The following is a 42734-nucleotide window of genomic DNA, read 5'->3' on the forward strand; positions in this document are numbered from 1 at the left end:
GTAGACGAGGCAGCACAAGAATTAAGGCAATATAGCGAACAATTAGAAATCGATCCAATGCGCATGCAGCAAGTTGAACAGCGATACAGCCAAGCAATGGATCTCGCTCGCAAACACTATGTCTCTCCTGAAAACCTGTACGCTAAGCATATGGAGCTGGCGAATGAATACGCCAGTTTGCTAAAGGATGAAGACAGCTTGTCGGAATTGGTCATAGAATGTGAAGCGCTATTCAATGAATACAATCAACAAGCAGAGCTTCTTTGTGAGTCACGTACCAAGCACGCAAGTGTATTAGCAGGTAAAATTCAAGCTTATATTAGCGAAATGAATATGCCTCACGCTAAGGTAAGCATTGACGTTAACCATAGTATTGAGCAGGCACCGAGTGCGAATGGTCGTGACCATGTGCAAATAAAGGTCTCCACTAACCCTGGTCAGGCAGCTGATGCATTAGATAAAGTCGTCTCAGGGGGTGAGTTATCTCGAATCGGTCTAGCAATACAAGTCATTACTGCTAGCGGTAACAATATCCCTACGATGATATTCGATGAAGTAGATACTGGTATCAGCGGTCCAACAGCGTCTATTGTCGGTCGCTTGCTACGCAAGCTTGGTGAAGTATCACAAGTCATGTGCGTCACTCACTTACCGCAAGTTGCCGCACATGGACATAACCAAGTTTTTGTGACAAAGCTCAGCGATGGAGACTCCACAGAAACGAGAATGTTGAAGCTGTCTGAGCCAGAAAGAGTTAACGAAATCGCCCGCTTGCTAGCCGGTGATAAATTGACCGATACAGCAATCGCCAATGCAAAAGACTTGCTTAAATTGTAGTTCCAGCTTTGGTTTAGGACACAAAATACCCCAAACCTCCAGGACGAAAGCAAAATAGAACTAATTAAGAGTTGAATGGTCTCAGTTTAGTGGGTAGCATCTGCCCTCAGTAGAAACGAGGTAATTCCTATCTCACTTAATAGTACAGATTAAATTTTACGCAATGGCGTGGTTTAGCAACACAAACTCGGACAAATAAATGAAGTTAACGCACATCCTCATCATCTTAACGATAGTTTTTTCAACAACAGCGTGTAAAAACTGGATATATCGTATAGATATCCCTCAGGGCAATTATCTGGACGACCGCGACGTACAAAAACTGCGTATCAGTATGACCAAAGAGCAAGTTATTTATGTACTTGGGCACCCTGTAGTAGAAGATTCGTTTGATCTTGATACTTGGTATTATGTTTACGAAATGAAACGTGGCATGAGCAAACGTGGTGAAGACTTCAAGAAAGAGCTGATTATCCGCTTTGAGGGTGACAAGTTAGTTGAAGTGGTAGGCGACTTTGAATTGTCAGAAGAGTTTAATACACCGCTAGATGCTTAATTATCGAAGCGAAGGCGCAGTCACGAAGGTATTGCGCCCTCTTCGCTTGGCTTGATACATCGCAGCGTCTGCATCTTTAAACAACCTATCCTTTATTTCTACTGAGTTTTCTCCCTCTTCTATCATACTAACAGATGTGCCAATAGATACTTCCAAGTCTATAAGCTGGATGTCCGTCAGAATATCTCTACAGGCTTGTGTCAGCTCCTCAGGCTTTGCGTCGTACATAACAATAGCGAACTCATCCCCAGATAGGCGCACGGCATAATTGTGCACCCCATCGCAGCGCTATACCAATACTTCAGCAAGGTTGATGAGACAATCGTCCCCATAAGCATGACCGAAACGATCGTTAATATCTTTGAAGTTATCAACATCTACCACAATCAGTGATACTTCTTTGAACTCTGTTCGCGCTTTATCAATTAGCAAAAGAAGTTGCTTACCGAAATAACGGCTATTTTTTAAACCGGTCAGGCGGTCCGTAATCGAATCTCCATATAGTTCATGGATCATCTGATAGTTTTCCGCAAGTTGACCGACGATGCTTTTATTTATCAGTAAACACATCGCCATGATACAAGCGTAAATAAAACATTGAAAAATGACCGCGGGATAAGTCCAGCCGACAATAGGATAAACCAACATAATGAGCGCAAGCAGAATTGCGCTAATGATTGCGGTGGGTTTTATTGGCATGGTGGTCATCAGGCAGCCAATTAGGATGAGCAAGACAAAGCCTAATTCAGAAAAGTTGACGTCGTATGTTCTAGCGAGAGCAAATACAAAGATATGGACAACACCAGCGCCCAAATATACATAAAGTGACAAGCCTAGATTAGTGCTTCTTGATTTGAATTCTTTACTCCAGAAAAAATAGACAAGCACAGCTAGTGGAATGATGACAAAGATTGATCTGACTAGTATCGTAATTTGATGAACACTAGGTTCAAAACGGTAATAGTCCATCACGGTGAAAGCGAGATAAATAATAAGAGCAAATGAAAAGGACCAACGTTTGAAGCTGAGTGTTGATTGAGCTGTAAATTCATCGAGTCCGCTTTGATAGTCTTTCTTATCGCGCACACTCTGAAAAGTACGTAAGCTATCCAAGATGACTTACCCTTTTAGCTGCGCTAGCAATAACCTAGCTTCTTCTTGTTGTTCATCATCACCCTTCTCAGCAACTTCCTCGAGTAGCTCTGACGCAGCTTCATTGTCTTCCATATCGATGTAGACACGCGCCAAGTCAAGGTTACTGGCCTGATCCGCATTCATATCAACATCAATACTGGTGTCATCATTTAAAAAGCTATCTAATGACATATCTATATTTAGCTCAATTTCATCATCACTGGCAGGCGGCAGCTTTTCACTCTCTTCAATTAAGTTATCAACATCAATGAAGGCTGAATCAGGATCATTATTATCATCTGATTCATCGAAGAGCGCAGTCAAATCTAAATCTGGATTATCTAGCTCCAAATCCTGTTTCGGCTCTTTCTCCGCTTTTGTATTACTCGCCTCTTGTGTTTCCGCTTGTTCTAGGTCTGCTAGTTTAGAACCAGTGTCATCTTCTAGCGCCCCCATATCAGCTAACAAGGAGTCAAAATCTGCGTCTTCTATTTCTTGCAGCACTTCATCTTCGGTGCTTCGGTCAGCCTCTTTGTCTGTGCTAGTACCTAAATTATCTGAATCAAGGAAATCGCCTTCATCTAATTCGGATTTATCGTCATCTAACCAGTCGTCAAGGTCGGGTAGATCCAAGATACTGTCGTCGATAGTTTCATCCAAGTCGCTTGTACTTGGTGCAGTTTCCACATCAGCTTCTGGTTCTGGCTCTATTTCAGGTTTTGGCTCTAGTTCTGCTTCTGGCTCTAGTTCAGGTTCTGGCTCTAGTTCAGGTTCTAGCTCTGGCTCTTGGTCTGAGGGAAGCTCAATATCTAACTCACTCAAATCAATGTCATCTAACTCGTCTGTATCAACTTCTAAAGAATCATCAAGTTCATTATCTAATTCAGTTAATAACTCATCCGTTAGGTCAGACAGATCATTTGTCTCTTGAGAACTTTCAGCATCAACGTTAATAAAATCATCAACGTCATCGAAATCTGAGCCTGTTACCTCTGACGCTAGTTCGCTTTCAGAAGGGCCATTTTCTTCAGTCTGACCTGCTGTTGTTTGGACTTCGTCTTGACTCTGAGAGTCTACAGTTGAGTTCGCTCTGTCTGGCTCGAGTATCTCGTCCAACAATGCATCTCTGTTAGAATCCAAATCTTCATCTTCAACATGATTATTCAATAAATCATCAAGGCTGTCGTCCAAAACAGAGTCAATATCAATTTCCTCCGCCTCTTCGTCAGCGTCGAGATCAATCGTAAAATCTTCTTCATCAAGACCGCTGTCGCTCAGATCAAATACGTCGTCATCATCGTCGTCAGGCATTTCAACACCTAATTCAGATAAAAGTTCGTCGCTCAAGGGGTCACTGAGTTCTTTAACATCGACATCATCGGAAATTTCATCAAGTTCCGCTTCTGACTCAGCAAGCACTTCAGCAATATCCGCTTCAACATCTTTCGTCAGTTCGTCAATGGATTGTATTGTTCTTTGAGATTCAGCAGAGCTTGATGCTTGAGCATCTTGTTCATCAAGTGAATCTAAGTCTAGGTCATCGTCTTCTTCATAATTGTTATTGTCGATATCATCAATCAAACTATCTGTAAGCGTGTTGATTTCGATATTCTTTTCGGTAATTTCAGCTTCAATTTGTTCAATTACATTTTCTGTTATTTCACCAGAAGGGTCGAGTGAAATACCGTCTGGCACATCACCATCAAGCGCGTTCTGCTCTAAGAGGTCGTCAATACTAATTTCGTCTTGCTCATCTTCACTCTCGGTCAGATTGGTCGACGCACCGACGTCAACATCAGCCTCTGATAGCTCCGCAAATTCATCTTCCAGTCCAAGATCATCATTGTCTATACTACTCGCATCAATTGCGTTGGTAATATTGACATCACCACCTTCCAACATTTGGTCAATATCGACCTCCGGTGGCTCATCGTCTGCGTCTGCTTTCTTCGCTTCAACGTCACCGTCGAGGGCGCTTTCTAGTTCATCATCTAAACTGATTTCGTCTTCATCTAAACTGAAGTCATCTTCATCAACAGGCGATTCGAGGTCGCCAAGATCAGAATCAAGGCTATCTAAATCTAGATCATCAATATCTAGGTCGTCATCGTCGGGAAGCTCACTACCTTTGTTATCATCCTTCTGATCCGGCACCAACATTTCATCTTCTAAATCACCGAAATCATCGATATCAGGAGAAATTTCGTCAATCGTTTCTTCTAACTCGTCAGAAAGGATATCGTCAAGGAGGTCGTCATCGGATACAGTTTCGCTTTCAAGCATTGCCAACAAATCGTCTGCATCTTTACTAGCAGCATCATCTAATACAAGCTCATCCTCGTCTAACACGCTCGATTTAGGTTCATCGTTTGCATTTTGTGGCTTCGGTTTTCTTAGCAACAGTAAAGCAATCAGGACAAAAATAAGGAAACCGGCGACGGTAGTAGAAATAATGATGAAAAATGGATCTCGAATCAAAGAGCCCATCGAATCTTGCTTTGATTGCTCTTCTCGCAACTGCATAAGACGAACGAACTCTTTTAGCTCTTCGATCTCTGCGGCTTGTTGATTCAATTCTGTTTCAAACTGGTCACTCAGTTCTGTTTTTAGAGTGTTGAACTCTTCATCTTTCGCCGCCAATGTCTCAAGTACAAGACGATTTTCATCAACGATGCTCTGCGTAGCTTGAATAGATACGTCTAGCTGCTCTCTGAGTTGCTTAACAACTTGGCTTTGCTGGTTGCGTAAACGGTTTATTTGTTGTTGAAAACGCTGTTGTGCTTCATCAAGCTCTTCTTTGTTTACCAGAGGCACATCTGGTTTAAGATTGGTTTGAGTTTCTGGCGTTGTGTTTTCTGATGCTACGCTTCTACCTTGCCTGCCGGTCGCTGCCGCAAAATCACGGTCATCTTGCTGTGCTTTCGCTAAAGCGCGTTGAGGGTCGATCCGAGCAATATAACGGTCGGTAGGCAACTGCAACATTGAACCATTCACCATCGTATTGAAATTTCGATTGTTGAAGGCGCCAGGGTTCAATTCGTAAATCGCCAACATAACTTGATAAACGGTGAATTGTTGATTCTTTCTATATTGGCTTGATATAGCCCATAAAGTATCAGATTGGTCTATTGGCCCATATACAACCCCTGAATAAACATCAGCGGCATTCCTTGGACCTTGAATTTGTGTTCCTTGTGCGGCCGCATTTGCTGAAGCGATAAGCAACAGAATGAAACCAAGCGAACGAATAAGCATTAACGACCACTTCATAATAACTTTTTCGACTCTCCAAATAGGATAATATTTTAGTAATGCGTCAGGATAAGCTTACGACTCAATAACTTGGTCAGACACTATTTGCCGACAAAGCAGGTTATAGTAACTCACCTATGCGAGTTACACTTTCATCACTTTATCGGCAGTTTTGGCTCAATGTTTACTAGCATTATCTATTGCTAGATGAACATTCACTCTACTTACAAATAATCTTTAATAAGTGTTTCGGCAATTTGCACGCTGTTAGTGGCAGCGCCTTTACGGATATTGTCCGACACAACCCACATATTAATACCATGGCTATGAGAAATATCATTCCTCACTCGTCCAACATGAACCGAGTCATTGCCACTAGCTGATGACACTTGTGTTGGGAAGTCTTCTGGCTGACTGTAAAATGTAATGCCTGGCGCGTTGCTGAGTAACTGCTTCACATCTTCCGCATCAATTTGCTGACGTGTTTCAATATGAATAGCTTCACCATGACCGTAAAAAACAGGCACTCTCACTGCAGTTGCATTCACTAAGATACTATCATCGCCCATTATTTTTTGCGTTTCCCACACCATTTTCATTTCTTCTTTGGTGTAATCATTGTCTAGGAAGACGTCGATTTGTGGAATCACATTAAACGCCATTTGGCGAGAGAACTCATCACCAGTCACTGCTTTTGCATTCAATAGCTCAGCCGTTTGTCTTGCCAAGGCTTCCATTGAAGATTTACCAGCGCCTGATACCGACTGATATGTACATACATTAATTCGCTCAATACCGACAGCATCATGAATCGGTTTCAAGGCCACCATCATCTGGATAGTAGAACAATTCGGGTTAGCGATAATATTTCGATTTCTAAAATCAGCAAGTGCGTGCGCATTCACCTCTGGCACAACTAAAGGAATATCTGGGTCGTAACGGTAATGTGAGGTGTTATCAATAACAACGCACCCTGCTTCTGCAGCCATTGGTGCGAATTTCTCTGAAACACTACCACCGGCAGAGAAGAATCCGAATTGCACTAAGGACCAATCAAATTCATCGGCATTTAATACCGTCACTTTTTCACCCTTGAACTTAATTTTCCCGCCAGCTGAACGCTCACTAGCAAGAGGGTAAATCTTATTGATAGGGAAGTTTCTTTCTTCAAGTAACTCTATCATTGTCTGGCCAACTAAGCCTGTGGCGCCTAAAACGGCAACGTCGAACAATTGCGACATGAATCTGTATCTCCAAAATAATTAATTAACTAGGGCTGAACTACTGTCGTTAGTTGGCGATTAAAAACCCTAAAGCCGCTGCGGTAGAAACCATTGTTTTGTTATTGTTGGTTTCAGATTGGGCACCATTAAAATGCACCTTAGCAGCGCTACATTCTCTCCGCTGAGGATAGTTTTGCCTTATCTCTGCGAAGGCCTCTGATTTTGCCATGCGCGAGCGAAAATTACCATCATCCTTTTCAATGTCGTACATATGTTTAAGCATATGAAATACCTGATGAAAACTATCTTCTTTTGAATCAAGCGCAATTACTCTATCGTCGATTGGCAGATAATCTGATAGTTGCTTAGTAATCGGCGTTCCTGAAAACGCACAAAAGGCATCATAAACCATTGATGTGCCCCGCGCTTTCCCTTCAATTGAGTGCCCTGCAATATGCGCTGTAGCTAGACGCAAATAGGGAATCAAGCGTTTTTCAATCAACGGTTCATGCTCCCAAACATCTAGCACAATATTGAGTGCTCGCCCCTGTTCAAACAAGCTAAGTAAGTCTTGATTGTTGACCACTTCTCCACGGCATGCATTAATTAAATACTGGCTTTTTCTTAGTTGACTTAAACGACTGAGCTCAAACATATCGCGCGTTGGAAACTCTCCTTCATCAACCAAAGGAGTGTGTAAACAAATCACGTCAGCTTGCATAACAGAATCAAAACTGACGAACGCCCGCGGATCGCCTGACTTTTCTAAAGGTGGGTCATACAGAGCACAAGAAATTCCTAAAATACGAAGACGCTCAGCCACTGCGCTACCCACATTACCAGCACCGACAATCGCGACTGTTTTATCCTGTGGTATAAACCCATCTTGCTTCGCTAGATGGTAGATCGCATTAAGGACATACTCTGCTACCGCAACAGCGTTGCAGCCACCTGCAGCGTACCACTTGATCCCACGTTCTTTGAGCAAACTAGTATCAAGATGATTGAAGCCCGCCGTCGCAGTCGCAACAAAACGGAGTCTTGTGGCTTCACTTAGGAGTTGTCCATCCACTTTCGTTGTTGAACGCACGAACAGTGCATCCACGTCACGCAGTTGGTCTGTCCTTAACTCTCCGGCCGTAAAACTCTCAGCAACACCAAGGTCAGAGAAAAATTCATCAGCGTAGGGCATTGCATTATCGTAAATTATCTTCAGACCCTTCTCCTTTTAGTCTTTGTTGTGCTACTAAGGTTTTTATCGTTGTAGGAATGTAAAAAAGCCATTCGTATAGAATGGCTTTATCTCACAATTCAGCAGTAGAAACTTAATCTGTATACTTCTTAAATGCCAAACTCGCATTCGTGCCACCGAAGCCAAAACTGTTAGACATAATAAGATCTAACTTTGCATCTCTGGTGGTGGTCACAATATCTAAACCTTTAGCCGCTTCATCCAGCTCTTCAACGTTAATAGATGGTGCAATAAAATCATTTTCCATCATTAACAAACTGTAGATTGCTTCATTCACACCAGCAGCCCCTAAGGCGTGACCCGTTAGTGATTTAGTCGCACTCATTGGTGGGCTATCCTCACCAAACAGCGCTTGGATTGCTTCTAACTCTTTCACGTCGCCAACAGGTGTCGAGGTACCGTGAGTATTCAAATAATCGACTTTTTGATCAATGCCTTGCAAGGCTTGCTTCATGCATCTTACCGCACCTTCACCAGAAGGAGCGACCATGTCATAACCATCAGACGTTGCACCATAGCCAACTATTTCAGCATAAATTTTCGCGCCTCGTGCTAGCGCATGCTCTAGTTCCTCAACAACGACCATACCACCGCCACCAGAGCTCACAAAACCATCTCTTGCTGCATCATAGGTACGCGACGCTTTTGTTGGATCATCGTTGTATTTGGTCGACAAAGCACCCATCGCATCAAACTGGCTAGACAGTGCCCAATGCAATTCCTCGCCACCACCGGCAAACACCATATCTTGTTTACCCAACTGAATCATCTCAAGTGCATTCCCTATACAGTGCGCACTCGTGGCACATGCCGAAGAAATACTATAATTCACACCCTTTATCTTAAACGGTGTTGCCAAACATGCAGATACCGTTGAGCCCATGCAGCGTGTGACCATATATGGACCGATACGTTTTACACTTTTCTCACGTAAAACGTCTGCTGATATCACTTGGTTTTCTGAAGACGCTCCACCAGAGCCCGCAATGATACCAACGCGCTCGTTCGAGTATTGCTCTTCACTCAAGCCAGCATCTTCAATTGCTTGTTGCATTGCAATATATGCGTAACTTGCCGCATCACCCATAAAGCGCAGGGCTTTACGGTCAATGTGTTCTGATAATTCTAGCTTTAAGTCACCCCAAACTTGGCTACGCAGGCCCATATCAGCAAATTGCTGAGAAAAAGTAATACCCGAGCGCCCTTGTTTTAGAGAATCCGTCACTTCTTGTTTGTTGTTACCTATGCTCGATACAATGCCGAGACCAGTAATTACTGCTCTTCTCATTTTTCACCCAATTTGTTGTTGCTTAATTATTATTGTTTTGACGAGAAAATCACGCCGTTATTCAGCGCGCCATATTAACTTGTTTTGTCTTGCAAGTGGTCTGATATTTAGCATCATCATTTCAAAAGCCATGATATACTTTTTCAGTATAATTTTAATAGTTAATTATCTGTTAAGAAAAATTGAGACCCAAAAGTCGCGGTCTTTGCTATGAGTTTCCGTGTTTTCAGCTAAATTTATTTGAGTGTTATCGCTTTGACCATCCAAACTGCATCTATCAAATTCAATGAACAAGGCACCCCTATCGCAACTGAGTTCGACGATGTGTATTTTTCGAACGACAATGGTTTAGCTGAAACTCAATATGTGTTTATTGATGGTAACCAACTCGCAAGTCAATGGCAAAATACGAATGCCACTTATTTTTGTATCGGTGAGACAGGATTTGGTACGGGACTTAACTTTCTTCTAAGCGCGAAGCGTTTTCTTGAATTTCAGGCACAGAATCCATCTTCAACACTTGAACGTCTTTTCTTTCTCAGTACAGAGAAATACCCGCTTAACCCGGATGATTTGGAACTTGCTTTGCGACTGTGGCCCGAGTTAAATACCGAAGCCACGGAATTGCTGAATGCCTATCCATCCCTACTTCCTGGTTTTCATCGTTTGAGCTTATTCAATGGCAGTGTGATCCTCGACCTATTTCTGGGCGACGCCACCGAAGGTTTTTCAGCAGCGCATTCATATGAGCAAGGAAGAGTCGACGCTTGGTTCTTAGATGGATTTGCCCCCAGTAAAAACAATTCTATGTGGCAACCCGCTCTGTTTAATGCCATTGCTAGATTAAGTAGGCCAAATGCCAGTTTCGCCACATTCACAGCAGCTGGTGCAGTCAAACGTGGACTACAGGAATATGGCTTTGATGTAAGGAAGCAAAAAGGATTTGGCAGAAAACGTGAAATGTTAGTAGGACACTTTATTGCCAATAGCACTGACACAAAGCAAGCCCCCATCTTCTACCGACATACTTTGCTTGATACAAATAAGGCCGGGCAACACATTGGCGTCGTTGGTGCAGGTATTGCTGGTGCAATCACCGCATTAAAACTGATTCAACGCGGACACAAAGTTACCCTTTATTGTGCAGACGATGCTATTGCCAAAGGGGCTTCAGGCAATGACCAAGGCGGTTTTTATCCTCAGCTAAATGCTGAAGCTGGCAACGCAAGTCTAGTCCACGCCCATAGCTTTTTGTATGCACGTCGCTTTTATGACGACTTGTTAAACTCGGGTCACCATTTCGCTCACCAGTGGTGTGGCGTTCTGCAATTAGCGTTTAATGACAATGTGACAAGCCGCTATCAGAATATGATCCGCAACAATACTTGGCCTACAAGCCTAGTGCACAAACTAAACGCCAAAGAAGCAAGTGAAGTCGCAGGGGTAGAAATACCCTATCAGAGTTTATTCCTACCATTAGGGGGATGGATATCTCCTCCCGAGTTAGTACACAGCTGTGTTAACGCGTGCATTACTGCAGCAGCAAAAGATACTTTTTCAGTTAAAACAGACTTTCGTTTAGATTCTTATGACACAGATCCACAAACTCTGCAGTTACACTTTTCAAATGGACGCAGCGAGTGTGTCGATGCCCTTGTTCTGGCTTGCGGCGCTCAGTCTCCACAGTTCGAACATTTGTCACTTCCCTTTCGTCTAACACGAGGGCAAGTAGAAAGTATTCCAAGTAAAAATGAATTTTCGAATTTAGCAACCGTATTGTGTCACAAGGGATATATGACACCCGCCATGAAAGGTTTTCATGCAATGGGGTCAACTTACGTCAAAAACGAATTAAATACACAATATCGAGTTAGCGAAGCCGAGATTAATTTGGCCATGCATCAAAAAGCAATGCATGCAGCCAAGTGGTCTGATGCACTGACATTAAATCAACAAACATCACCTGGCAGAGCAGCGCTGAGGTGCTCTTTACCCGATCATCTTCCTGCGGTAGGTGCACTGCCGAATTTTGATCTTCAGCAAGATGAGTTGAATGAACTGTATAAAGCGAAACCAGACAGTTATTACCCCATACCGTCAGTAAAGAAAAATGTCTTTATGCTAACAGCCTTAGGTTCTCGGGGATTAACAACAGCGCCCTTAGCAGCCGAGGTTTTAGTTAATCAAATGATGGGCGAACCACTGCCGATGGACAATACCTTGCTAAATGTTCTCAATCCCAACCGCTTCCTTATTCGAGATTTGATCAGGCGACGATAGCTTGACGTTAATTTGTACTGTGCTCAACTCGACTAACAAACTCAGGGCGAAGACTATCAGCAATAAAGTGTGGAATTAAGACTGATGCACTGGCAACCACACGTTTACTATCGATAGAAATAATACGGGCATTGATTTGCACCCCTTTGGCTTTATCGATAAGAGTCCCAGACAACATATGGTCCATTTGCAGATCTTTCGCTAGTTCAAAGGAGTTTCTTGAAAAAACAAAGTCGCCTCTTTCAGTCACACTGATTGCGTCCATTGTTTTGAAGTCAACGACGGCCAAACCAAATTGCTGAATTTCTGAAATAAAGTATTCCGACAACTGATTACCCAACACATTAGTCTGTTGCAAGCTACGATCTAACCTAACAAACGAGGCGACACCGATTAAGTCATCTTGTTTCATCCCTGAGCTGTTTTTCAGTAGCTCCATGGATAATTGTGCAGCGTAATCTGCCAATGACTTATGCACAAAACTAGGACGGAACAGGCTAGATGGCGTATGCCAAGGCTGAACACTATGAGCTGCCGCATTTGGCAATAATGGAGCCGGCGCTTCTCCTTTATAATTATCCAAGGAAATACCGTTACGCACATTAACACCTGGCTTAGGCTGTTCTAATTCTTCCGAATAATCTGACGGTGACAACCCTTCAACCAATGGTGGTGGTGTGTAGCCCGCTGTCAGCATTCTGCCAACAGCACAAGCATTGAGCACCAACACGGCTGAAGTCAAGGCCACTAATTTGACGAAGCGACTCATATTACTCTCCTCTGATTAAGCGGACGCCATCAACGATTTCAGCCGTTTTACTCGACTCGCTAGGGATCAGCGCATCTACCACGTAAAAAGGAATAAACATTTGTGAGCTAGCAACAATCACATTTGACTCCATACCTAACATACGCGCATTAACGATATACCCACCTTGATGTTTGGTCATCGTGCCGGTGAGCACATACTGAATAGGTGTGGTACTGGTTAAATCAAGAAAATCTCTCGATAAGACGAAATCACCAGTGTCTGTCACTCGAATAAATTGGGTTGCTTTAAATTCAACAACCGGCATTCTGAATTTGTGGAATTCGTGAGTAAAAGACTCCGCAATTTGGTAACCCAAGAGGTTAGTTTCTTTCAAGTCGCTATCTATCAACGAAAAATGTGTCACTGCAACCGGTGTTCTCTCAGTGACATATTCCATATTTGAAACTAAATCTTGAGCCATGTTTCTTACATAATCACCGATGTGCTTAGCCAAAGGACGACTCTTATATGCACCATTTACGCTTGAATAAACTGCCGGACGAACAATAGCGCCAAACTCATCAATCGCATCCTGCTGCTGTTCTGTCTCTTGCATAGCAGTTTGCGTATCCAGAGCATCAACGTTTACAATTTCGTCGCTTTCAGATACAACAACTTCCTCATCAGCCGAATACAAACTGAATTGATTCATATCAGGGAGCATTGTGCAGCCCTGTATAAGCATTAAAAGTGCAATGGTAGTGAGTAGCTTCATAATGTTGCTCCGTCAGATGGATTTTCAATTCGATACAATTTGCCGCCACGCGTCGTGACTTGTTCTGTTTGCCAAAAAATATCACCAGGGAAGAACTTCGTTGCAGCAGCAACCACGTCTTTGGTTCTTGCATTGATGACGCGGGCATTGACAACTGCGCCCTGTTGTTGATGTGTAATTGTGCCAGTAATAAAAAAGTCGACACGTTGAACTGGATTCAACTGAGCAATGTCTCGAGTCAATATGCGGTCAGAATTTTCCGTAATGGTGATACTATTTGCCGCTTTATAGTCAGTGGCGATAAATCCCCTTTTTACAGCTTCAGTAATGAGACCTTGCTCTAACTGTTGGCCCAACAACATCAGTGGACCTTGGTGCTCGGCGTTCGGTTTGAAGGTATCTACTGGGACAAAGCCTGCAACAGCAAATCGATAGTTCCGATCTGGTCGCATCGCCGCAAACAGTTCATTGGCGAGTTCGTGCGTGTGCAGCTCCGCATTGCCAAGGGCAACTTTAGGTTTTATAGATTGCGCGTTTGCCGAGGGAGTGATCACTGAACACCCCGACAATGCAAACAGCAATATCAGGCTGGCAACACTCAAAACAAACAGGGCAAAGCTATTAAATGTATTTTTCACAATAGATGCTCACATAGTGGACATTGGTTTTCATGCTCATGAACTGCAAGAAAAGTTCCAATATGCAAAAACGCATCTTTTTAATTTAAATCGAGTGCTAAGCAGCCACTGAAGGGAAGAGTTAAAACAGATTATTTAGAAGTTCGCGCACTTGAACAGCATCTTTATCACTTAGCTCTTGATTTGCGAATGCATTGTCTAAAGCTAAATGAAGGATATCATGAAGACTCTGCAACGCAGCATCTGGAACGAGTTCTTGAGATTCTAGTTTCTTTTCTGTCTCGGCTACCGCAACATCGAAATGGCCGTGAAGATAACTCGCTATGAATAGTTCTTGGTCTGAGCCATCAACGATAAACGAATCTAGGTGGCTTTGCATCTTATCTACATTTTCAAAAAAGCGTGTGTCGCTAGTCATTCACTTCACCTTCTAAACATCAATTACAGGATATAGCACCATGTCATGGAACCCAGTAATGACAGGGATGGGGCCAGCCATCATTTTATCAACCTCCGGACTACCGCTATCAGAAATTAAAGGTCGTCCGTCGAGCCTTTCAAGCTTTCCTTTGCTCGCTACAACCAACACATTGCTCTTACCCACTTGAGCGATGAGTTCCGGCGATAACTGTTGGTTTCCTCTGCCAAGAATATGACCTTGGCCACCAATTAAGGTGATCAGAATTTTGACGCTCTTACCCGCACAAGCAGAAAGAATTTGAGTTGCTGTTAAGTCATTGGCAAGTAGCGCTTGGTCTTTCACTAAATCAACGCCCAACAAAGTATTTGGTAGTCCCAGCTCCCCCATAATTGCATCAACAGTAGAACCTGAGCCCATAACAAATAGCGTCTCGGGTTCATCGTCCATCAACTCAATCACATGGGCAGCAATATCGCTAAGCACCAGTTCATCGGATTCTTTACCCCCCATTTTAACGGCTTGGATATATTTCAGTTCTTCTGGTACCCGCATTTCACCATAGTGTTTTGCAATGACTTTACCTGTCCTGAACGCGGCTTCATCAATGTCTTTCACTTCGGCTTGCATCAATGTGACCAATTCGCCTTTCACTACTTGAGACAATACTTTTCCTGCAGCTCTTGGTGTAATCGCATAGACACCGCTATGGATTTTGCAGCCTGCAGGCACACCAATGACAGGGACCGTAGTGCCAACAATTTCGCAAACGTTACGTGCAGTCCCATCGCCACCGGCAAAAATAATCAGATCAACATCGGCTTCAAGTATCTTTTCTAGCGCTAAACACGTATCTACTGCTTCTGTTTGTTCGTGCTGTTGGCGATAAACGCATTCATGCTGCAATCCCAAGGTTTTCACTAGATTGCCACCGAGTTCTCCCTCTGCAGTGTACACAAAGATATCTGGAAACAAGTCTCGACATTCTTCCAGTGCCATTTGCATTTTCATCGGAGCTAGCTTTTCCGCTCCCGCATTCAGCGCTTCTTCTCGGATTTTAGCACCATCGCTCCCCTTTAAGGCCAAAGCACCGCCAATACCTGCGTAGGGGTTGACGATAAGACCTAATTTACATTGTCGCATCTATGCTTAACTCCGGCGTTTGATAAAATGCGTGAAGTGCATTCAAAAAAACGCTTGTTCGTTGGTTAAATCCATTCATGATGTAGCTTTTTAGTTGCTCGCTCACCGCATTTTCAAATGGACGACTGCAACTTGTCTCTCCACTTAAATTATCTATGCTTACCCGAAACGGAACATTACATGCTAGTGAGAATGCGTACTCCAATGCTTGAGGCTTCACTTCTACTGACTCAAATTTCGCTTGTTGCTGAGCATTGCGACCGTCTGGTAGATACCAATAGCCATAATCCACTTTCTGACGTCGGCTCTCGCCGGCTACGCACCAATGGGCCACTTCGTGCAATGCACTTGAGAAGTAATCTTGAGTAAAAATAATACGGTGATGGGCGTTTTCAGCATCTGCTGGCAAGTAAATTGGCTCTTTTCCATTTCCTATTAGTATCGTATTTAATGAGGTTTCGAAGCAGGCATTAAACAGTCGAATAAGGTCTTGTGCATCAGGTTCGCAATGTTGAGTCATACTTAGCGTCATAAGCTGCGTTTACATTTTTTATAGATAAATTGAATATTTCTGGTGCCATTGTATCTCATTTCAGGCTAACCTGAGTATTCAATTGCGGCAAAACACGAGTTTATCAAAGGAATGTCTACTAAGCACTCTGTCAACAAAGAACTACACTCTCAGGCAATCGCTCACGAACTGAAACAAGACAGCGCATACTATGCCTCTCTAGCATGGGAACGTCCTGGTGCATTTGTATCTTTGTGGACCATTAGTGAACAACACATCGACCATTATGAACACGTCAACAATGTGGCTTATGTCAGCCAACTTGAAGCCTTGGCATGGCAACATTCCAAGCATCTTGGTTTGAGCATGCAAGACTACAGACGGCTAGATCGCGGCATGGTTATTCAGCAACATGTATTGAATTATCACGTTGCAGCTCATTTGGGTGATGAGCTTGCTTGTGCAACGTGGATTACCGATTGTGATAGCAAGTTTAGATTAAGTCGCGCTTTTCAGTTTATTTCACTCAAGCATCAAAAAACGGTTTTTACCGCACAAACACATTTTGTGTGTGTCTCTTTATCCAGAGGCACACCCAAAAAGATGCCTTCGGAATTCACTGATATTTATGGCACGGCTTCTGAAGGTAGTCATGCATTCGTTTTTAATGAAAATAAAAACGAGGCAGAAGCACAATGACGAAGTTTTTGTCACTTTTACTGGTCCTATCCTTAGCACTCAATGCATACTTGATCGTCAATTTAGACAGAAAACAAACAGGCCAACTGAATATAAGTGATACTGACACTGAGCGAGATAAAGCCCCCCAGGAAGTGATTGCTGCTAAAGAGCTCCCCTCCCTGTCGAATGATGTTCAGGAAGAAAATATACGTCTATCCCAAGAAGCAGAAGTTGCTTATCAATCACCTCAAACACTGAGCGCAGACGAACTCTTTAACTTATTGACTCGCCTGCAAAAAAACAGTCAATTTGTAGAGCTGATCCTTCCTTTACGTGAATACCTAAAACGCTATCCCGATGATTATCGTGCATGGCTAATCGAAGCCGACATGATTTTACATACAGAAAGTTTGAATGTCGCTATTGCCAATTATTACAATCTGTTAGATAAACCACTGCCTGCACAAGAAATAGAAAACATTCAAAAAATTATTACTGTTAATACAACAAGTGTTATTCGTCAATTGACGGGAGATGGAGCATGGGAGTTACTCGCAACTTTTCTCGAGCCTCTCATTCAAATAGATCCACTGAATAAACGCTATATACTCGCTCTAGCTCGCGCCTATGGCCAATTAGAACAATTTGTACTCATGGAAAACGCGCTGGCAGCATTGCCATCCAATGATGCAAGAGCGCAAGGTCTGCGAACTCAAATGTACCAGCGTAACGAAACGCCCGAGCTCGACGAAATAGCCCCGAATGAGCTAGAAGAAACCGTGTCCTTAAGTAAGCGTAGCGTGCCTGTTGCTGGCAATGGAGAGCAGTTCTTTGTGCCTGCGAAAATTGGTCCGCGACGATACACATTGCTTTTAGATACCGGGGCCTCAACAACTGCAATTAATCAAAGCAGTTTCGAAAGGATTGCTTCCGCTGAAAAGGAGTTTATTGGCTATTTCAATGTACAAACAGCTGGCGGTGGTATTCAGGCTCCATTGTATCGCTTAGATAAGCTAGTATTGGGCGAGATTGAAGTGAACCAAGTGAGTGTGATAATTTTACCCGACGAAAATTTAAAAGGTCGCTTCGCCGGATTGCTGGGTATGAACGTGCTGCGTGCTTTTGAAATGCGGTTTGACCCAGAGAAACAAACAATGACGCTCTTTGAACGATAGCTCGATCAAAGAGCGACAACTTTCTTTCGCTTAAAGACTCGCCGCTAAGCGCGTACCTTGGTCGATTGCTCGTTTCGCATCCAATTCAGCAGCAACATCCGCACCACCGATTAAATGGCAAGGCGCATTGAGGCCTTCGGACAACTCACGACGCGGCAACTGACCAGCACAAATGACCACATTATCTACCGGCAATACTTGCTCATCATCATTGATCCGTATGTGCAGACCTGCGTCATCAATCTTTACATATTCGACACCAGCGAGCATGTTAACGCCTTTCATCATTAAACCTGCTCTATGTGCCCAACCTGTCGTCTTACCTAAACCCGCACCAACTTTGGACGATTTACGCTGAAGTAAAAAGATCTCTCGCGGCGAAGGCTCAGGCAAGGCTTTCACTCCTTCAACACCGCCTCGCGATGAGAACGTCATGTCAATACCCCACTCTTTCATAAAGGCTGGGATATTTGTACTGGTCGATTGTTTGCCATGAGATAAGAATTCTGATGTATCAAAACCGATACCGCCTGCACCCATGACAGCCACACTTTTACCCACCGGCTTTTTATGTTTCAGCACGTCAATATAAGACAACACTTTTGGATGGTTGATGCCTTCAATTTCTGGTGTTCTAGGCACTATACCCGTGGCTAGTATCACCTCATCAAAATTGGCATTGTTGAGATCCTCTACTGACACTTTAGTGTTCAATTGCACATCAACCCCATACAGATTTAGCATCACACCGAAATAGCGGATTGTTTCGTAAAACTCTTCTTTCCCCGGTACTTGCTTGGCAATGTTAAATTGCCCTCCAATCTCACTGTCGGCATCAAACAGAGTCACTTTATGACCTCGCTGTGCCGCTGTTGTTGCAGCCGCTAAACCCGCTGGACCCGCGCCAACTACTGCGATTTTTTTCACTGCAGTGCATGGTTCAATGCTGAACTCAGTCTCGTGGCAGGCTCTTGGGTTAACCAAACAACTGGTCATCTTGCCTTCAAATGCGTGATCTAGGCAGGCCTGATTACAGCCAATACAAGTATTGATTTGACTGGCTTTATTGGCTTTTGCTTTGTTTACAAACTCGGCGTCTGCTAAGAACGGTCGCGCCATAGAGACCATATCAGCATCGCCACGTGCTAGTACTTCTTCAGCCACTTCGGGCGTATTAATACGATTCGAAGTAATGACTGGGATATTTAAAGCCTCTCGGAACTTAGCGGTTACCCAAGTAAAAGCAGCGCGAGGAACTTTTGTTGCGATAGTTGGGATCCGAGCTTCGTGCCAACCAATACCGGTATTGATAATCGTCGCTCCGGCTTGCTCTATGGCTAAACCAAGTTCAACCACTTCTTCATAGGTAGAGCCACCCTCAACTAAATCCAACATGGACAATCGATAAATGATAATAAACTTTTCACCGACTGCCTCACGCACTCTGCGTACCACTTCTGTGGGCAGTTTTATTCTGTTTTTATACTCACCGCCCCATTGGTCAGAACGAAAGTTGGTTCGAGCGGCAATAAACTGGTTTAAGAAGTACCCTTCCGAACCCATAATTTCAACGCCGTCGTAACCCGCCCGTTTGGCCTGTTCAGCGGTAAACACGAAATCATCAATTTGCTTTTGAATGCCTTCTTCATCCAGTTCTTTTGGCGTAAAAGGGTTGATAGGTGCTTGTACTGCTGAAGGAGCAACTAGGTCTTTGTTATAAGCGTAGCGGCCGGTGTGCAAAATTTGCATACAAATCTTACCACCCTCTGCATGCACTGCTGCGGTGACTTCTTTGTGGTGCTCTACCGCTTCGTCCGAATCCAAACGCTTAGTAATGGCATGAGTAGCCCCTTCATCATTCGGTCCGATACCACCTGTCACAATCAAGCCCACACCGCCTTTCGCACGTTCTGCAAAAAACGCCGCCATACGTTTATGGCCGTTTGGCGCCTCTTCAAGGCCGGTGTGCATTGACCCCATCAATACTCGATTCTTAAGAGTAGTGAAGCCTAAATCAAGTGGACGAAATAAATGTGGGTATGGTGTGTCAACAGAATGTGTCATGCTGAGCCCTCAGAAAGTCTATGGAATTATTACAGTGTCACGATACGATGAGTCGCGGCTAGTCTACGATATTATTAGGCAAATCTTTACGAACTTGTTGCCAAATTTTACCACTCTCAATACCATACTTCCGCACAACAGCGATAACACGGTCTGCATCATCAGTGCTTAGCACTTCAAGTAAGTGTTGGTAGTATTCGGTAGCTACGTCACGAGCTGCTTGGTGAGAGAAAAAGTAACCACCAATACGCGCATAAATACTTCTAAAACCATTCATCATAAGCACGTATACAGGGTTATTTGATGCAAACGCTAAATCGTGATGCATTTGGTAGTCGAAGTGTGCAAATGCTTTACCATCTTGGCTCACATCTGAATATCTGGCGATAATCTCTTTACACTTTTCAGCATTCTGCTTAAAAGCAGCGCGCATAAATACGGCACTTAAATTTGTTCTCGCAGAAAGTAAATTATCAACGAGTTGGGGACGGCCATCTTGGTCAAGGCGCGCAAGCGTTTCGAGAATATTCAAACCGCATGTTTCCCAAAAATTGTTTACTTTCGTCGGTTTGCCATGTTGAATAGTCAACCAGCCATCTCTAGCAAGACGTTGTAAAACCTCACGTAATGTAGTTCTCGTTACACCAATAAGTTCAGACAATTCACGTTCTGCAGGCAAAATAGTTCCCGGTGGGAAACGGCCGCTCCAAATAGACTCGACAATATATTCTTCTGCGAATCCTGCAGGGCTTTGTGACTTATATATCATTCTTCTCTCAGACAACATGTAACGAAAAAGTTAACTGATTGTACCAGATGGTTTTGACAAAGAAAGTAATAATCCTTTAGTTATTCACAAAACAAGCGAAAACCTAGACAAGCAAACGATTTGTATGGCATTGCCATATAAGATAATGTTAGCCATCGCGGGGCAACTTGCGGTATATTTCGATTTATTCGAGGGCACGGAACAGCTATATGACCAGCATCTGATCGAACACTATAGTGCGAGTGAGATGCTTGATAGTGGCACAAACAAACGCCATTAGGGACGCTAGCGTATATTTAACTATCTGAAAATAAGTAGGTTTTGATGTTATACAAGATTCAACTTTGGTCACACACTCGTTCAGCTTGGCAACTGTTATTTTTATCTGGCGCTATCTTATTAGCTGCTGCTTTATATTTTCAACACGTTGTTGGTCTTGAACCATGCGTAATGTGCATCTATCAACGAACTGCGGTCGTCGGTATTATGCTTGCCGGTTTATTGCCAGTAATTAGTAATATCTTCTTAGTGCGCATGATGGCCTATGCGATATGGGGAACGTCAGCTGTTAAAGGTTATGTCTTAGCCTCTGAACACAAAGAAATTTTGTTCAGCGAAAATGCCTTTTTCGTACCCTGTCCTGTTGAACCTCAATTCCCTTCGTTCATGCCATTGCATGAGTGGATACCCGATGTCTTTGCCGCTCCAGGTAGCTGTTTAGAAAATACTTGGCAGTTCTTCTCGATGGGCATGGCTGAGTGGATGCAAATCATCTTCGTTATGTATATTGCAGTGTTTGGCCTAATGTTTATGTCTCAATTTGTGAGCAAAAAGGTCTAAGAAGGCGATAGCTAAAAAGGCGCTATATAGCGCCAATCCAGGATATAGGCATGCTACTCTACATCGTTCAAAGGCCAAGTGACGATGTAGTCTTCAAACTTTTGCATGTCTACATCATTTTCACTCACTGTCTGTCCTCTCACCGAAATGCCATTTTCATGCATTTTGCTTTTTTTACCCTTATTCAATAAAGGGTGCCACGACGCCAACCCTCGCCCTTCATGCATTCTGCGATAGCTACATGACTTCGGCATATAGAAAATGTCTTTTAAGTTTTCTTTCGTTAACGTAACGCAATGCGGGACCAACTCACTGCGCTTATCATATTGGGTACATTCACAATGTTTGGTATGCAAAAGCTCGCAAACGATATTCGTAAAAAATACTTCTTCACCATCCACGCCTTGACTGGTTGGCATGGGCTCATGTTCGGCAACATCGCCAGCGTCATCATCGTCCATGAACTTGTGAAGACAGCATTTAGCACAGCCATCGCAAATAGCTTCCCACTGCGATCTGTTCATATCCTCTAATGCTGTATCCAGCCAAAATTCTGACTCGATTAACGATTTTGTATAAGGTGTTTTTCTCATTTCATGAACCTTTGAAGGAATTGCGAGTTGTGATTCAAATTATGGAGCTTATTCAGCCAGTAAGACATTGCTAGACAGCTGTATCTTATCATCCAGCGTCAATTGGAGTGAGTCCCCAACTTCAAGTGGCCCTACTCCTTTGGGTGTTCCCGTTAACACTATATCACCTGGGAGCAAGGTAAACACGGCTGAAATCTCAACCAATAAATCAAGCATAGGTCTAAGCATCAATCGAGTATCGCCTGATTGCCTTGTGACACTATTCACGTTTAAGCTGAATTCAAAATGGTCGTCCGCCTTTAAACCCTGCGTTAAAACGAAAGGTGACACTGGACAACTACCATCAAAGGCCTTAGCTCGCTCCCAAGGTTGCCCTTGAGCTTTCAGTTCACTTTGTACATCGCGTAAAGTGAGATCTAATGCCAAGCCTATTCCAGCGATTACATCCCCCGCGTCATTCAGCGATAACTTGCTCGCCCGTTTACCAACTAATAGGGCAATTTCAAGTTCATTATGACACTCGCCAAGACTTTGCGGGATATAAACGGCTTTTTGAACATCACATAAAGCACTTGCTGGCTTCATGAATAACATGGCTTTGTCGGGCACAGCATTGTTCAGTTCTTGAATATGATCAAGGTAGTTTCTACCGACACAAATAGCCTTTCCTACAGGAAGCTCAATCGGCGTACCGTCTAATGTTGTATGTTGATAGTCCACCTGCATGCTTAGCCTTAACTACCTTTTCGAATACGATCAGCTAGGTAACCAACAGAAACGCCAAAATACATAGAGCGATTCCAACGCATCAGGGTATGAAAGTTATTGTAGACCAAGTAAATCCTGCCGTTAATATCATCTGGAAGAATCAGAGAGGCATTTAGATTAACCTGCGGTAAGGCGGTTTCATCGAACCGTGTGACCCCCAAATTTTGCCATGCTTGCAAGGGTAGCATTTTACTTTTTGCTAAACCCGATAGCGCATTAATTTGCGTTTTATCAAAATTATCACTGAGTTTTACCTGACGTCCCCACGTTTGACTGCCATTCCACCCCTCTTGAGATAAAAAGTTAGCGATGGAGGCGAACACATCTTCTGGTGTACCCCATATATCCTTCTTACCGTCACCATCGCCGTCCACCGCGTAAGTTAAAAAAGAGCTAGGCATAAACTGGCTTTGTCCCATTGCGCCGGCCCAAGAGCCAGTAAACTGCTCGACAGAAATATGCCCTTCGTCGAGAATAGTCAAAGCGGCGAAGAACTGACGTTTAAATAATGCTTCACGTCTGCCGTCATAAGCCAGTGATACTAAAGAAGATAGTACCGGGTGCGAACCTTGAATGCGTCCAAAGTTGCTCTCATTCCCCCACAGAGCAACGATAAAACGTTTTTGCACATTGTACTTTTTCGCGACTTTAGTCAGTAAGGCATCATGTTCTTGCAGTTTTTCTACTGCTTGTTTGACCTTCCAGTCCGGCACTCTAGTTTGCAAGTAGGTGTCTAGCGTTAGCTTTTTCTCTGGTTGATTTTTATCCGCAGTCACTACCTTTTCACGTAGCTGAATCGTGGCAAAGGCCTCATCCAGCACCGCTTTGGAATAGCCTTTTTGCTCGGCTTCGAGACGTAAGGAAGCAAGATACTCATCGAAGCTACTCTGTTGCGCTGTGACACACGTGCTCACTGTGATGAATACAATGAATAATAAAAATTTCAGTCCAAGCTGAGTTTGATTCATGAAGAACTCCATAGAGAATAAACTAAATAAGGCGGGCTAATGCACAATTAGAATTTTTTATCGGGTTGATCGCTCAAGCCTTTTTGCCGACGGTGTTTAACCAGCAGACTATCTTCTGTGGGAGGCAACTGTAAATAAAACCCTTTCTCTTTTAGGGCGTCAGCCAATTGCTTCGTATCGATAGGTCCTATTTTTCTGTCTTTATGCATCGGTATCAGCATAACAAAAATAGGCTTACCAAACATATCTAGCAACGCTTGCGGCACATCACTGAAATCAGCTTTTTTCGGGGTATAAAGGTAAGTGTCGGCTTTTTTAGAAGACTTATATACTGCGCAAAGCATTGAATTGTCCTGTATTGTCTTTTGCGAAAAGTGTTTGTAGTTTAGGTACAAACAATGCCTTTCGCCACCCACTTATAATATCAGGTTGGAGTGCCATCGCGTCTAACTCATCAAAATCAAACCAGCACCACTTTAACCACTGATTCAACTGCTTTTTAGATGCCAAGACTTCAGCCCGCGTATTGTTCTCAACAGCTAACTCGTCACATATACGTTTCAATTCAGATAGTGCTTTTTTATAAGCTGAGAAGTCAATCAGTCTTTGAATTCTGCCGGGACAATCAGCCTGCTCAGTAGCACGAGCTTGCATCACAAATGCTAGCAAGGTGTCGCAATGGATCCTCGCTTCTTTCGGTGTTATCGATTGCAACTGAAATAACTTTGCTTTGGTATCTGGCAGCTTCATTGCGACTTCTAGCATAGACTGCTCTCGTAGCACAAAGTTAATGGCCATATCCCTTTTTTGTGCCTGTTCTAATCGCCATGCAGCAATCAATTTAAGCGCTTCACGTGAGTGAGCACCTAATTTCCAGTTATTTTTTATAGATAAGTAGGCATATTCAGAAGGTAAGTCAGTGCGCTTTTTTTGCGATAAAAAGGCGGATTCAGCAAAAACCCAATCTGTTTGCCCTAAGCTTTCTACCTGCTTTGCTAAGTCATGATAGACCGGCAGCAAATAAAATACATCTGCAGCTGCATAGTGGAGCTGCTCTGACGATAAAGGACGTGCAATCCAGTCAGTGCGAGATTCTCCTTTATCTACATGAACTTCTAATATTTGCTCTACGAGGTTTGCATAGCCCAAAGTTTGCCCCATATCTAATAGATTCGCTGCAAACTGAGTATCATATAAGGGCGATGGAACGACGCCTAGATTGTGCCATAAGGCATCGAGATCTTCAGAACAAGAATGCAATACTTTAACAACGGATTCATCACAAAGAATATTCGAGAATATGCTTAAATCAGCAATGGCAACGGGATCTATCAGAGCTAAATGTTCACCATCATAAACCTGGATTAAACCAAGTTGAGGCACCAATGTTCGCGTTCTGACAAATTCCGTATCAATCGCTAGCGCGCTCGCCCATTTTATCTTTTCGCAGTATTCTACCAGTGCTTTTTGTGTATCGATATATTCAAATTCAATCAACGCCAATTAGTCTCTTAGTTCACGACGCAGTATTTTACCCACGTTCGTTTTAGGAAGCTCGTCGCGAAACTCTATAGTTTTTGGCACTTTATATCCAGTTAATAAAGACTTACAGTGTTCAATAACTTGCTGCTCGGTAACGTCGTCGCTTTTCTTAACCACAAATAATTTCACAACTTCACCCGAGACTTCATGTGGAATACCGATCGCAGCAGCTTCCATGACACCGTCATGCATTGCCGCAACCTCTTCAATTTCATTTGGAAATACATTGAACCCCGAGACCAAAATCATATCTTTTTTGCGGTCGACAATATAGAAAAAGCCGTCTTCATCCATCTTCGCAATATCGCCCGTTGCTAACCAGCCATCTGACATAATTTCGTCAGTTGCTTCAGGACGATTCAGATAACCCACCATGACTTGCGGACCTTTAACAAACATTTCACCGGCTTCGCCTTCAGCAACGTCCTCACCTTCATCGTCAACTAAACGAATATCCGTTGATGGCACAGGAAGCCCGATTGAGCCCTTGTATTCGCTAATATTTGTTGGATTAACTGTTACGACGGGTGAACATTCAGTGAGGCCATAACCCTCAAGTAATACAGTGCCTGTTATCGCCTGCCACTTTTCAGCTACAGGCCTTTGCACAGCCATGCCACCGCCAAGTCCGAATCTGAAATTACTAAAATCCAACTCTGCAAACCCGGGTGTATTGATCAGGCCATTAAATAAGGTATTCACGCCAGTGATGATAGCAAACGGGTATTTATTGAGTTCGCTAACAAAACCCTTCATATCTCTAGGGTTAGTGATCAAAAGGTTTGGACAACCATATTTTAAGAAAGTGAGGCAATTGCTGGTCAAAGCGAAGATATGATAAAGCGGTAATGCTGTCACTACCATGTCTTTGCCGATGGACACCGAACTCTCCAAGGTTCCTGAGACTTGTTCTAAGTTTGCGACCATATTCTGATGGCTTAACATCGCTCCTTTAGAAACACCTGTTGTACCGCCAGTATATTGAAGAAATGCGATATCTGAAGGGAGTACTTTCGGTCTTGAATATGTTTGATTCTCGCCAATAGCCATTGCCTGTGTGAAACGTTTCGCCTTCGGCAAATCATAATCAGGCACCATTTTTTTGATATATTTCACTGCAAAATTAACAATCCAGCGTTTGGGTGCGGGAAGCATATCAGCAATACTGGTCAACAGAACTTCTTGTACAGGCGTATCTTGAATCACTTTGGCCAATGTATGAGCAAAATTATCAACTATCACAATCGTTTTAACGTTGGCATCAGTCAGTTGATGCTGCAATTCTCTCGGCGTATACAAAGGGTTCACATTGACAACCGTCATGCCGGCTCTAAGGACACCAAAAAGCGCAATTGGATACTGAAGTAAGTTTGGCATCATAATAGCCACGGCATCGCCTTTCTGTAAGCCTTGGCTTTGCAAGTAGGCGGCAAATTGCATCGATAATACATCTAAGTCTTCAAAAGAAATTTCGTGCCCCATATTGATAAAGGCAGTTTGGTTAGCGTATTCAGTTACAGAAGTTTCAAATATTTCTAAAATAGTAGGCAAATTTGCTACATCTATTTCAGGTTTCATGGCTTTGTCGTAATGCTTTAACCAGACTTTTTCCACATTGATGTCCTTTAAAAAAGTAATGATACGCTGCACTTCGACATAAACAGTCCGGTACAGTCTTATTCTTCTTAATTTGTTTTTTGAATTAACGAGGGTGTCGTGCCCCTACTTAACCCCGTAATACTAAAGGATGATTGCATAAAGATAAACTTTCCTGCTCATTCATCTCATGAATAGGAACTATATTTTATATCAAGCTGGCTATTTTTAATCTGAAATTTTCAACTGACAATGATTCTTAACGATACTCGCTAGTTCGTTAACTGACTCCATGTGCACGTGATGCCCGCCTTTCAAGCTAGTAAGCTGTAAATTTTGAAATAAACCTTGGCGTTCTTTCATTAGCTTTTTCACTTTTTCAAAGCCGCTTTCGCCCAACACAACATGTATGGGACAAAGTATGCTTTTGACGATATTTTCAGCTTGAAGTGATGTTAATCTAATCGACGATTGAGTGCGGAGTCGTTTATCAGTTGTCCACTCTAGATCACCATTGTCCAGTTCTCGAACATTTCGCCTCAAAATAGTCTCTGCATTCATTTCACATAAATCGCTTACTCTCCGCCGCGCTTGAACAATAGACGCAAAGTCATTTGGTTGTTTTATTGGCTTTCCATTCGCAGCGATACGACTTTCTATCGAACCACGTATTTGTGAAATCGTCGTTGATTCATCTTCGGTCAGTGGTCCGGCAGATTCGATACAAACAAAACTGCTCACTTTTTCAGGGAAACTTGCGCTGTAAATACTCGATATAATGCCACCAAGAGAGTGTCCAACCAATGCGATCTTGTCCCATCCATTTTGCTCTACTAGATTGTGTAAGTCATTTACGTAATCTAGTAAATGGTAATGCGCATCGGGACTGCGATGAGAAGACAGACCATGGCCCGGCAAATCAATTGCAATCGCATGATATGCTTCTAATTCTGGGAGTAAGGCCGAAAAGCTAGCAGCATTATCCAACCATCCATGGACCAAAATCAGCAATGGCTTTCCCTGGTTATTATTGCTTAAGGCCGCGATCGTTTGCTTCCCTAGCTCGAATTGTATTTGCTCTATTGGCATGCAAAAAACTCTTGTATAACGTCAAAAATAAAAAAGGCGATAGATTAATCTGATCGCCTTATTTCAAGAACAAGCAAAGCGGTAATGCTGAGTTATTTTTCTTGAGTGCCTCTGGCGGGCTGATCTTGCGTAATATCACCCTGAGATGGTCCCACAGGTCGCGATGCTTCAACAGTTCCCGATGCGCCATCTTTCACTTTCACGCGAACGGTGCCACTGTGATGATGAAATCCCCAACCTCGATGATAGCCATAGCGCGGACCAAATGCCCAGTAAGGTGAAAATGGAGAGAAAGAGAAAGCGGTTACTTCGTAATCGACTGTTTTTTTCCACATATGATAACCATCTGCAATCAGTACAGGATATACATATGCTTGCTCTCCAATCAAACCTTCGGCAGGTTCACCTAGCTCGCCAATAAAGGTCACTAATCGGCCTTTTTCAAATACAAGTGGGTCAATAAAATCACGTACTCTGACTTTAAAACGGCCAGCACTCTCCGATGATAATCTTGGTTTTCCATAATGGTTGTTGGGGTAATGTAGGATTTCGATTTCCGAATAGTCTTTTTTATTGACTACGGCCACAATTTCACCGCCCCAACGGGCTTTTAAACCAACACCGGCCTGATCGCCATTGACAATCGTCTCATAACTAACGAGTTCAACTTCTTCTCCAATATCGATAGGGTCAGGATAGATAGCGCAGCCACCCAAAGTCAGGGCAAGTGCGGCGATGGAAACTTTGAAAATAGAAGGCATATATTTACTCCCAGTGAGTATTGCATATTAGTCAGTGGGTACTGATTTTTTGTATTTATTTTTACATATCGTTGATGTATGTATTTTTTTCGTCTTTCAACAGCGAGTGAGTCAATAACTGAACACTTAACGAATCACTATTCATTAATACTACTATACCGCAAAATTTGACCAATAAAAGCGACAACAGTTCAGAACAAAATAGCAAACAAGACTTTACGTTTAAGCAAAGATATCGACACCGAGCAGTTGAGAAATATCTTCCCGTTGATTTTGCTTGTCGATGCTTTGATACAATTCGAGCTCTTTCCTGACACGGAGATTGACAGTGTCGTCGTAGTTACTAGTTTGCTTGAAGTCTTCAGCACGCTGAAACACTTCTTCATTTCCAACGACTAGTTTTGTTGACTCGAGTTGTTCGCCTTCGATAAGCGCAGCTTTTTGCTGCTCGCTATCAAAGTCTCTGCGGCGCAGCAGTGGCTTATCTTGCGTTGTTTGAACCGCATCTTTGCTAATATAAATAGCACTAGTATTGTTGATATTCGCTGTATCCACTCACTCACCTTTAAGGCTATTCTTTACCTGGCAGCTTTTTCCACGTCACTTTATCTCTCAAATAGGTGGGCGATAAATCGTCTACAGACTTTATATCTCCGGATTCAAGTGACTGCATAGCTATCGACAACATGAACTTTGCGGAGGGATACAGCACCTTAATCGACTCCGCTTCATGCTCTTTTTCTTTTTGCTTCAGTTCGTCTGGATATGCGTCCCAGCCTGTCCCTACTTTCCCAATGGTAACACCCTTACTAGTGCTTGTAGTAGCATATTTTTTGAGCGCCTCTGTAGGCGACAACACTGCCTCATCCTGTAAGGCAACTACGACACCGTTCACGACTTCGAAGTCACCCATATAAACTTCAGCCATCCGCGCATCGATCAATGCATGGGTTCGAGTGAAACCATGTTCTTCATAGTTTTGCTGCGCCATTGCTGCTAATGTTGATACTTCTACCACTGGAAGGTCAGCTCCGAGAGCTAAACCTTGCACGATACCAGTCGCAATACGAACGCCTGTAAAACTGCCCGGCCCACGACCAAATGCAATGACATCCAGCTCCTTGAGCTTGATATTATGCCGTTTTAACAAAGTATCTATCATCGGCAAGACTTTTTGACTGTGTTGCTGCGGACATATTTCAAAAATATCATCTATTTTATTGTCTATCATCAATGCGACAGAGCAGGCTTCAGTGGCAGTATCAATAGCTAAAATTTTCATGGTTTAATCAATCTGTTGTAGGAAGTCATATACAGTTTCTAAACTGCGAGTTCGTTTCATGGCTGGCAGACTACTCAAAAATGTCTGGCCATATTGTTTAGTAACTAAACGATTATCACAAATAACCAATACACCCTTATCGGTTTCATCTCTAATTAAGCGCCCTGCTCCCTGCTTAAGTGTAATGACTGCTTGTGGGATCTGAATTTGAGCAAAAGCATTGCCACCTTGTTTCTTGCAGTCTTCTATTCGCGCTTGAAGCAAAGGATCGTCAGGAGAAGCAAAAGGCAGTTTGTCTATCATTACGCACAATAAGTCATCACCTTTTACATCGACCCCTTCCCAGAAAGCTCCGGTGCCAAACAGCACAGCTTGCTGATCGCGCAGGTACTCGTCTAATAATGCTTGCTTTGTCGTACTTCCTTGAACCAAAATTTGATTTTCAATTTTCTCTTCAACCAGTTCAGCAACCTCTCGCATCATCGCGTGACTCGTGAACAGAATAAAAGCGCGGCCCTTACTAGCATCAATTAACCCACATGCAATATCCACAAGTTTACTCTTGATACTCCTGTCGTTCGGTTCGGGTAAAAAGCGAGGAATACACAATATCGCCTGATTGGCGTAATCAAAGGGGCTATCTAGTGAGAGCGTTTTCGCATTGAAAAGCCCCATCAACTGACGATAATGATCAAAGTTTTCATCTACCATCAGCGTGGCGGATGTGAATACCCATGCAGAGTTCTGAGATTCCATAATCCCAGAAAACTTATCTGCGATACTTAATGGCGTGAGATGCAAAACGACATGTCTTGGCGTAGTTTCATACCATAGACTCACCCCGTTGCTGCTGTCATCGGTCACTTTATCCAAGCGCTCCATGAAGTCGACAATGCGCTCAATCATTAAGTCTAAATCTTTATCTCTGCCTTGCTGAACTATGGCTACTTCAGCCAGTTGCTTCAAGTTTTGCTTTATAATTTCAATCTGTTTAGAGACATCTGTCTCTTTTAATTTTTCCAGCCAATTACCTCGTGCAGGGTTGTGCGGAAAAAGCATGCGTAAATCAGCCATATGCAACTGACACTTTTCAGCAACCTTACCGAGTTGGTCAGCATCTTTCAGCCCAGTTCGCTGTATAGCTATAATATCTTTTGTTAAATCTTGGATCTGCCGACTAGAAATATTCACACCAAAATATTCGCTAGCGATATCTGGTACTTGGTGAGCTTCATCAAAAATCACGACGTCGACTTCAGGCACCAACTCACCAAACCCGGTGTCTTTCAATGCAAGATCAGCAAAGAACAAATGGTGATTGACAACAATCACGTCAGCTTCCATGGCCTTTCTTCTGGCTTGAACCAAGTAACAGTCTTCATAACTTGGGCAATCTTTACCTAAACAGTTATCAACCGTCGACGTAACAATAGGCAAGACTTTGGCGTCTTCCTTAATCGTTTTCAGTTCACCTATATCGCCTGTATTCGTCGTTTCCGCCCATCGACGTACCGAACTAAACTCATTTAACACCTCTTTCTCGAGTAAGGTATTCCCACCGCCATGCTGTGATAAACGATGCAAGCACAAGTAATTTGAACGACCTTTTAGCAAAGCTGTTTTTTTTGTTTTATCTATCGCTTTTTTAACAACAGGCAAATCGCGGTGAAACAATTGTTCCTGCAGGTTTTTGGTCCCCGTAGAAACGATAAATTTCTTTTTTGACAGCAGCGCGGGCGCTAAATAGGCAAAGGTTTTTCCCGTGCCTGTTCCAGCCTCAACAATGAGAGAGCCCTTATCTTTAATGGTATCAGCGACAGCAACTGCCATTTCAGTTTGTGCAGCACGAGGGCTAAAACCTGGAATAACGTCGGCGAGTGGTCCCGGGTTTGAAAAAAAGTCGGCGATATCAATCATTAAAATACAGCTAGATCCATGCAAAAGCGTAAGGGCGAGCATTATGCCAAAGAAAAAACAAATGTACGACTACTCAAGAGGATAGATTTTGCGTCGTGAAGGGAATTTGAAATTGATGACTGGAAACAAAACAGCCCTGTCAGTGGACAGGGCTGTTTATTATTCGTGATACCAAACTTATCTAAACAAGACTTTCTCTTGTTTAAACCAATGGATACAGAATGCTAACAAGCCGCCAGCAATAATTGCTGTTGACCCAAATATAGCAAATAGCTGCACGTAGTCCATGGTGCCTTTAATAAGCTCTTTAATTGCCAATGCGACATTGGTTAATGGCACCCATGCCCAGATTCCTTTTAATTCAACCCCAGGTAACATGGCGAAAATCACAGGAATAATGACAACAAAAACCAAAGGCGTCATATACCCTTGTGCTTCTTTAAATGACCTTGCGTAAATTGATAAGGTAAGTAAGACCGCAGCAAAAATAGCAACCACAGGCACTAACATCAAAAAGACGAGAATAAAGTCAATAGCACCAATAGAAGACATAAACTTCATGACAACTTCGTTTGCCGCACCTTGACTCAGTACGGTCGTCCATATCGCAATACTCAATACTGTCACCAGCGCGGAGGTCACCCCAGCAAAAGCAATAGTAAAAAACTTACCCAATACAATTTTGTTTCTTTCAATGGGTGTGATCAGTAATGTCTCGAGTGTGCCTCGTTCTTTTTCACCTGCACCGAGGTCACTGGCTGGCAACATTGCGCCCTGTAAGCACAACATAAAGATAAAGTAAGGAATAAGCCCACCGATATTCTCACCTTGAGTCTCTCGCTCATCAGCAACGTTCACTTGTTCAATCTTGATAGGTTCTAACAGACTTTTTTGTTGCTCTTCGTTTAATGTGAGGTTTTCAAAAGCGACGTTTTGATACTCTTCTGAAAATTCATCTACAATCTTGTTTAACACACTTTCAACCACGGCTAAGCCTGCTTGATTGCGGTAAAGCGTCAGTACAATTTTACCGTTTGCTAGTACATCGCGACTGTAGTTTTCAGGGATTTCAATGACGAAATCAACATTGTCTGCCTTCACATAGGCTGTGATTTCTTCTTTCGTGTCAATATCAGCAGGCAATTCAACTAGTTTAAATTGCTCAACATCGTTGAGTTTCTGAGTGAATTCGCTGCTATATTCACCACCAATAATAGCAAAAGAGCGTTCTTCTGTTTTTGCCCCTTCGACCACTTTAGAGCCAACATAGATAGCTCCCCCAATGATTAAGGGAAACAACAGAATCGGCAGCGCGATCATAAAAAACAAGGTTTTGCGATCTCGAAGGAGCTCTTTAATTTCTTTTTGGAATACTAACCACATCATTATTCTCCCTGTGCCACTGGCTTATTGTTTTTGTTATGTCCAATAGACTCTAAGAATGCTTCATGCAATGAAGGCCCGGCAACGGCTTTGAAGGTATCGAATGTATCATCAAACATCGTCTCACCTTTATCAATGATGGTGACCATATCACATAGCTCTGAGACCTCGTCTAGATGATGGGTCGAGAAGATAACTGGCACATTCTGGCTCTTCAAATCACGAATAAAGTTCAGTACGGTTTGCGTCGCCATTATATCCAAGCCCGTCGTTGGTTCATCCAGAATGACAACCTTTGGCGAGTGAATGACTGAGCGGGCAATAGAGGCCTTCTGCTTCATCCCGGTTGAATACGTTTCACTGCGACGATCGAGGAAAGTATCCATATCTAGGCGCTCTGAAAGCTCACTGATACGCTTATCAATCTCTTTCGGACTCATGCCGTTTAGCTGACCGAAGTATGCAATATTCTCACGGCCACTCAAACGCCCATAAAGGCCTGTGCCACCCGACAAAAAACCGATTTGGCGACGCGCTTCTACTGGATTTTGAAGAATATCAATGCCCCCTATTTCAATACTCCCACTATCGGGTTGTAATGCCGTAGACAACATTCGTAAAGTGGTGGTTTTACCTGCACCATTGGGGCCTAATAAACCAAGCACTTGACCATTTTGACAAGCAAAACTCACTTCCTTCACTGAGTGGAAGAATCGTCCTTGCAAACGGGGGTCTTTTTTGTCTTGCTCACTGAGCTTTTTGGGGTTTTCTACTTTGAATTTCTTAGCGAGTTTGTTTATTTCAATCACACTCATGTCCTTATCAAATTCTTGTTATTATTTGGCATGCGAGAGCTTGCCTTATTTTTATATCGCATAGACTAAGTCATATTAGGGTCAAAAGCGAAGGCAAAATACAGTGGTAGGAGCTTTAAATGTTTCAAATTGCTACAAATTCAGTTTTTCACTTGAGTTGTTTTCCAATACATTGAATACTTTCCATTCAACATACACAAGAACGGACCCCTGATGAGCGAAATGCAAAACGACCACAATAACTCGAACGCAGTTACCAACCCCATACAGGCATGTAACGATATATTCATCCGGCCTTCAGAAGTGTTCAAAGCGCTTGCGGTAAAAGATAACTGGTCGTGGTTACCGTTCATTTTAATCGCTGTGATCAGTTGTCTGCCAGCGTATTTATATTTTGGCGTCATTGACTATTCTTGGTATGTCGATGCGCAATTGAGTGTGCTTATCCCCAATGCTAGCCCTGCTGAATTGGAAATGCAGAGAAGTTACATGGGTACTGCCGAGTCTGCAAAAAGCAGCGCGCTTTACCTAACACCTGTGATGCTGGTGATTGTTTCTGCTATTTCAGCGCTCTACTACACCATTGTGACCAGAAACGACGATAAGAGTATTCATAGTTTTATGGATTGGTATGGCGTTCAATGGTGGACGATGATGCCATACATTATTGGGGCAGTTGTTTCCTTAGCCATTTTAGTGATGACCGAGCCAGGGAGCCAATTATCACCTTCAGCAATGGCCCCTCTTTCTATGAGCTTTATACTTGGCCTTGATATTACAAACCCTTGGTTAAGTGTGATGAATGAAATACGAGTCGACCGAATTTGGGGCATTATTCTCGCTGCTTCATGCTTACAACAATGGACTAATTTCAGTCGCAACAAAGCCTATATTGTGGCAACGATACCGAGTATTATCTTAATCGCATTTTTAACATTGCTCGCGAGTCTACGGTAAACATGCCGGCCGAAGCATCCGTATCTCTAAGGTCGGCGCTTCGGCATAAAATATCGCTTGTTGCCGTAAAATGCTAAGGTTTGGGCCTCATAATGCCATCCTGGTACTCCTAGAATTGGCAAGGGATAGAACGGTTTATTTTGCTCAAAAACCGCATTTTCGATTAAGTGCTTGTGCAATAAGTGATCATACTCAACTCGCTGATCCTGCCATGCTCTCAGCTCACCATTTGTTTTCTTACTATCAAGCAAAGACTCTGGTGTAGACACTAATAAGACCTTACCAGTGAGGCCAATAAACGGCTTGAGTAACATCTCATAATTTGCATGGCCGATCACAACAGGCATTATTTGCTTATGCCAGTGCGCTTTTAAGGAGATAAAAATTGCCTCCCAATTCTGCTCTGAAAAGTAGGCATGTAAAGACTTGAGTAAGGTGTCGCCATGAATGAAAAGCACAAGACCGCATTCGTCAAAATGGGTGACGTGATTCCTAACTTTTGTGCGTGGCACAAGCCCATACTTTTTGCTCTGTTCTATATGCAATTGATTCATATAAGCTTTAGTCTTGTTGAAACTTAACCACATAAGACCATTAAAGAAATCGTGCCACGTGCCTGCTCGCGTTGGTATTACATTATCTTCAAATATAATTTCTTCATAATAGCGCGGATCATTGCTCAATTGATCTTGGCAGACAAATCGCTTTTGACAATTCGACTGAGTCTCTTGTGCCACTTTGTTTAAATAGGTAGCAGTCAGCAAACTGTCTATTTTGCAGTCACTTCCTTTCCTCTCAATAATTGACGCCTTTATTTGACTCCCAGGCTTCATTTCAGGGGAGTAATAAGAGGCTAATTGATTGAGCGGAGCAGAATTTAAGCGATTTATGTCAGAAAATGTCACGGTTATTGTCTTGTCTAGTTTATTCACGTCAGATGTTTGTTATATTGTGCCACAACAAGTAAGACGATATTCAATAAGTAAGCAAAAATAACAATAAGGAACACGAAATGATTCGACAGAAATCAGGTTTCACTTTGGCATTATCAGCCGCAATGCTGCTCAGTCTGGGTGCATGCTCACAACAAAGTGAAGACGCTGTATCAGAAGCGCCTCAAGCAAACAATTTTGAGGAAGTGTATAACAGTATCAGCACGGAGACCCTCAAACAACATACGAAAACTCTCTCTTCAGATGAGTTTGGTGGTCGTCTACCGACAACGCCTGGCGAGAAGATGACCTTAGATTACCTCACTACTGAGCTTACCAAAGTAGGTTTTGAACCCGGTAACGGAGATAGCTTTTTTCAACAAGTCGACTTAATGCAAATTACTGCATCCCCTGATATGACGCTCACTTTGGGTGAAAATAAACTCGCTTATAAAGAAGACATGGTAGCGGGTTCAAAACGCGAAGTCTCTGAAATCAACTTAAGTGATTCAGAAGTCATTTTCTTGGGCTATGGTGTTAACGCACCGGAATACGACTGGAATGACTACGAAGATATCGATGTGAAAGGAAAAACGGTTATCGTTTTAGTCAACGACCCCGGTTTTGCGAGCCCTGAAGGTGAGTTATTCCAAGGTTCTACCATGACCTATTATGGTCGTTGGAGCTATAAGTATGAAGAAGCCAGCAGACAAGGTGCTGAAGCCGTTTTCATCGTACATGAAACTGCGCCAGCGTCTTATGGCTGGTCAGTTGTTGCGAACAGTTGGAGTGGCCCTCAGTACGGTTTAGTCACCCCAGATGGTGGTGCTAGTCGCGTTGCCGTAGAAGGTTGGATTTCTCGCGAAGCGGCAGTCAAACTTTTTGCCGATGCAGGCTTAGACTTTGATGAGCAAAAAGACTACGCAGCCCAAGGTGCTTATTCAGAGCCACTGAATCTGACAGCATCAGTTACCGTGAAGAACGATTTTGAAAAATCAAAAAGTTATAATGTCCTAGCGACCCTTCCCGGTTCAGAAAAGCCCGATGAGCATATTATCTACACCGCACACTGGGACCACTTGGGTACCGATGAAACTAAAGAAGGTGACCAAATCTATAACGGCGCACATGATAATGCGACCGGCACAGCTGCGATCTTAGCGATGGCAGAAGCCTTTTCAAAATTAAATGAAAATCCGAAACGTTCAGTGAGCATGTTAGTTGTCACCGCTGAAGAACAAGGATTGCTTGGTTCGAAGTATTATGCAGAAAACCCCGTCATCCCTTTGGATAAAACGGTTGCAAACATCAACATGGATGCGATGAATGTGCTTGGAAGAACAAAAGATGTTGCGGTCATCGGCATGGGCAAGTCCGAACTTGAAACCTACCTCGACAAGGCAGTCAAACGCCAAGGCCGTGTATTAACCCAAGAAGACACACCACAAGCAGGCTACTATTACCGCTCTGACCACTTCAGTTTTGCAAAACTAGGCGTACCTGCGTTGTATGCAAAAGGAGGTAGCGAGCCAATTGATGAAGCGACTGCTGACTATCGTAAAAAAACGAATTTAGTTGTTAGAGGGTGTTACCATCAAGTGTGTGACCAATTCCGTGAAGGTTGGGACTTTGGTGGCATTCAAGAAGATACTCAAATGTTGTTTGAGGTCGGTTATGACATCGCAAACTCTGACGATTGGCCAAAATGGGCACCAACAAGTGAGTTTCAGCGATAAGCTGACGACACGAAAATAAGACTTAAATAGCCTCACATGAGGCTATTTTTTTGCCCTTCGGAAATGGCCAAAAAGCCTTACCCTCTTCGATTTTGATTTGTGCATGAATGAAATTTTTTAGTTCCCTCGCTTCATAATAATCATAGCTTGATGCAAGGGCTAACAAATTCCTGCTTTGGCGCAGAAAAGGCTTGCATTTTCTACTCAAAATGGCACATTCAATACCGAGGTAACATAAATAATAATAAACGCGAACATTAGTTCCACATACCTACCTTATATCGACAGAAAACGATAACCCAATCTAATAACCTAGCAAGAAAAGGCGAACCAACCTATGTGTGGTATTTTCGGTATCCTTGATATCAAAACTGATGTGTCTGAGTTGCGCACACAAGCACTCGAATTATCAAAACTTTTACGCCATCGCGGCCCCGATTGGTCAGGCATTTGGCATAATGACAACGCTATTTTATGTCATGAAAGACTCGCTATTGTCGATGTCGATACTGGCGCTCAGCCCCTCATCAGTAATAATGGTAATCAAGTGTTAGCCGTCAATGGCGAAATCTATAATCACAAAGATTTAGAAGCAGGCCTTTCATCACCTTATGAATTCGCGACGAAATCCGATTGCGAAATTATATTGCCTCTATACCAACAAGAGGGCGTTAACTTTATTGATAAGTTAGAAGGTATGTTTGCCTTTGTGCTTTATGACGAAGAAAAGAATACTTATCTGATTGCCCGCGACCACATAGGCATTATTCCACTTTATACCGGTTTTGATGAATTCGGTAACTTCTATGTTGCTTCAGAGATGAAAGCGCTTGTACCGGTCTGTAAGACTGTTCAGGAATTTCCACCAGGACATTATCTCGATAGCACTGACGGGAAACTCGTGAAGTATTACCAACGTGACTGGATGTCGTATGACGCAGTAAAAGATAACGAAACCAACCTAGATGATTTAAAGGCCGCCTTTGAAAAAGCGGTAAAATCTCATTTAATGTCTGATGTCCCCTACGCTGTTCTGCTCTCTGGCGGCCTCGATTCCTCTTTGGTTTCCGCTGTTGCCGCCCGATATGTGGCAAAACGGGTTGAAGATGGTGACCAAAGTGATGCATGGTGGCCTCGACTGCATTCATTCGCAGTTGGCTTAGAAGGTGCGCCTGATTTACTTGCCGCGAAGAAAGTAGCGGACATGATTGGCACTGTCCACCACGAAATCCACTTTACGATCCAAGAAGGTTTGGATGCTATTCGTGATGTGATTTACCACCTTGAAACCTTCGATACTACTACTATTCGTGCAGCCACCCCTATGTACTTGATGACTCGTAAAATTAAAGCGATGGGCATCAAAATGGTGCTATCAGGTGAAGGGTCGGATGAAATTTTTGGCGGTTACTTGTACTTCCACAAGGCGCCTAATGCCAAAGAGCTGCATGAAGAAACTGTTCGCAAACTAGACCGGCTGCATATGTTCGATTGTGCAAGAGCCAACAAGTCGACAAGTGCATGGGGTGTAGAAGCTCGTGTTCCATTCTTGGATAAAAACTTTATGGACGTCGCAATGCGCTTAAACCCACAAGATAAAATGTGTGTCGATGGCCGCATGGAAAAGTGGATATTGCGAAAGGCCTTTGATGATGAAACCTACTTGCCTGCAGAAGTCCTATGGCGCCAGAAGGAACAATTTGGTGATGGCGTTGGTTACTCGTGGATAGACTCTATTCGCGATTTCGTTGAGCAAGAAGTATCTGACCAGCAAATGGCAACAGCTGAATTCCGCTTCCCAATTAACACACCGGACACGAAAGAAGGTTATTATTATCGCACTATATTTGAAGACTACTTCCCACAAGAAAGTGCTGCTAAATGTGTACCTGGCGGCAAATCAATTGCTTGTAGTACGGTTGAAGCCTTAGAGTGGGATGCTAGCTTTAAAGCAGCAGCAGATCCCTCAGGTCGTTCAATGAAAAACGTGCATGGCGGTGAGTTTAAAGGCTAATTGGCCTAAGCAACAGAGTAAACACAAAACGGCATGGGTTCTATTACCTTTGCCGTTTTTTATTGCCTAGCGTCCTCTCTTTTCGCTGCAGACTGAGCAGGTTGATACCAATAATCGGCATCATAGACAGGTGTATTAATGGGTAACAGAGGATTCTCAAGTTCAAAGTGAAGACGCTCATCTAATGCTATTTTGTCTAGCATCTCACCATGATACTCATAAAACAAGGCATCAAAACTGCCATCTTCAATCGCTCTTTGTAAGCCGACCTCAAGCAAGCGAGCCATCGTTACATTACGTTTATTCACAAAAAAGTACATTGCCGTTTTATAATGCAAAGCAACTCTGGGCTTGAGGAGCACGTCTGGATCGGCATTTTCTGCGCTGAGTTCAGGTAATACTTCAATTACAGAGCGCGGGTAAAAATCTGCTTGCTGTCGGGAGATAAGATTAGCCGCTTCTACGTGGTTCTGAGCAGCCAAGACATTGAAGCCATTTGCTTGCAGTATTTTAGTATCAGGCCAATCAACACCTTGCACCGGAGAATAGACAAGAAGTTCTTCCATTGATGTAATTTCTTTTTCATAAAACGGCTTACTTTTATGACTCAATAAGACTCGCCAACCGATAAGGCCCTTAGTAATGGGAATACGAATAGGCAGCAAATCACTTTCTCTTTGCTTGTCAGTCATGCTCCAAACCACATTAACTTCCAAATTTTCTCGCAGCTGTCGCAGTGCTTTGGACTGGTATTTAACTCGAGAAGATGCGCGCATTTCATAGCGCACGCCGGTTTTTTCAAGAGCTAACTTTAATAGAGCCTCAGGATACTTATGGCGCTCATCACCCTCATAGAGTGCACCCGGGTAACTGACGACCCAAGTCGCTGCTTGCACCTTCAAAAAAGCACTACACAATACTAAGCTGGCGATAAACAGTATCTTTTTAGGCATCATCAATAACCACCACAATTATTTTAAGTGCATTGTTTTCATCGGTCCCTAAAGTAAAAGAAAGCTGTATTTTATTCACTTCGGATTCCACTAACAAACCATTGAGATAAAGCTGAGAGAATTTTACCTTTGGCGACATTTGTACTGCTTTTTTTACAACAAACTCTAGTTCTTCACCATCAGCTAGGGAAAGTCGTCGACAATAGTTCATTAACCACTGCTTTAACTCAAGATCTCTATTAAATATGTACTTTTCATTATTGTTCATGACGACGCAGGGGAAATGAAAAAAGGCAAGACTGTCATGAAAGTCCCCTTTGATGAGTAAATTGCACAGTTCTTTTAAAAACAGTTGTTCATTAGGCTGAGGATCCACAAACGCTCCTATTTGATAAGATGATACTACTCGAGTCCAATAAATTTATGAGTTTGCAAAGACAAACGCCAGTTTCGTTGAATGCATGTTTTCACAGCAAAGTCAGTAGCGCGCTTTTGTTGACTGATAGGCTGCAGATAAATCAAAGGTTGTTTGTCCTTAGGCAATAGCGTTAATAATGAATCTAGCTCATCTATGTGCTTTTGCATAGCCACAGGATGTTTTATTTCATTTGCTCTTAGCAATGCGTCTTCCCGCATTTCATAGCCACCCTTCATATTGACCTTTGGAGATACCGTCACCCATGTTTTACTTGAGCACAAAATCTCGAACGTACCACTGGTTTCAATTTGTGTTGTGTAACCCAGTGAATGCGCGAGCTCTGTGAGGTCTCTTAAATCAAACATACAAGGCTCACCACCCGTGATCACGATATGTTTTGCGACATAGCCTTGCTGAGAAAATAAATCGAACAATGATGCTGGAGTGACAGTAAACCACTGTGAGGATTCAAAGTTTTGAGCCATCACGTCTTCTGAACTACTTTCATCTTCTAAATTAATTTGCCATGTATGCTTAGTATCGCACCAAGAACACCCCACTGGACAGCCTTGAAGTCTGACAAATATTGAAGGTGCCCCAGTGTATGAGCCCTCACCTTGCAAAGACTCAAACACTTCATTCACTTTTAAGCTTGCTTGTTGCATATACTCTCTTATTTCTGCATTTCTGTTTGGGATTTTAACAGGGTTCGTATAGAATCAGCACCGTTTTTTACAGGAGAAATGCAATGTCAGCGAAAGTCGTCGTAATATATTCAGGTGGTATGGATTCATTCACCGTGCTCAATAAGGCAATACAAGAAGGTTATGACGTTTATGCTGTTTCATTTGATTATGGTCAAAGGCATAGCAAAGAGCTCGAATTCGCTAGCCGTGTGTGTAAGAAACACAATATAGAGCACAAAGTAGTCGATATTAGTACCGTCAATCAACTTCTCAGTGGCTCGTCACTGACGGATAATATTGATGTACCAGAAGGACATTACGAAGAGTCCAGTATGAAGTCGACAGTGGTGCCAAACCGAAACATGATGATGTTGTCGATGGCTGTTGCCTATGCTGTTTCAATTGAAGCTGAAGCTGTCTACTTTGGAGCTCATTCGGGTGATCACGCCATTTATCCAGACTGCAGAACTGAATTTGTTGAAGCAATGAATGCTGTTTGTAAAATTGCTAATTATCAGGCTGTCGAGGTAAGAGCGCCATATTTAGCGTCGAGCAAAATCGACATTTTAACTGACGGCCTTAAATTGGGTCTCAACTATGCAGACACTTGGACTTGCTATAATGGCAGGGAAAAAGCTTGCGGTCGTTGCGGTGCATGTCAAGAGAGACTAGAAGCCTTCGCTGAAAATGGTGTACAAGATCCGCTTGAATACGAAGCATAAAAAAAGCCAGCAAAA

40 protein-coding genes and 1 pseudogene (1 of these 41 running past the window's edge) are annotated in these 42734 nt (G+C 43.0%); 11 read left to right on the plus strand and 30 right to left on the minus strand.

The features are described from left to right. Positions 1-837: the end of a DNA repair protein RecN gene (gene recN, locus RM544_RS05055; RefSeq protein WP_311360664.1), read on the plus strand. 837 nt of this gene lie to the left of the window's left edge; 837 of the gene's 1674 nt are visible here — the last part of the coding sequence; its start codon lies beyond the left edge, outside the window; the stop codon is at positions 835-837. Positions 838-1036: 199 nt separating this feature from the next. Beyond that, the gene (locus RM544_RS05060) at positions 1037-1393 is read left to right on the plus strand and encodes an outer membrane protein assembly factor BamE (protein ID WP_311360665.1); all 357 of its coding nucleotides are present in this window, start codon (positions 1037-1039) and stop codon (positions 1391-1393) included. Here the strand turns inward: RM544_RS05060 and RM544_RS05065 are convergent. The 5 genes and pseudogenes from RM544_RS05065 to fabB all read right to left on the minus strand — a co-directional run bounded on the left by RM544_RS05065 (position 1394) and on the right by fabB (position 9542). Continuing rightward, positions 1394-2362 (minus strand): annotated as a pseudogene (locus RM544_RS05065) (GGDEF domain-containing protein). Between the two features lie 150 nt (positions 2363-2512). Then, entirely contained in the window at positions 2513-5797 is a 3285-nt protein-coding gene (locus tag RM544_RS05070) for a FimV/HubP family polar landmark protein (RefSeq protein ID WP_311360666.1), read from the minus strand. Between the two features lie 206 nt (positions 5798-6003). Beyond that, positions 6004-7020 carry an aspartate-semialdehyde dehydrogenase gene (locus tag RM544_RS05075; RefSeq protein WP_311360667.1) on the minus strand — a complete coding sequence of 339 codons (1017 nt, stop codon included), beginning with the start codon at positions 7018-7020 and terminating at the stop codon, positions 6004-6006. Positions 7021-7069: 49 nt separating this feature from the next. Continuing rightward, complete coding sequence (locus RM544_RS05080; protein ID WP_311360730.1) at positions 7070-8218, minus strand: 4-phosphoerythronate dehydrogenase; 1149 nt, start codon at positions 8216-8218, stop codon at positions 7070-7072. Positions 8219-8327: 109 nt separating this feature from the next. Next, positions 8328-9542 (minus strand): beta-ketoacyl-ACP synthase I, encoded by a 1215-nt coding sequence (gene fabB, locus RM544_RS05085; protein ID WP_311360668.1) that lies wholly within the window; start codon positions 9540-9542, stop codon positions 8328-8330. 255 nt (positions 9543-9797) lie between these two features. Between fabB and mnmC the strand changes: the two genes are divergently transcribed. After that, positions 9798-11822, plus strand: coding sequence for a bifunctional tRNA (5-methylaminomethyl-2-thiouridine)(34)-methyltransferase MnmC2/FAD-dependent 5-carboxymethylaminomethyl-2-thiouridine(34) oxidoreductase MnmC1 (gene mnmC / locus RM544_RS05090; RefSeq protein WP_311360669.1), 2025 nt, complete (start codon positions 9798-9800; stop codon positions 11820-11822). 7 nt (positions 11823-11829) lie between these two features. Here the strand turns inward: mnmC and RM544_RS05095 are convergent, their stop codons facing one another. The 6 genes from RM544_RS05095 to RM544_RS05120 form a co-directional block, all read right to left on the minus strand. Next, positions 11830-12591, minus strand: coding sequence for a FlgO family outer membrane protein (locus RM544_RS05095; RefSeq protein WP_311360670.1), 762 nt, complete (start codon positions 12589-12591; stop codon positions 11830-11832). Position 12592: 1 nt separating this feature from the next. Next, positions 12593-13348, minus strand: coding sequence for a FlgO family outer membrane protein (locus RM544_RS05100; protein WP_311360671.1), 756 nt, complete (start codon positions 13346-13348; stop codon positions 12593-12595). Then, positions 13345-13986, minus strand: coding sequence for a FlgO family outer membrane protein (locus RM544_RS05105; RefSeq protein ID WP_311360672.1), 642 nt, complete (start codon positions 13984-13986; stop codon positions 13345-13347). The genes RM544_RS05100 and RM544_RS05105 overlap by 4 nt, the downstream gene beginning before the upstream one ends. 121 nt (positions 13987-14107) lie before the next feature. Then, positions 14108-14404 (minus strand): YfcL family protein, encoded by a 297-nt coding sequence (locus tag RM544_RS05110; RefSeq protein ID WP_311360673.1) that lies wholly within the window; start codon positions 14402-14404, stop codon positions 14108-14110. A 12-nt stretch (positions 14405-14416) separates the two neighbouring features. Then, on the minus strand, positions 14417-15547 hold the full coding sequence (locus tag RM544_RS05115) for an ATP-NAD kinase family protein (RefSeq protein ID WP_311360674.1): 1131 nt from the start codon (positions 15545-15547) through the stop codon (positions 14417-14419). Beyond that, positions 15534-16067: an elongation factor P hydroxylase gene (locus RM544_RS05120; protein WP_311360675.1), complete on the minus strand. Its 534-nt coding sequence runs from the start codon at positions 16065-16067 to the stop codon at positions 15534-15536. Before RM544_RS05120 ends, RM544_RS05115 begins: the two co-directional genes overlap by 14 nt. 123 nt (positions 16068-16190) lie before the next feature. Here RM544_RS05120 and RM544_RS05125 point away from each other — a divergent pair, with 123 nt between their 5' ends. Further along, on the plus strand, positions 16191-16757 hold the full coding sequence (locus RM544_RS05125) for an acyl-CoA thioesterase (RefSeq protein ID WP_311360676.1): 567 nt from the start codon (positions 16191-16193) through the stop codon (positions 16755-16757). Further along, positions 16754-17914 carry a retropepsin-like aspartic protease family protein gene (locus RM544_RS05130; protein WP_311360677.1) on the plus strand — a complete coding sequence of 387 codons (1161 nt, stop codon included), beginning with the start codon at positions 16754-16756 and terminating at the stop codon, positions 17912-17914. Before RM544_RS05125 ends, RM544_RS05130 begins: the two co-directional genes overlap by 4 nt. Positions 17915-17944: 30 nt before the next feature. Here the strand turns inward: RM544_RS05130 and RM544_RS05135 are convergent, their stop codons facing one another. Beyond that, entirely contained in the window at positions 17945-19978 is a 2034-nt protein-coding gene (locus RM544_RS05135) for an FAD-dependent oxidoreductase (protein WP_311360678.1), read from the minus strand. 58 nt (positions 19979-20036) lie between these two features. Next, entirely contained in the window at positions 20037-20747 is a 711-nt protein-coding gene (fadR, locus tag RM544_RS05140; RefSeq protein ID WP_311360679.1) for a fatty acid metabolism transcriptional regulator FadR, read from the minus strand. Positions 20748-20871: 124 nt separating this feature from the next. Between fadR and RM544_RS05145 the strand changes: the two genes are divergently transcribed. After that, complete coding sequence (locus tag RM544_RS05145) at positions 20872-21027, plus strand: hypothetical protein (protein ID WP_311360680.1); 156 nt, start codon at positions 20872-20874, stop codon at positions 21025-21027. 44 nt (positions 21028-21071) lie between these two features. Beyond that, positions 21072-21587, plus strand: coding sequence for a disulfide bond formation protein DsbB (gene dsbB / locus RM544_RS05150; protein ID WP_311360681.1), 516 nt, complete (start codon positions 21072-21074; stop codon positions 21585-21587). 53 nt (positions 21588-21640) lie between these two features. Here the strand turns inward: dsbB and RM544_RS05155 are convergent, their stop codons facing one another. The 13 genes from RM544_RS05155 to RM544_RS05215 form a co-directional block, all read right to left on the minus strand. Further along, complete coding sequence (locus RM544_RS05155) at positions 21641-22180, minus strand: YcgN family cysteine cluster protein (RefSeq protein ID WP_311360682.1); 540 nt, start codon at positions 22178-22180, stop codon at positions 21641-21643. Between the two features lie 48 nt (positions 22181-22228). Then, on the minus strand, positions 22229-22906 hold the full coding sequence (locus RM544_RS05160) for a fumarylacetoacetate hydrolase family protein (RefSeq protein WP_311360683.1): 678 nt from the start codon (positions 22904-22906) through the stop codon (positions 22229-22231). A gap of 8 nt (positions 22907-22914) precedes the next feature. Then, entirely contained in the window at positions 22915-23916 is a 1002-nt protein-coding gene (locus RM544_RS05165; RefSeq protein WP_311360684.1) for a lytic murein transglycosylase, read from the minus strand. Positions 23917-23963: 47 nt separating this feature from the next. Beyond that, positions 23964-24260 carry a YcgL domain-containing protein gene (locus RM544_RS05170; protein WP_311360685.1) on the minus strand — a complete coding sequence of 99 codons (297 nt, stop codon included), beginning with the start codon at positions 24258-24260 and terminating at the stop codon, positions 23964-23966. After that, the gene (gene rnd / locus RM544_RS05175; RefSeq protein WP_311360686.1) at positions 24241-25419 is read right to left on the minus strand and encodes a ribonuclease D; all 1179 of its coding nucleotides are present in this window, start codon (positions 25417-25419) and stop codon (positions 24241-24243) included. The genes RM544_RS05170 and rnd overlap by 20 nt, the downstream gene beginning before the upstream one ends. Next, the gene (gene fadD, locus RM544_RS05180) at positions 25420-27072 is read right to left on the minus strand and encodes a long-chain-fatty-acid--CoA ligase FadD (RefSeq protein ID WP_311360687.1); all 1653 of its coding nucleotides are present in this window, start codon (positions 27070-27072) and stop codon (positions 25420-25422) included. 210 nt (positions 27073-27282) lie between these two features. Further along, on the minus strand, positions 27283-28143 hold the full coding sequence (locus RM544_RS05185) for an alpha/beta fold hydrolase (protein WP_311360688.1): 861 nt from the start codon (positions 28141-28143) through the stop codon (positions 27283-27285). A 92-nt stretch (positions 28144-28235) separates the two neighbouring features. After that, positions 28236-28904, minus strand: a complete 669-nt coding sequence (locus RM544_RS05190; RefSeq protein ID WP_311360689.1) for a Slp family lipoprotein — start codon at positions 28902-28904, stop codon at positions 28236-28238. 222 nt (positions 28905-29126) lie between these two features. Then, positions 29127-29459, minus strand: coding sequence for a hypothetical protein (locus RM544_RS05195; protein ID WP_311360690.1), 333 nt, complete (start codon positions 29457-29459; stop codon positions 29127-29129). 16 nt (positions 29460-29475) lie between these two features. Further along, complete coding sequence (gene tsaB / locus RM544_RS05200) at positions 29476-30186, minus strand: tRNA (adenosine(37)-N6)-threonylcarbamoyltransferase complex dimerization subunit type 1 TsaB (RefSeq protein ID WP_311360691.1); 711 nt, start codon at positions 30184-30186, stop codon at positions 29476-29478. Between the two features lie 3 nt (positions 30187-30189). Beyond that, the gene (gene yoaA, locus RM544_RS05205; RefSeq protein WP_311360692.1) at positions 30190-32103 is read right to left on the minus strand and encodes a DNA repair helicase YoaA; all 1914 of its coding nucleotides are present in this window, start codon (positions 32101-32103) and stop codon (positions 30190-30192) included. A gap of 177 nt (positions 32104-32280) precedes the next feature. Beyond that, the gene (locus RM544_RS05210) at positions 32281-33486 is read right to left on the minus strand and encodes an ABC transporter permease (protein WP_311360731.1); all 1206 of its coding nucleotides are present in this window, start codon (positions 33484-33486) and stop codon (positions 32281-32283) included. Positions 33487-33488: 2 nt separating this feature from the next. Next, positions 33489-34295, minus strand: a complete 807-nt coding sequence (locus tag RM544_RS05215; RefSeq protein WP_311360693.1) for an ABC transporter ATP-binding protein — start codon at positions 34293-34295, stop codon at positions 33489-33491. A 219-nt stretch (positions 34296-34514) separates the two neighbouring features. On the opposite strand from RM544_RS05215, the gene RM544_RS05220 reads away from it, so the two are divergent. After that, on the plus strand, positions 34515-35258 hold the full coding sequence (locus RM544_RS05220) for a YIP1 family protein (RefSeq protein ID WP_311360694.1): 744 nt from the start codon (positions 34515-34517) through the stop codon (positions 35256-35258). 26 nt (positions 35259-35284) lie between these two features. Here RM544_RS05220 and RM544_RS05225 read toward each other — a convergent pair whose 3' ends face one another. After that, positions 35285-36163: a DUF3025 domain-containing protein gene (locus RM544_RS05225; RefSeq protein WP_311360695.1), complete on the minus strand. Its 879-nt coding sequence runs from the start codon at positions 36161-36163 to the stop codon at positions 35285-35287. A gap of 107 nt (positions 36164-36270) precedes the next feature. On the opposite strand from RM544_RS05225, the gene RM544_RS05230 reads away from it, so the two are divergent. Continuing rightward, a complete protein-coding gene (locus RM544_RS05230) occupies positions 36271-37926 on the plus strand; it encodes a M28 family metallopeptidase (RefSeq protein WP_311360696.1) in 1656 nt (551 codons plus the stop codon). A gap of 337 nt (positions 37927-38263) precedes the next feature. Further along, the gene (gene asnB, locus RM544_RS05235) at positions 38264-39940 is read left to right on the plus strand and encodes an asparagine synthase B (RefSeq protein ID WP_311360697.1); all 1677 of its coding nucleotides are present in this window, start codon (positions 38264-38266) and stop codon (positions 39938-39940) included. 59 nt (positions 39941-39999) lie between these two features. Here asnB and RM544_RS05240 read toward each other — a convergent pair whose 3' ends face one another. From RM544_RS05240 to queE, 3 genes are read right to left on the minus strand one after another with little or no spacing between them, the layout of a single operon-like run. After that, positions 40000-40896, minus strand: a complete 897-nt coding sequence (locus RM544_RS05240; RefSeq protein ID WP_311360698.1) for an amino acid ABC transporter substrate-binding protein — start codon at positions 40894-40896, stop codon at positions 40000-40002. After that, positions 40886-41269, minus strand: coding sequence for a hypothetical protein (locus RM544_RS05245; RefSeq protein WP_311360699.1), 384 nt, complete (start codon positions 41267-41269; stop codon positions 40886-40888). The genes RM544_RS05240 and RM544_RS05245 overlap by 11 nt, the downstream gene beginning before the upstream one ends. Before the next feature lie 26 nt (positions 41270-41295). Then, the gene (queE, locus tag RM544_RS05250; protein WP_311360700.1) at positions 41296-41976 is read right to left on the minus strand and encodes a 7-carboxy-7-deazaguanine synthase QueE; all 681 of its coding nucleotides are present in this window, start codon (positions 41974-41976) and stop codon (positions 41296-41298) included. A gap of 83 nt (positions 41977-42059) precedes the next feature. Here queE and queC point away from each other — a divergent pair, with 83 nt between their 5' ends. After that, positions 42060-42719, plus strand: coding sequence for a 7-cyano-7-deazaguanine synthase QueC (gene queC, locus RM544_RS05255; RefSeq protein WP_311360701.1), 660 nt, complete (start codon positions 42060-42062; stop codon positions 42717-42719). Positions 42720-42734: the final 15 nt, after the last annotated feature.

This window comes from Brumicola blandensis (genome assembly GCF_031846165.1).
GTDB lineage: Bacteria > Pseudomonadota > Gammaproteobacteria > Enterobacterales > Alteromonadaceae > Glaciecola > Glaciecola blandensis.

Excerpts from the sequence above, each read along its gene's own strand:
- RM544_RS05060 (WP_311360665.1), top strand. The coding sequence starts at position 1,037 with ATGAAGTTAACGCACATCCTCATCATCTTAACGATAGTTTTTTCAACA.
- RM544_RS05070 (WP_311360666.1), bottom strand. The coding sequence starts at position 5,797 with ATGAAGTGGTCGTTAATGCTTATTCGTTCGCTTGGTTTCATTCTGTTG.
- RM544_RS05075 (WP_311360667.1), bottom strand. The coding sequence starts at position 7,020 with ATGTCGCAATTGTTCGACGTTGCCGTTTTAGGCGCCACAGGCTTAGTT.
- fabB (WP_311360668.1), bottom strand. The coding sequence starts at position 9,542 with ATGAGAAGAGCAGTAATTACTGGTCTCGGCATTGTATCGAGCATAGGT.
- RM544_RS05095 (WP_311360670.1), bottom strand. The coding sequence starts at position 12,591 with ATGAGTCGCTTCGTCAAATTAGTGGCCTTGACTTCAGCCGTGTTGGTG.
- RM544_RS05100 (WP_311360671.1), bottom strand. The coding sequence starts at position 13,348 with ATGAAGCTACTCACTACCATTGCACTTTTAATGCTTATACAGGGCTGC.
- RM544_RS05110 (WP_311360673.1), bottom strand. The coding sequence starts at position 14,404 with ATGACTAGCGACACACGCTTTTTTGAAAATGTAGATAAGATGCAAAGC.
- RM544_RS05115 (WP_311360674.1), bottom strand. The coding sequence starts at position 15,547 with ATGCGACAATGTAAATTAGGTCTTATCGTCAACCCCTACGCAGGTATT.
- RM544_RS05120 (WP_311360675.1), bottom strand. The coding sequence starts at position 16,067 with ATGACTCAACATTGCGAACCTGATGCACAAGACCTTATTCGACTGTTT.
- RM544_RS05125 (WP_311360676.1), top strand. The coding sequence starts at position 16,191 with ATGTCTACTAAGCACTCTGTCAACAAAGAACTACACTCTCAGGCAATC.
- RM544_RS05130 (WP_311360677.1), top strand. The coding sequence starts at position 16,754 with ATGACGAAGTTTTTGTCACTTTTACTGGTCCTATCCTTAGCACTCAAT.
- RM544_RS05135 (WP_311360678.1), bottom strand. The coding sequence starts at position 19,978 with ATGACACATTCTGTTGACACACCATACCCACATTTATTTCGTCCACTT.
- fadR (WP_311360679.1), bottom strand. The coding sequence starts at position 20,747 with ATGATATATAAGTCACAAAGCCCTGCAGGATTCGCAGAAGAATATATT.
- RM544_RS05145 (WP_311360680.1), top strand. The coding sequence starts at position 20,872 with ATGGCATTGCCATATAAGATAATGTTAGCCATCGCGGGGCAACTTGCG.
- dsbB (WP_311360681.1), top strand. The coding sequence starts at position 21,072 with ATGTTATACAAGATTCAACTTTGGTCACACACTCGTTCAGCTTGGCAA.
- RM544_RS05155 (WP_311360682.1), bottom strand. The coding sequence starts at position 22,180 with ATGAGAAAAACACCTTATACAAAATCGTTAATCGAGTCAGAATTTTGG.
- RM544_RS05160 (WP_311360683.1), bottom strand. The coding sequence starts at position 22,906 with ATGCAGGTGGACTATCAACATACAACATTAGACGGTACGCCGATTGAG.
- RM544_RS05165 (WP_311360684.1), bottom strand. The coding sequence starts at position 23,916 with ATGAATCAAACTCAGCTTGGACTGAAATTTTTATTATTCATTGTATTC.
- RM544_RS05170 (WP_311360685.1), bottom strand. The coding sequence starts at position 24,260 with ATGCTTTGCGCAGTATATAAGTCTTCTAAAAAAGCCGACACTTACCTT.
- RM544_RS05185 (WP_311360688.1), bottom strand. The coding sequence starts at position 28,143 with ATGCCAATAGAGCAAATACAATTCGAGCTAGGGAAGCAAACGATCGCG.
- RM544_RS05190 (WP_311360689.1), bottom strand. The coding sequence starts at position 28,904 with ATGCCTTCTATTTTCAAAGTTTCCATCGCCGCACTTGCCCTGACTTTG.
- tsaB (WP_311360691.1), bottom strand. The coding sequence starts at position 30,186 with ATGAAAATTTTAGCTATTGATACTGCCACTGAAGCCTGCTCTGTCGCA.
- yoaA (WP_311360692.1), bottom strand. The coding sequence starts at position 32,103 with ATGATTGATATCGCCGACTTTTTTTCAAACCCGGGACCACTCGCCGAC.
- RM544_RS05210 (WP_311360731.1), bottom strand. The coding sequence starts at position 33,486 with ATGTGGTTAGTATTCCAAAAAGAAATTAAAGAGCTCCTTCGAGATCGC.
- RM544_RS05220 (WP_311360694.1), top strand. The coding sequence starts at position 34,515 with ATGAGCGAAATGCAAAACGACCACAATAACTCGAACGCAGTTACCAAC.
- RM544_RS05230 (WP_311360696.1), top strand. The coding sequence starts at position 36,271 with ATGATTCGACAGAAATCAGGTTTCACTTTGGCATTATCAGCCGCAATG.
- asnB (WP_311360697.1), top strand. The coding sequence starts at position 38,264 with ATGTGTGGTATTTTCGGTATCCTTGATATCAAAACTGATGTGTCTGAG.
- RM544_RS05240 (WP_311360698.1), bottom strand. The coding sequence starts at position 40,896 with ATGATGCCTAAAAAGATACTGTTTATCGCCAGCTTAGTATTGTGTAGT.
- queE (WP_311360700.1), bottom strand. The coding sequence starts at position 41,976 with ATGCAACAAGCAAGCTTAAAAGTGAATGAAGTGTTTGAGTCTTTGCAA.
- queC (WP_311360701.1), top strand. The coding sequence starts at position 42,060 with ATGTCAGCGAAAGTCGTCGTAATATATTCAGGTGGTATGGATTCATTC.